We start from the raw sequence: 57,019 nt of genomic DNA, 5'->3' as shown, positions 1-57,019 counted from the left end.
TGCGGGCAAGCCGCTGCAGAAAATGCGAATCCGCGATTCTAGCAGATTTCGCGCAACGCCGACAAGCGGACAAAGAAAAAGGGACGCCGTGAGCGCCCCCTTCTGCCCTTTCAGCCGCTACGAAACCGAGGCCGGCGGGTCCTGTTCCCGGTAAGAGCTGACGGTGCCGTCCGGCTCGGTTTCCTCCAGCCGCACCCTGAAGCCCCACAACCGCGCAAGATGCTTCATGACTTGTTCGGCGTCCTCGCCCGCCAGCGGGCGGCCGCGGCTCTTCAGGTGGCGCAGCACCAGCGAACGGTCGGAGTCGCGGTTGAAGCGGACCACCTGGATGTCCGGCACCATGTTGTCGCGGTTGTGTTGCGCAGCCAGCAGGCGGCGGATGTCGCGGTAGCCTTCGTCGTCGTGGATGGCGGCGACTTCGAGCTTGGGGTTGGCCTGGTGGTCGGAGATCGCGAAGAAACGGAACTCGCGGATCAGGCGGGGCGACAGGTATTGCGAGATGAAGGACTCGTCCTTGAAGTTGCGCATGGCGAAGTCCAGCGTCTTCAGCCAGTCGCCGCCGGCGATGTCGGGGAACCAGCGCCGGTCCTCGGCCGTCGGCGCCTCGCAGATGCGGCGGATGTCGGACATCATGGCAAAGCCCAGCGCATAGGGGTTGATGCCGCCGTAGCCGCGTTCGTCGAAGCCGCGCTGGCTGACCACGTTGGTGTGGCTTTGCAGGAACTCCATCATGAAGCCGTCGTTGACCAAGCCTTTTTCATGCAGCCGGTTCAGGATGGTGTAGTGCCAGAACGTGGCCCAGCCTTCGTTCATGACCTTGGTCTGGGTCTGCGGATAGAAGTATTGCGCGACCTTGCGGACGATGCGCACCAGTTCCTTCTGCCACGGCGCGAGCTTGGGCGAATACTTCTCGATGAAGTACAGCAGGTTCTCTTCGGGCTCCGGCGGAAACACCGAGGCCTCGACGTGGGTGTCCTTGTCGGCCTCCAGGCGCGGCAGGGTACGCCACAGATCGTTGTACTGCAGCCGGGCATGTTCCTGGCGTTCGGCCTGGCGCGCGGCCTCTTCCTTGTAGGAAATGGGCGTGGGGCGCTTGTAGCGGTCCACGCCGTGGTGCGAGAGCGCGTGGCAGGAATCGAGCAAGGATTCCACCGCGTCGATGCCATAGCGGTCCTCGCAGGACATGACGTATTTGCGCGCGAAGACCAGGTAGTCCAGCACACCGTCGGCATCGGTCCATTGCCGGAACAGGTAATTGCCCTTGAAGAACGAGTTGTGGCCGTAACAGGCGTGGGCGATCACCAGCGCCTGCATCGTCATGGAGTTCTCTTCCATGAGATAGGAGATGCAAGGGTTGGAGTTGATGACGATCTCGTACGCCAGCCCCTGCATGCCGCGGCGGTAGAACTGCTCGTTGCGGATGAATTCCTTGCCGTACGACCAGTGCGGATAGCCGATAGGCAGACCGGCCGACGCATAGGCATCCAGCATCTGTTCCGAGGTGATTACCTCGATCTGGTTCGGGTACGTGTCCAGTCCGTATTCGGCGGCGACCTTGGAGATCGCGTCGTCATAGGACTGGATCAGTTCGAAGGTCCATTCGGAACCCTGGGAGATGGGCCGGGCGCTGCCGGCGGCCTCCGGTTCCACGAGCGCTCCCACGATGGCATTCATGCGGTTTCCTTTTTGAACAGGTCATGGAACACGGGGAAGATCTCGCCGCGTTCGCAGATGCGCCGCATGACGAAATGCGGCTCCAGTTTCTGTTCATATTCCGCCCACAGGCTGCTCTTGCGCGCCTCCTGCGAGTCGGGCACTTCGATGTAGGCAAAGTAGCGCGTGGCCGGCAGCAGATGTTCGGCCAGGAAGCGCGCGCTCTTGCCCGCGTCGGCGCCGAACGAGTCGCCGTCGCTGGCCTGCGCCGCGTACACGTTCCAGGCGGTCGGCGGATAGCGCTTCTCCAGGATCTCGCGCATCAGTTCCAGCGCCGACAGCACGATGGTGCCGCCGCTCTTGGGATCGTAGAAGAAGGTATGTTCGTCGACTTCCTCGGCGTTGTCGGTGTGGCGGATGAAGACCAGGTCCACGTGTTCGTACTTGCGCGACAGGAACAGGTAAAGCAGCGAAAAGAAGCGCTTGGCCAGGTCCTTCTTGTTTTCGTCCATGGAGCCCGACACGTCCATCAGGCAGAACATGACGGCGCGCGCCATCGGGATGGCCACCGACACCCGGTTGCGGTAGCGCAGGTCCAGGTCGTCCAGGAAAGGCACGCGGGCCAGGCGTTCGCGGCAACCTTCGACGTCCTGCTCCAGCGCCTTGATCTCGTCGGCGGGAGCGCCCGCTTCCAGCGCCTTGGCCAGGCGCTCCTCGGCATCCTCCAGATCGGCGCGCGCCTTCACGCCGAGCGACACGCGGCGCGCCAGCGAGGACTTGAGCGTGCGGCTGATGCTCAGCATGCTGGGCGAGCCCGTGGTCGTGTAGCCGGCGCGCTGCCATTTCTTCTGGCTGACCTCGCCCAGCTGCGTGCGCGCCATGTGCGGCAGTTCCAGGTCCTCGAAGAACAGGTTCAGGAATTCCGCCCGCGACAGGCTGAAGGTGAACTGGTCGACCGATTCGCCTTCGCCCGGCTCGGAGCCGCCTTCCCCCTGCCCGCCTTGCGGCCGGTCGAAGGTGTCTCCCTTGGCAAACTCGCGGTTGCCGGGGTGCACGATCTCGCGGTCGCCGCCCTGGCCGTGATGGAAGGTCGGCTCGGAGATGTCGCGGGCGGGCAGGTTGATCTCGCCGCCCTGATCCATGTCCTGGATGGAGCGGTCGCGGATCATCCCGTGTACCGCCTTGCGGATCTGGTTCTTATAACGCCGGAGAAAACGCTCCCGGTTGACGGCGCTTTTATTGCGCCCGTTAAGACGGCGATCGATGAGTGAATTCATGATTCACCTCGCTCAGGAAGACTTCCTCACACGGAGATACCACTCGCACAGCAGCCTGACCTGCTTTTCCGTGTAGCCCTTTTCAACCATGCGATCCACGAAGCTCTGGTGCTTGGACTTGTCCTCGGCCGACGCCTTGGCGTTGAACGAGATCACCGGCAACAGGTCTTCGGTGTTCGAGAACATCTTCTTCTCGATCACTTCGCGCAGCTTTTCATAGCTGGTCCAGGTCGGGTTGCGGCCGTTGTTGTTGGCGCGCGCGCGCAGCACGAAGTTGACGATCTCGTTGCGGAAATCCTTCGGATTGGCGATGCCGGCCGGCTTCTCGATCTTTTCCAGTTCGTCGTTGAGCGCGCTGCGGTCGAAGCTTTCGCCGGTTTCCGGGTCGCGGAATTCCTCGTCCTGGATCCAGCAGTCGGCAAAGGTCACGTAGCGGTCGAAGATGTTCTGGCCGTATTCCGAGTACGACTCCAGGTAGGCGGTCTGAATTTCCTTGCCGATGAATTCCGCATAGCGCGGCGCCAGGTAGCCCTTGATGAATTCAAGATAGCGCCGGCGGATTTCCTCTGGATAGTCCTCGCGGCCGATCCGCTGCTCGAGCACGTACATCAGGTGCACCGGGTTGGCGGCGACTTCGGTCTGGTCGTAGTTGAAGACGCTGGACAGGATCTTGTACGCGAAACGCGTCGACACCCCGGTCATGCCTTCGTCCGTGCCGGCGTAGTCCTTGTATTCCTGCAAGGCCTTGGCCTTGGGATCCACGTCCTTCAGGCTTTCGCCGTCGTAGACGCGCAGCTTCGAATAGATGCTGGAATTCTCAGGTTCCTTCAGGCGCGTCAGAACCGAGAACTGCGCCATCATGTCCAGCGTTCCCGGCGCGCATGGCGCCGTCGACAGCGAACTGTGGTGCAGCAGCTTTTCGTAGATGCGGACCTCTTCCGAGACCTGCAGGCAGTAAGGCACCTTGACGATGTAGATACGGTCGAGGAACGCCTCGTTGTGCTTGTTGTTGCGGAAGGTCTGCCATTCCGATTCGTTCGAGTGGGCCAGGATGGCGCCGTTGAACGGGATCGCGGAAAAGCCCTCGGTGCCCTTGAAGTTGCCTTCCTGGGTCGCCGTCAGCAACGGATGCAGCATCTTGATCGGGGCCTTGAACATCTCGACGAATTCAAGCAGCCCCTGGTTGGCCAGGCACAGCCCGCCGGAGTAGCTGTATGCATCCGGATCGTCCTGCGAGTGGCGGTCGAGCATGCGGATGTCGACCTTGCCCACCAGCGACGAAATGTCCTGGTTGTTCTCATCGCCAGGTTCAGTCTTGGCGATGGCGATCTGGCGCAGCACCGACGGGTTCAGGCGCACGACGCGGAACTTCGAAATGTCGCCGTCGAACTCCTTCAGGCGCTTCACGGCCCAGGGCGACATGATGCCGCTCAGGTAGCGCCGGGGAATGCCGTATTCCTTTTCAAGCGTGTCGCCGAAGCGTTCCGGATGGAACAGCCCGAGCGGCGATTCATTGACCGGCGACCCCTTCAAGGCGTAGATGGGATAGGCCTCCATCAGCGACTTGAGCCGCTCCGCGATGGACGACTTGCCGCCGCCCACCGGGCCCAGCAGATAAAGGATTTGCTTGCGCTCTTCCAGTCCCTGCGCGGCATGCTTGAAGAACGCGACGATCTGTCCGATCACGTCCTCCATGCCGTAGAACTCCTGGAACGCCGGATAGCGTCGGATGGTCCGGTTGGAAAACAAACGGGAAAGACGTGGGTCGTTGCGCGTATCCACGACTTCGGGTTCGCCTATTGCCGCCAGCATGCGTTCTGCGGGGCTGGCGTACGCCATGGGATCGCTTTTGGCGAGGTTGAGGTACTCCTCGAGAGAGAGTTCCGATTCCTGCTCTCTTGCATACTGCGACTTGAAGCCTTCGACGATGTTTTGCACGGAAACCTCCTACAACACGCGAAAAATCCAATACGTCCCTACCTGCCCCCATTGTGCCTCAGCGCTCGCGCATTACTAGACAATCTCGCGATAAGCACTGTCGGCCGGATGGTATGTTGCTTTCGCCACACATCAACCAAAGGCATGATCAGGCCCTTTCCAGTTAGGCTGCACTCTTCGGATGCAAGTTCCGTCAGGGAATGCAACTTAAGTGAATAAGTTCACTCGTTCGACTTCAGCATATCGCTGTATGCGTGCGTGCATGAGGCGTCCGCACATGAAATGCTCAGCAATGATTTGAAGGGAAGAGCGATGTCCCAGGGACTTTTTATGATGCGGGCGTAAACCCGATGCGCCCGCTGTGCGATGGCAGCGGACGGTCTGAACGGCGCGTAGCGTCTTCGTTCAGCAGCGTGCAGGTTCGGCTGTGAAAAGCACCGATGACGCTGCACGAGGATCCGTGGTGACGAGGGCGCGTGGCATTGCACGGTGTAGTCCATCAGTGCGTGGCGCCAAGTCATGTGCCTATGCTAAAGCCAATTGACGTTTTTGTGGCAATTCATTTAACGCAAGGCCAAAAATAGTCGTGTCGCGCGCTTTCAAATTCATGCAATAGACACGCGCTGCAACCACGCAAACCTGCGCAAACTTGATGGCATATCGATAGCGCTGGCGCATCGCGAATCGCCTGCAAGCCACGGATTACGGAGGTCTGCGCGATTGGCAGCCGCGAACGCAGAGTGCTAATACCCCTTGCGGCGGCGATAGAATCACGCATTCGAAACGCGCCGCGCATTTGGTTCGCTTCCTGTCGTCCGCCCATCGCCATCGCCACATCATAATTTTCCGATTTTTGACCCGCCGCATGAAGGTCCTCGTCAAACGCTGTCGCGCAGTGCTTTGCAGCGTCTTGCTGCTGCTTCTGGCCGCTTGCGGCAAGCAGGCGGATCTGCCGGCCGACGCCTATGTCTGGCAACGCGTCTGGACGCCGCCGGTCAGCCAGGCGCTGGCCGACAGTGCCGACGTGGTGCGGGCATGGCGCGTGCTGATAGCGGAAATGAACCCGGATGGCAGGTGGTTCACTGCTGCGCCCGATCTGGCCGCACTGGCCGCGGCCAAACGTCCCGTCATCATGGTTTTCCGCCTGGACGGTCGCGCCGATGCGCTGCCCGCCGCGGAAGTGCTTGCGCGGATCAACGCCGCGCGCGGCGCATGGGAAAGCGCGGGTATCGGCTTGGCCGGCATCGAAATCGACTACGACTGCCCAACCTCCAAGTTGCCCGCCTATGCGACGTTCCTGGAGACCTTGAAGCAGGGCCTGGGACCGGATCTGCCTTTGTCGATAACCGCGCTGCCGACATGGCTGGGCGGCGCCGGGCTCGACGCGCTGTTGCGGATTCCCGATGAAGCCGTGTTGCAGGTCCACGCCGTGCTGAGTCCCGAACAGGGGCTGTTCAATGCCAGGCGCGCAAGCGCCTGGCTGGCGGCGTTCGCGGACCGCACCCAGCGGCCATGGCGCGTGGCGTTGGCCACCTATGGCAGCCGCGTAAGCTGGAACGACGACGGCAGCATCGCCGCGGTCGAAAGCGAGCGCCCCGCCTTGCTGCCGGGCGGCCGCGCCAGCGAACTGGTGGCCACCCCGGCAGCCATGGCGGCTTTCATCGATGAGATCCACCGCGCCCGTCCGCGCGGACTGGCGGGCATCGTCTGGTTCCGCCTGCCCACCGCGCGCGACGAACGCGCCTGGAGCCTGGCCACCTGGCGCGCCGTACTGACGCGCCAGCCCCTGTCGCCGGCGCTGTCCGTCACGGCGCGCGCAGCTGGCAACAGCGGCGCGCAAGACCTGATTCTGGCCAACGGCGGCAATGCCGACGCAGCCCTGCCCTTCGCGATCCGCTGGCAAGGCGCTTGCCGCGCGGCCGACGGCATCAATGGCTATACCCTCGAACATGATTCCAGCGGCGCCTTCCTGCGCCGCTCCCAGAATGGCCTGCTGCATGCCGGCGGCCAACGCAACATAGGCTGGATACGCTGTGAAAACGGGCCCACGAGCTTCCATGTACAACCGTAAATCGCTTGCGGCGCTGCTGCTCCTGACGGGAGCCGGTATCGTCATCGCCTGCGGGCCGGAGTTCCCCGCCCAGCTGCTCGACGACCGCGCGGCTACGCTGCGTGCGACGCCGGCCAACGCTTTCAGCTATGAAACCGCGCGCCTCGTGGACGCCAGCGATGCGCTGCGAGCCCGCGAAGCCTATGAATTGCCGGACGGCAGCTACCTGCAAAACGCCCTGCCGGAAGACCGCGATCCCGCGCTCACGCCGGCGCAGCGGACCACGGCTCGCGCCATGCGCGCGCAGGCCGATGGCGACCGGGCCTATGCGCTGGGCGCCGATTTGCCGGAAGCGGTGCGTCTTTACGCCGCGGCCGCGGTCGACACCCATGCCGCCCGCGAAGCGCCGGACACCGACCGCCTGCTGGAGCAGGCGCGCGCCCGCTACCGCGCCATTCTCCAGTTGCCGGCGCAGCAGGCCGCGCCACGCAGCGTCTGGGCCGCCTATATGCTGGCAGAAATCGGGGACGAGACAGAGTTAGCCACTGACGACGCCGAGGCGCAGCGGCAGGCCGCAGCACAAGCCTATGGCCGCGTGCGGCAACTGGCGCGCGACGGTGCGCCGGACCCGCTGGGCCTGGCCGTTGCCAGCTACGGCCAGGAGGCGCGCCTGTTCCTCGCCGGGCCGCAGGGGCAATGCAGCTATATGGAGCTGGTCAATGCCGAGCCCTGCATGGACGCCATTCCCGCGGCCTCGCTAAAGCATGCGCTGCGCCTCTATGCCGAACAGGCCGCGCGCGACTCCGTGAGCGGCAATGCATCGCTGCGCATGCTGGCCGAATGGGCCTTGGAAGATCCGGCGCGCACGCGCCGCCTGATCGACGATCCGGTCGCGCAACGCCTGCTGGTGGCCTACGCGCTGGCCAGGGTCGGCGACATCGTGGACGGCAGGCCGGACAGCGCCAGCGATCCGTACGCCGCCTACGATACGACTGGCCAGGTGGGGTTGGCCGATGCGGCGCAAGGGCATGACGTCACACCCAATCCGGCGCTGCAATCGCTGGTTGCGGCATTGGAAACCCAGGACCTGAAGCAGGTGCCGAACGCCGACCGCGTAGCCGCGCTGGCCTACCGCATCGGCCGCTACGAGCTGGCGCAGACGTTGGCCGCGCGGCTGGACACGGCCTTGGCCTGGTGGGTCCGCGCCAAGCTGGCGCTGCGGCAAGGCGATACGCAGGCGGCGGCCCAGGCCTATGCCCAGGCTGCACGCGCGTTTCCGCGCGCCGACGGCAGCCTGGAGGCTGTCGGCGCGGCGCGCCTGCTGGGCGAACAAGGCGTGTTGACGCTGTCGCGCGGCCAGTATGTCGAGGCGCTGGATCAACTACTGCACGCCACCGTGAAGGACGATCCGGCCAATCCGGCCGGAGGCTTCTGGTTATCCACCCCGTACTGGAATGACGCTGCCTACGTCGCTGAGCGCGTGCTGACCACCGCCGAACTCAAGTCCTATGTGGACCGGCATGCGCCCGCCACTCCGGCGCCGGCAAGGTCCGTGCCGCGCGATCCGCAGAATTTCTACGACTGGGTAAGACAGCATCCCATCACCGCATCCGATCGCCTGCGCCTGCTGCTGGCGCGCCGGATGGTGCGCGAAGGTTCGATCGAGCTGGCGCTGCCCTATTTCCCCGCCGATTCGGACGCCCGCTACGCCACGCTGGAAAGCGTCGACGGCAAGTGGGAAGTGCGTCTGCAGGAAACCCGCCGGCTCGCCGCGGAGTATGGCGCGGCCTTGCGCCGTGCCGGGAGCGCCTGGGGCCGCACATCACGGGCGCAAGCCTGGTACGAAGCTTCGCGGCTGGCGCGGCGCGACGGGATGGAGATCATGGGCTACGAACAGGAGCCGGATTTTGCGGTCTATGGCGGCAACACCAGTTATGGCGCGGGACGCAGCGCGGTCCCAGGCTGGAAGGCAGAGGATGACGATGCAGGAACGCCCGACACGCCGGCCTTGCGTGCCGCCGCCGCGCTGCCGGGCCCGTTTGTCACCGAAGAGGAACGCCGTCGCTATGCCGCCAGCGAAGCGCAGCCCTACACTCGCTTCCACTACCGCGAGATCGCGGCCAATCATGCGCTGCGCGCGTCCGACGAGCTGCCACGCCGCTCGCAAGCCTACGCCGCCGTGCTGTGCCAGGGCGCCCGCTACATCATCGACGACTCCCCGGAACTGGCCGCCACGATCTACCGCCGCTATATAGAACACGGCGCGCAGGTGCCGTTCAGCGGCTCTTTCGGCCGCGAATGCGCCGCGCCCGATTTCCAGGCGGCTGCCTGGTTCCATTACACGCAGGCCGGAAAATCGTGGGAACGTCTGCGCCGCGACCATCCCGGCCTGCTGCTGGCGGCCGCGTTGTTGGCCCTGGCCGGCGGCGCTGCCACGATCCTGGCCTGGCGCTACACCGCGGCGCGCACGGGCCGGCGCCGCGCCTAAGACAGCTCAGGCAGCTCCACCCGCCGCGTCAGCTGATTCCAGGTGTCGGCCACCCGGGCGCGCACGCGCAGATCTGCGCCCACCGGCGCGGTCTCGATGAATTCATAGCGGCGGGCGCCGTCCAGGTGCTCCAGCATGGGCAGGCGGACCATGCCGGCGGCGTCGCCCAGCAGCACCGGCGCCAGGTACAGCAGCAGTTCATCCACGCAGCCCGCGGCGACCAGCGCGCCGCTCAGGCCCGCGCCGGCTTCGACGTGGACCTCGTTGAACTGTTCCTGCGCCAGCCAGCGCATCATCGCCGGCAGATCGACCCGGCCCGGCGCCTCGCCCGGCAGCAGCACCACGCGGGCGTTCCTGGCCTGCAGGCGCGCGGCCTTGGCGGCATCTTCGCGAGCCGTGAAGATGATGACCTCGGCGCCATCGAACAACCGCGCGTCCTCGGGGATTTCAAAACGGCCGTCCACTACCGCCTTGCGCGGCTGGCGGGGCGTGTCCACGCCTCTGACATTGAGCTGCGGATCGTCTTTCAGCACGGTGCCCATGCCGGTCAGCACCACGCAGGCGCGGGCGCGCCAGCGGTGTCCGTCGGCGCGAGCCTCGGGTCCGGTGATCCATTGCGAGACGCCGTTATGCAGCGCGCTGCGCCCGTCCAGCGAGGCCGCCATCTTCATCCACACCCACGGCAGGCCGCGGCTCATGCGCGAGATGAAACCCGCGTTGATGGCCAGCGCCTCCGCGCGGCAAACGCCCGTGGTCACCGCGATCCCGGCATCGCGCAGACGCGCCAGTCCTTGCCCATTGACCAGCGGATTGGGGTCGCCGATGGCCACCACGACCCGCGCCGGCCGGGCCGCAAGCACAGCGTCCACGCAGGGCGGCGTGCGGCCGAAATGGCTGCAGGGTTCCAGGGTGACGTAAAGCGTGGCGCCTTCCACGGATTCGCCGCGCGCCTGGACGTCGCGCAAGGCGCAGACTTCCGCGTGCGGGCCGCCCGGCGGCTGCGTGGCGCCTTCGCCCAGCACCCGGCCGTCGCGCACGATCACGCAGCCGACCCGGGGGTTGGGCGCGGTGGTGTACATGACGGTCTGCGCCAACGCCAGGGCGCGGCGCATCCAGAAAATGTCGTCGTTGTCGCTGGGAATCATCATGTCCAGGATTGTATGTCCGCCGCAGGGCGGGCAGGCGGTCCGGCAGCGGGTCCACCGGGGCAGCGGCGGCCAATGTCCGTTTTAGGCCGATGGCCGTCTTTCGCCGCACTCGCCGCCACCCCGGATTGCAGTAAAAATAGCTGCACACCCCTAAAATTCGCCCTCCAGGAGCGCGATCCATGAAACAAGCACTGATCGTCATCGACGTACAAGACTCTTTCCGGCAACGTCCGTTTTGGGATGAAGCCGAGTACCCTGCGTTCGTGGAACAGATCCAATCCCTGATCGACGCCGCCCAGGCCCGCGACATTCCGGTGCTGCAGGTGTTCCACACCAGCGTGTCGAACGACCCCGCCAACCCCTTCTCGATGGCCTCCGGCCACGTCAAGGCGCTCAAGGAACTGCGCATCGAGCCCACCGCCGTGTTCCACAAGACCGTGCATTCCTCGCTCTACGCCAAAGACGCGGACGGCGCCAGCCTGCAGGACTGGCTGGTGAAGCACGGCATCGAAGGCATCATCGTCAGCGGCATCCGCACCGAACAGTGCTGCGAAACCACCTCGCGCCACGCCAGCGACGCCGGCTACAAGGTGGTGTTCCCCACGGACGCCACCCTGACCTTTGCCATGCAGAGCCCGTCCGGCCAGCATTACACGCCGGCCGAGATCCGCGACCGGACCGAGCTGGTGCTGCAAGGGCGTTTTGCCCGCATCGCACGCGCGGCCGACGCGCTGGCGGCCTGACACTGGCGGAGGGCCGCATGGTTCCAGTGTATTTCGTGCTGACGCGGGGCGTCGTGCTGCTGGACGTGGCAGGCCCCGCGGAGGCCTTCCGCGTCGCCAACAAGCTGGTTCCCGGGGCCTTCGAACAGCATTTCTGCGGCCCGTCCCGGGAAGTCGAAAGCGGCCTGCCGGGCCTGCACCTGGCTCATATCCAAGCCTTGCCGGCCAGCCTGCCGCCCGAAGCCCTGGTCATCATTTCCGGCGTGGTGGGCAAGCCCACGCGCCTGGACGACCCCGACTCGCGCGCCATCATCGACTGGCTGGCGGCCCGCCATCCGGTGGACGGCTTCACGCTGATGACGGTGTGTGCAGGCGCCCTGTTCGCCGCCGCCGCCGGCCTGACGCGGCAGCGCGACTGCACCACACACCACACTTGCCTGGAACAGCTGGCCAGCATTGACCCGAGCGCGCGGCTGCATGACAACCGCATCTTCGTCGAAGACGGCAAACTGGTCAGCAGCGCCGGCATCACGGCCGGCATCGATTTGGCTCTGCACATGGTGTCGCGCCATTGCGGCCCGCGCGTGGCCAGCGAAACGGCGCGCGACATGGTGGTCTACCAACGGCGCGCCGGCACGGATTCCACGCTGTCGCCCTGGCTGGACCATCGCAGCCACCTGCATCCAGGCGTGCACCGGGTGCAGGACGCGGTCATCCGTGATCCGGCGGCGCCCTGGTCGGCGCAATCGCTGGCGGACCAGGCGCACACCAGCGCGCGCCATCTGACGCGGCTGTTCCGCGAACACGCGGGCTGCACGCCAATGGACTACCTGTATCAGATACGCGTGGCGCTGGCGCGCGACCTGCTGCGCGATACCCGGCTGGACCTGGAGCGCGTGGCCGAAAAGTCGGGATTCGGCTCGGCGCAGCACATGCGCCGCGTCTGGCGCAAGTTCCAGCCGCTGACGCCCAGCCTGGCGCGTACGGCTCCCACCATGCAATGACGGCGCCGCAGCGCCGTCATTTTCCAGCTTCCATGCGGCCAGCCGGCCGCGGATCGGTTGAACCTGAGCCCTGCTAGTCCTTGCGCAGCTTGCCCGGCAACAGCGGCCCTTGCATCTCGCGGATGGCTTCGACGAATTCGCCGATGTCCTCGAAGCTCTTGTAGACCGAAGCGAAGCGCACGTATGCCACCTTGTCGAGCTTGCGCAGTTCGTTCATCACGAGCTCGCCTATGTGTTCGCTGGGCACTTCACGCAGCCCGCTGGCCAGCAGCTGCTCTTCGATGCGCGCGACCGCGGCGTCCACGTCTTCCGTGCTGACGGGACGCTTGCGCAGCGCCAGGCTCAGGCTGGCGCGCAGCTTGCCGGGGTCGTAGTCGCTGCGGCTGCCATTGCGCTTGACGATGGAGGGCATGGCCAGCTCCACCCGTTCATAGGTGGTGAAACGTTTGTCACAGGACAGGCAGCGACGGCGACGGCGTATGGCGTCGCCTTCTTCGGAGACCCGGCTGTCTACGACCTGCGTTTCGGCATTGCCGCAAAATGGACACCGCATGTGTGATCCCTAAAGGCACTGAGGGGGCAATAGTTGAGCATATTGTAACGAGGCGTCCGGCCGCCAGCGCCAATACGGGCTAATCCGCCCCCGTATTTTTTACCAGGCGGCGCCAGCCGCCCGAAAACAAAGGGACGGCGCCTTGCGGGGCCGTCCCTGGTAGACCGCCGCGGCCGGGCCACAGCCCGCCGCAGGGATTGCTCGCTTACTTCTTGCCGTAGACCGGCAGGCGCGAGGTCAGTTCGTTGACCTTTGCACGCACAGCGGCGATGTTGGCTTCGTCGCGCGGATTGTCCAGCACGTCGGCGATCAGGTTGGCGGTCAGCTCGGCTTCGGCTTCGGTGAAGCCGCGCGTGGTCATGGCCGGCGTGCCCAGGCGGATGCCGCTGGTCACGAAGGGCTTTTCCGGGTCGTTCGGGATGGCGTTCTTGTTGACCGTGATGTGGGCCTGGCCCAGCACGGCTTCCGCTTCCTTGCCCGTGATGCCCTTGGAACGCAGGTCCACCAGCATGACGTGGCTTTCGGTGCGGCCGGAGACAATGCGCAGGCCGCGCTTGACCAGCGTGTCGGCCAGCACCTTGGCGTTCTTGACCACTTGCTGCGCGTAGTCCTTGAAGGCAGGTTCCAGCGCTTCCTTGAAGGCCACCGCCTTGCCGGCGATGACGTGCATCAGCGGACCGCCCTGGATGCCGGGGAAGATCGCCGAGTTGATGATCTTCTCGTGCTCGGCCTTCATCATGATGACGCCGCCGCGCGGGCCGCGCAGCGACTTGTGCGTGGTCGAGGTGACGAAGTCGGCGTGCGGCACCGGGTTGGGGTAGGCGCCGCCAGCGACCAGGCCGGCGTAGTGGGCGATGTCGACCATGAACAGCGCGCCGTTTTCACGGGCGATGCGGGCCATGCGTTCGAAGTCGATGTGCAGGGCGTAGGCGGAGGCGCCAGCCACGATCAGCTTGGGCTTGTGCTCCTTGGCCAGTTGCTCGACCTGGTCATAGTTCAGGACTTCGTTTTCGTCCAGGCCGTAGGAGATGAAGTTGTACAGCTTGCCCGAGGCGTTGACCGACGCGCCGTGCGTCAGGTGGCCGCCTTCGGCCAGGCTCATGCCCAGCACGGTGTCGCCCGGCTTCAGGACGGCCATGTACACGCCCTGGTTGGCCTGCGAACCCGAGTTGGGCTGCACGTTGGCGGCTTCGGCGCCGAAGATCTGCTTCAGGCGGTCGATGGCCAGCTGCTCGACCACGTCCACGTATTCGCAACCGCCGTAGTAGCGCTTGCCCGGATAGCCTTCGGCGTACTTGTTGGTGAGCTGCGTGCCCTGGGCTTCCATGACGGCCGGGCTGGCGTAGTTCTCCGAGGCGATCAGCTCGATGTGCTGTTCCTGGCGGACGTCTTCCTTCTGGATGGCGGCCCAAACGTCCGGGTCAGCCTTGGACAAGGTGAGGTTGCGGTCAAACATGACGGGGGGTTCCTGAGGCGGTAAGAGAGGAGAAAACTGCGCCCGGGTGGGTAAACCCGGAGAATGACGGATAGTTTACCCCGTCGGACAGGATCAAATGCTCCCAAAATGCAGGGAACCCGGGCAAAATTCCCGGCATGGGCGCGAAAACCACGCCATCCTCCGCGGCCGGAAAAGCCGTCTCAATCCGACTTGAGAAACTTTCATGCAAAGCGCCACGCTCATAACCTACTCGTTAGTAGCTGCGGTCAGCGTCGTCAGCCCCGGCCCGGCCACCATGCTGGCCATCCGTAACGGCGCGGCGGGTGGATGGCGGGCCGTGCTGCCCTCCACCCTGGGTAATGTCACCGGGCTGTTCCTGCTGTCGGCCGCCGCCATGCTGGGACTGGGCGTGGTGCTGCAATCGTCCGCCATGCTGTTCATGCTGCTCAAGCTGGCCGGCGCGGCGTACCTGCTCTACATCGGCCTGCGGCACCTGCTGGGCCGCTCGAACATTGCGCCGCCCGCAGACGCCGCCGCGCTGGCGCCGCGCAGCGCCGGGCGGCTCTATTCGGAAGCCGCGCTGGTTGCAACGCTGAACCCCAAGCCCATCCTGTTCTTCACGGCGCTGTTTCCTCAGTTCCTGAACGCGGCCGAGCCCTTGCTGCCGCAGTTCTTCATCCTGACGGGCATCTTCACGGGCATGTCGCTGGTGTCGCTGCTGGCCTATGGCGCCTTGGCCCACCGCGCCCGGCGCCTGCTGCGCCAACCCCGCATCGTGACCTGGATCAACCGCCTGGTCGGCGCCATCTTCATCACTTTTGGATTGGCGCTGCTGCGGCTCAAGCGCGCCACGGGCTGAATCTTTTCGGCGATGAAAAAAGGCCGCAGTCGCAAGACTGCGGCCTTTCTGTGGCGCGGCGAATCAGGCCGAGGTGGCGCCGATCTGCTTGGGAGCCAGTTTTGGATTGAGCGTATAGGTGCCGGTCAACGACGCCTGCGCCAACACGTGCTTCTGGATCGCGCGCAGCGCGTCTTCGCCGGTGAACGAACCCTGCAGGTTCAGCGTGGGCACGTCCAGCGCATACAGGGTGAAGACGTAGCGGTGCGGGATGGCGTCGTTCCAGGGCGGGCACGGGCCGTCATAGCCGAAGTAGTCGCCGCTCATGTCGTGATCGTTGGCGAACCATGACGAGTACGAGTTGATGCCCTGGCGCGCATCCATCGGCGCCAGCGGGCCGCCCTTGCCGCGCGGCGTGATGCCGCTGGAGAAGGCGCCTTCCTCGATGTCGCGCAGGTCGGCCGGCAGATCGACCAGCACCCAGTGGAAGAAGTCCACGCGGGGCAGGCTGGCCGGCACCTCGCGGCCTTCCTGGTTGACGTCGTCGGGTTCGGAGGGCACATCGGGATCATGGCAGATCAAGGCAAACGACTGCGTGCCCGCCGGAACTTCGTCCCAGGAGAACTGCGGGTTGAAGTTGTCTGCCAGCGCGACGTGCGATTGCGCATCGATCCTGCCGAAGGCGTAGCGTTCGGGAATCGACTCGTTATCGGAAAAGGACAAACTCGAAAGTTTCATGTCGTGCTCCTTGATGTGCCGCAAAGGCCCCACTGCCCCTGTCTGTACCCTCAGCGTATCAAAACTTCGCAATCATGGGTTCAAGTTAACACGCGCAAATTTGCGCTTGCCCACCTGAACGACGTAAGTCCCCGCCGGCAATTGCAACGATTTGTCTTCCACGCGGTCGCCATTGACGCGCACGCCGCCTTGCTCCACGTTGCGCTGCGCTTCCGAACCGGAGGCCACCAGGCCGGCTTCGCGCAGCAGCTTGAGGATGCCCACCGGCGCGCCGCCGATGTTCACTTCGGGGATGTCGTCGGGGATCGCGCCGTCGCGGAAACGGGCTTCGAACGAGGCCAGCGCCTCATCGGCAGCCTTGGCGGAATGGAAGCGCGCAATGATTTCCTGGGCCAGCATGACCTTGGCGTCGCGCGGGTTGCGGCCGCCATCGATCTCCTGCTTGAGCGCCGCGATCTCTTCCAGAGAGCGGAACGACAGCAGCTCGAAGTAGCGCCACATCAGCGTGTCGGAAATCGACATGAGCTTGCCGAACATCGAATCGGGCGACTCCGAAATGCCGATGTAGTTGCCCTTGGACTTGGACATCTTCTCTACGCCATCCGTCCCGACCAGCAGCGGCATCGTCAAGATGCACTGCGGCTCCTGTCCATACTCTTTTTGCAGCTCGCGCCCGACCAGCAGGTTGAACTTCTGATCGGTGCCCCCCAGCTCCAGATCGGACTTCAGCGCCACCGAGTCATAGCCCTGCATCAGCGGATACAGGAATTCATGGACCGAGATCGGGATGCCGCCCTTGAAGCGCTTGGTGAAGTCCTCGCGCTCCATCATGCGCGCGACCGTGTAGCGCGACGCGAGCTGGATCATGCCGCGCGCGCCCAGCGGATCGCACCACTCGGAGTTGTAGCGGATCTCGGTGCGCGCCGGATCCAGCACCAGGCTGGCCTGGGCGTAATAGGTCTTGGCGTTGGCCTCGATCTGTTCACGCGTGAGCGGCGGGCGCGTGTTGTTGCGGCCGCTGGGATCGCCGATGGTGGAGGTGAAATCGCCGATCAGGAAGATGACGTTGTGGCCCATGTCCTGCAGCTGGCGCATCTTGTTCAGCACCACCGTGTGACCCAGGTGGATGTCCGGCGCGGTCGGATCCAACCCCAATTTGATGCGCAGAGGCACGCCCGTGGCGCGGCTCCTGGCCAGCTTGCGGGCGAATTCGGACTCGACCAGCAACTCATCGCAACCGCGCTTCGCTATACGCAGGTCTGCTTCGACTTCGGGGGTAATCGGGGCTTCTGAGGGTGACATGGCAGGGGGACCAACTCGGCTTCAGCCGATAAAAAGGTGTAAAAAGTGACGAAAACTATCGAAAATTCTAGCCGAATCAGCTAGGATACCGCCCTAATCATACGCAATTGCCATCTATACGCAGTTGTGGTCCGGTTTACACCCCGTTGTTCACAAGATGCGCCCCGCGCCAGCCCTTGCCCCGAAATGTGCGCGCGAGGGCCGTTCGTGTCACGCACCCTGCGAGCTCTAGCCACCTGAGAGGGTATCTTCACGATGAATCGTGGCCTCCACGAAATGGCGAGTAGCATCAAACGCAAAGTTGCTGCCGTGTTTGCGCCCGGCGAGCCCAAGCCCCAGCGCTCGGGACTTTTCCGCCGCACTCTCCTCGTCACCGCAATTGGTCTGTTCGCTGGCGCCGCCGCCCTCGGCATGGTGCAGCAACCCGACCGCACTGAACTCCCCCCTTCGCGCATCATCAGCAGCGTCCTGCCGCTAAGCGCCGAGCAAGTCGAAGTCAGCACTCCCAGTGCCGCTCCCTATATCAGCGAAACCCGGATCCGCGCCGGCGACACGCTGGCCGCGGTGCTGCAACGCCTGGAACTCGACGCGCCCAGCCTGCAGACCTTCCTGACGCACGAAGCCAGCGCCCGCAGCATCTACAAGCTGTACCCGGGCCGCTCGGTGCAGGCCGCGACGGACGAAGCCGGCAACCTGATCTGGCTGCGTTACATCCACACCCCCGGCAACGAGACGGACGGCCAGGTCGTGACGCGCATGCTGCACGTCGCGCCGGCAGGCGACAGCTACAAGGCCGAGGAAATCACCGAAAGCACCGAACGCCAGACCCGCGTCGCCGTGGGCACGATCCGTTCGTCGCTGTTCGGCGCCACCGACGCCGCCGGCATCCCGGACTCGGTCACCATGCAGATGGCCGACATCCTCAGCGCCAAGATCGACTTCTTGCGCGACCTGCGCCAGGGCGACAAATTCCGCGTGGTCTACGAAGTGCGTTCGCACGACGGCCGCTACGCCGGCGCCGGCCGAGTGCTGGCGCTGGAATTCATCAACGGCGACAAGACCTACAACGCCGTCTGGTTCAGCCCCGACGAAAAGAGCGGTTCGTACTACGACTTCGACGGCACAAGCCTGCGCGGCGCGTTCCTGCGTACCGCCCTGAAATTCAGCCGCATCAGCTCCACCTTTGGCATGCGCATGCACCCCATCCACAAGACCTGGACGGGACACAAGGGCGTGGACTACGCGGCGCCTTCCGGCACGCCGATCCACTCCACCGCTGACGGCACGGTGGAATTCTCCGGCTGGCAGAACGGCTACGGCAACGTCGTCATCGTCAAGCACCACGGCAAGTATTCGACGCTGTACGCCCACCAGAGCCGCATCGCCGAAGGCATCACCAAGGGTTCGAAGATCTCGCAAGGCCAGTTGCTGGGCTATGTCGGCGCCACCGGCTGGGCCACCGGCCCGCACCTGCACTATGAATTCCGCGTGGACAACCAGCCGATCGATCCCCTGTCGGTGGACCTGCCGGTCGCCCGCAGCCTGGAACCCGCCGAAGTCCGCGCCTTCAACCAGGCCGTGGCTCCGTACAAGGCGCAGATCCAGCTGCTGACCGAGTTCCAGCAGACCCTGCCCGACGCGCTGACCAACGTGGCCAGCCGCTAAAGCCGGCCTAACGTCCCCGTCAAAGGCGGCCCCGCACTCTCAGTTGCGCGGCCGCTTTTTCTTTTTCGAGGCTCTCGTGAATCCTTCCACAACTAACGCTCAGCTCTATATCGGACTGATGTCAGGCACCAGCGTGGACGGCGTGGACGGCGTGCTGGTGCGCCTGGGCGACGGCGCGGCGCCAGCCGTGCTCGCCAGCGCCAGCCTGCCCATGCCTGCGGACCTGCGGCGCGAACTGCTGGCCCTGAATCAATCCGGCGACGACGAGCTGGCCCGCGCCGCGCTGGCCGCCAACGCCCTCGCCCGCCTGTATGCCCAGGCCGTGGCGGCCCTGTTGCAGCAGGCCGGCGTCGCGGCCGGCGACGTGACCGCCATCGGCGCCCACGGCCAGACGGTCCGGCACCGGCCCGACCTGGGCTACACCGTGCAACTCAATGCCCCCGCCGTGCTGGCGGAACTGGCCGGCATCGACGTGGTGGCGGATTTCCGCAGCCGCGACGTGGCCGCGGGCGGCCAGGGTGCGCCGCTGGTGCCGCCCTTCCACGCTGCCATCTTCGGCGCGCCGCAAGGCCGCGCCGTCCTCAACCTGGGCGGCATCGCCAACGTGACGCTGCTGGAGCCGGGGCATGCGCCCCGCGGCTTCGACACGGGACCCGCCAACGTCCTGCTGGATGGCTGGTGCCAGCGTCACCTGGGCCGGCCTTATGACGCGGATGGCCGCTGGGCCGCGACCGGCCAGGTGCTGGCGCCGCTGCTGGAACAAATGCTGGCCAGCGAACCCTGGTTCGCCCTGCCCCCGCCCAAGTCCACCGGGCGCGACCTGTTCAACATGCAATGGCTGGACGACCGCCTGGCCGCGTTCGACGGCCCCAAGCCTGCGCCGCAAGACGTGCAGGCCACGCTGCAACGCCTGACCGCGCGCACGGTCGCCAATGCCGTCGATGCGGCCGCGGCGGGCACGCAGGAAGTCTTCGTCTGTGGCGGCGGCGCGCGCAATCCGGGCCTGATGCGTGAGCTGGCCTACTGCCTGCAGCGGCCCGTGCACGCCACCGATGCGCTGGGCGTGCCGGCGCAGGAAGTCGAGGCCCTGGCGTTCGCCTGGCTGGCGCAGGCCTTCGTGCAGCGCAGGCCGGCGGGCCTGCCCGCCGTCACCGGCGCGCGTGGCCCGCGTATCCTGGGCGCGCTCTATCCCGCCTGAAAACCGCACGCCCATGCAAAAAGCCCTTCGGCGCGCCGAAGGGCTTTTGCTTTTCCTGCCTGGGTGATTACACCGAGAACGAGGAACCGCAGCCGCAGGTGGTGCTGGCGTTGGGATTGCGGATGACGAACTGCGCGCCTTCCAGGTCTTCCTTGTAGTCGATCTCTGCGCCGACCAGGTACTGGAAGCTCATCGGATCCACCAACAGTTGCACGCCAGCCTTGTCCAGCACGGTGTCGTCATCGTTCACGACTTCGTCGAAGGTGAAGCCGTACTGGAAACCCGAACAGCCTCCGCCCTGCACGAAAACGCGCAGCTTCAGCTCAGGATTGCCTTCTTCGGCCAACAGATCCTTCACTTTGGCCGCGGCCGAGTCGGTAAACACCAGGGGAGCAGGCGGGGCGGCCTGCAGGTCGACGGTTTCGGTCACTGCATTCATGGTTCACTCCTGGCCGGTTCGGCCATATTTCGGTGAGCGGCAACGGCGCTCGCATAGTGTCACTATAGCGCAGGGCTTGCGCAGACTCAAAGTTCGAGCTTGACGCTTCTTGACGCCCGGACCGTGTCGCCCTCCAGGACGCTGACGGTCACGCTTTCGGGGACAAATCCGTCGGGCAGCGCCAGGATGCCCTGGCTGCGCTGATACTGGTCGAACTGCAGTGCCAGCGGCGAGGTCGGCGTGCTGTCTCCAGGAATGGCGACGGAGCCGGATTCGGCCTTGACCTGCATGGGCGCCAGATCCACCTTCACGGTCTCGCCCTTCAGGATGCCGGTGGCCTGGAAACGCAAAGCGCCCGAAAACGGAGACCCGCCATTGCGGCCGCTGCGCATCAGCAGGACCTTGTAGCGCAGGCCGCCGCCGCTGCGGTCGATCTCGACGCCGCGGATGTCCACCGAACCCTCGGGGCCCGGCGGCAACAGCTGCTCATAGAACGCCAGTTGATCGCGGACCCGGCCGACCTCGGCCTGGACCGTGCGCAGCTGCGTTTCCAGTTCCTGGCGCGCGGCGCGTTCGATGACCAGTTCGCCGTCGGCGGTGTCCAGTTGGCCCTGCGTGTAACGCAGCTGGGTCGACTGCTGACGCATGGCCTCTTCCTGGACCTCGGCCTGCCGGGCGCTGATCACCACGGCATCCTGCGGCCGGTAGAGCTTGCGAGCGTAGAAAAAACTGGCGGAACCGCCCAGCAGCACGCCGATCAGCAGGCCCACGAATACGCGCGCCAATCCGCCGGCGGAGCGAGGCTGGGGCGTGGTAGAGGAATCGGCGGGCATAAAGAGCGGCGGCTTGCGGCCTTACGGCCGCAAGCCTGCGTACATCAAGGCAGGATCGCGACCTGGTCCAGGCCGGTCGATTCAGGGATGCCGAACATCAGGTTCATGTTCTGCACGGCCTGGCCAGCGGCGCCCTTGACCAGGTTGTCCTGGATCACCAGGACGATCAGTTGGTCGCCATTGCCGGGACGGCTGAGCGCGATGCGCAGATTGTTGGAAGCGCGCACCGAACGGGTTTCCGGCAGGCTGCCGGCGGGCATCACGTCAACGAAGGGTTCGTCAGCGTAGCGCTGTTCAAACAGGGCCTGGAAGTCGGTATCGCGGGCCTCGGGCAGGATGCGCGCGTAGATGGTGGAGAACATGCCACGGATCATCGGCACCAGATGCGGCACGAAGGTCAGGCCGACCTTGCCGCCAGCGATCTTTTCCAGCTGCGCGACGATTTCCGGGTGATGGCGGTGGCCAGCCACGCCGTAGGCCTTGAAGTTGTCGGAGGCTTCGGAGAAGAGCGAGCCCACTTCCGCCTTGCGGCCAGCGCCCGAGACGCCCGACTTGCAGTCGGCGATCAGGGTTTGCGCATCGATCAGCTTCTTGCCGCCTTCGAGCAGCGGGGCCAGGCCCAGCAGCACGGTGGTGGGATAGCAGCCGGGGTTGCCGATGACGCGGGCCTTGGAGATGGCCTCGCGGTTCAGCTCCACCAGGCCATACTGGGACTCGGCCAGGATATCCGGGCAGGTATGGGGAATCTTGTACCAGCGTTCGAACGTGGGGATGTCCTGCAGGCGGAAGTCCGCGGCCAGGTCGATGACCTTGGTGCCGGCATTGATGAGTTCCTGGGCCTGGGCCATGGCAACGCCGTGGGGCGTCGCGAAGAACACGACGTCGCAATCCGTCAGCGTGGCCTTTTCCGGCGCGGAGAAAGCGATATTCACGCGGCCGCGCAGGTTCGGATACATGTCAGCCACCGGCAGCCCGTCTTCCTTGCGGGACGTGATGGCGGTCAATTCCACATTGGGATGCTGCGACAGCAAGCGCAGCAGCTCGACGCCGGTGTAACCGGTGCCGCCGACGATACCAACCTTGATGCGGGTGTTCGATGCTTGGGCCATGATGTGTGCTCTTCGTAGAACGAGGATCGATTGTATCGCTCGGGAAAGCGGGTGTTGCGGCTAAGAGCCCGAAATGGCACCGCAGTCCTTCTTTCCGACCGGAGGGAATGCGCGGAGTTCCGCGCGGGACGTACAACGGCCGGACCGCATCCGGCGCTGGAACAAACAGTGCGAAAAAAAGCCCGCCGAAGCGGGCTTTTCTTGCAGCAGCGTATTAACGCTTGCTGAACTGCTTGCGCCGACGTGCCTTGCGGAAGCCGACCTTCTTGCGTTCGACTTCGCGGGCATCGCGGGTGACAAAGCCAGCTTGCGACAGTGCGGGCTTCAGGGTCGCGTCGTAGTCGATCAGGGCACGCGTGATGCCGTGACGGACTGCGCCGGCCTGGCCGGTTTCACCGCCGCCGTGCACGTTGACCTTGATGTCGAACGATTCCAGGTGGCCGGTCAGTTCCAGCGGCTGGCGCACGATCATGCGGCCGGTTTCGCGGGCGAAAAAGTCGTCGACGGGCTTGCCGTTGACAACGATCTTACCCGTGCCCTTCTTGATGAAAACGCGAGCCACCGAGGTTTTGCGACGGCCGGTTCCGTAATTCCAGTTACCGATCATGGCGTTTCCTTAGATATCCAGCGTCTTGGGCTGCTGGGCGGTGTGCGGGTGCTCGGCACCGGCGTACACCTTCAGTTTCTTGATCATGGCGTAGCCCAGAGGACCCTTGGGCAGCATGCCCTTGACAGCCTTCTGGATGGCGCGGCCGGGAAAACGCTCTTGCATCTTCTCGAAGTTCGTTTCACGGATACCGCCCGGGTACGTCGTGTGGCGGAAGTACTTCTTGTCCTTCGCCTTGGCGCCCGTAACAACGATATCGGCAGCGTTGACGATGACGATGTAGTCACCGGTATCAACGTGCGGCGTGAATTCAGGTTTGTGCTTGCCACGCAGACGACGTGCGACTTCGCTGGCCACACGACCGAGGACTTTGCCCTTGGCGTCGATCACAAACCAGTCACGTTGGACTTCATGCGGCTTGGCCACAAAGGTCTTCATGATGGTTCCTAAGAATAAAAATTTTCCTGGCTGGACCATCCAGCCAGTTTTTTTCCCCGAACTAGACCGAAATCCAAGAAAGAACCCATCGGGTTTTCCAAATATTCAGTCGATATCAGCGTCTTGCCTAAGCGTTATTACCCGCCCGTGCATTAGCCAAAATGAGGGAAAGCCTGCGATTCTAACACAGCTGCTCAAAAAGTGGGCAACTTAATCCGCGTTGGAAATACGCCGACGGCGCCCTGAGGCGCCGCCGGCACATCCAAACAATCAGGGACGCACGCCCTGGAGCGCCGGTTCAGGCGCCCAGGTAGGCTTCCAGCACGCGCGGATGGCCCAGCAGTTCGCGGCCGGTGCCGGTCAGCGCCATGGCGCCGTTCTCCAGCACGTAGCCGTGCTGGGCGATCTTCAGCGCCTGGCGCACGTTCTGCTCGACCAGGAACAGGGTCAGGCCGTCGGCGTTGATCGCGCGCAGGGAGCGGAAGATTTCCTGCACCACGATGGGCGCCAGGCCCATCGAGGGTTCGTCCAGCAGCAGCAGGCGCGGCTTGGCCATCAGGGCCCGGCCGATGGCCAGCATCTGCTGTTCGCCGCCGGACAGGTTGCCGGCGATGCCGGTGATCCGTTCCTTCAGGCGCGGGAACAGGTTGAACACGTATTCCAGGTCCGAGTCGACGTTCTTCAGGCCGCGGCGGTAGGCGCCCAGCTCCAGGTTTTCGAGCACGGTCATGGTGGTGAGGATGGCCCGCCCTTCCGGCACCTGGACGATACCGCGCGCCACCAACTGGTGCGGCGGCAGGTTGGTGATGTCCTCGCCTTCGAAAGTGATCTTGCCGCGCGCCTTGGGCAGCAGGCCCGACAGCGCCAGCAGCGTGGTCGACTTGCCGGCGCCGTTGGCGCCGACCAGGGCGGTGATTTCCTTGGCGTTCAGGTCCAGGTCGATGCCGCGGACGGCTTCGATGTGGCCGTAATTGACCTCGAGTCCGCGGACTTCCAGCATGGCGCTCATTTGGCGGCCTCCGCTTGTTCGGTGTCTTCGTCGTCTTCGCGGCCCAGATAGGCTTCGATGACCTGTTCGTTGTTGCGGATCTCGTCGGGTCCGCCGCAAGCGATGATCTTGCCGAAGTTCAGCACCGCGATGCGCTCGCACAAGCCCATGACGAAGCGCATGTCGTGCTCGATCATGAGGATGGTGTAGCCGCGGTCGCGGATCGCCAGGATCTCGCGCATGAGTTCGGCGCGCTCGCCGGTGTTCATGCCGGCGACCGGCTCGTCCAGCAGCAGCAGCTTGGGCTCGGTGGCCAGCGCGCGCGCCAGCTCCAGGCGGCGCTGTTCGCCGTAGGACAGGTTATCCGCCAGGTCGTTGGCCTTGTGGTCCAGGCGCATCCAGGTGAGCAGTTCGTGCGCGCGCTCGCGGGCGCGCTTTTCGTGCTCGCGGTAACCCGGCAGGCCCAGCAGCAGGCTGGGGAAGCCGTAGTTCATGTGGCGATAAGCGCCCACCACCACGTTCTCCAGCAGCGTCATCTCCTTGAAGAGACGGATGTTCTGGAAGGTGCGGGCGATGCCCATGCGCGTGATGCGGTGCGGCTTCTTGTCCAGCACGCTCTGGCCGTTGAACGTGATGGTGCCGCCGCTGGGCGGCAACAGGCCGGTGATGAGGTTGAAGACCGTGGTCTTGCCGGCGCCGTTGGGGCCGATCAGGCCGAAGATGGCGCCTTCGGGAACCGACAGGCTGACGTCATGCAGCACATGCAGGCCGCCGAAGCTCTTGGAGACGGAAGAAAGCTCAAGCATGGCGCTTGCCTCCCTGGCGTCCTTGGCGCATCCAGCGCTTGAAGCGCGCCGGATCCCAGATGCCTTGCGGCAGGAACAACACAATCACCACCAGAATCACTCCATTCGCGACCAGGCGCAGATCGGCAAAACCGCGCAGCATTTCGGGCAGCACGGTAATGATGAAGCTGCCCAGCACGGGACCGGCCAGGCCGCCGATGCCGCCCAGGATCGCCATGGTCAGGATTTCCACGCCACGGTCGAAACCGTATTCGTTGGGGCCGATGAAGAAGGTCAGGTGCGCGTTCAGGGCGCCGGCCAGACCCGCGATCATCGCGCCGGCCACGAAGGCCAGCATCTTGTTGGCGCGCACGTCGATGCCCATCAGGCCGGCCGCGGTTTCGTCGCCGCGGATGGCGTCGAACGAGCGTCCGATCTTGGAGGCCCGCACGCGCCACAGCACGAACAGCACGATGACGACCGACAGCACTACGTGCCACCACTGTGTCAGCTGCGGGATGCCGTTAAGGCCCAGCGCGCCGCCGGTGATGGACTCGGTGTTGAGGATGGTCACGCGAACCACTTCGCCAAAGCCCAGCGTGGCCATGGCGAGATATACCCCGGACAGCCGCAAGGTCGGCAAGCCGATCAGCGCCGCCACCAGCGCGGGCGCGGCCATGCCGCCGGCCAGCGCGACCGAGAACGGCGCGTCGTAGTTCATGGTGAGCAGCGCGGCGGTGTACGCCCCGATGCCCATGAAGGCTGCGTTGGCCATGGCCAGCATGCCGCAAGCCAGGGTCAGCCAGATGGAGAGGGCCAGCAAGGCGTTGGTGCCCAGCGTGAGCACCAGGTTGCCGTAAATGGCCCAGAAGTTTTCGAATCCGCTCATTCTTTAAGCCTTGCGTTGAACCACTTTGCCGAACAGACCTTGCGGGCGCACCAGCAGGATCAGGAACAGCAGGCCGAAAGCCACCGCATCGCGCATGGTGGAGCCGATGTAGGCCACCGACAGCACCTCGGCAAAGCCCAGGAACAGGCCGCCCAGCATGGCGCCGCGGATGTCGCCCATGCCGCCCAGGATGATGACCGCGATGCCCTTGTGCAGCATCGGCTGGCCCATCAGGGGGAACAGCGCGTTGGAGTACAGGCCGATCAGCACGCCGGCCACGCCGCCCAGGGCAGCCGCGGCGAACGAGGTGGTGACGAACAGTTTTTCGACGTTGATGCCCAGCAGCCACGCGGCCTTGGGCGATTCGGCGATGGCGCGCAGGGCGCGGCCGAATTGCGTGCGGCGCATGACGTACATCAGCACGGCCATCAGCGCGAAGGACAGGAAGATGATGCCCAGTTCAATGACGGTCAGGTGCAGGCCGGCGACCTCGATCACTTCCTCGGGCACGGTGCCGTGCGGGAAACGCAGGTTGCTTGCGCCGAAGATGCCCTGGGCGGTGTTGTTCAGGATGATGCCCACGCCGATGGTGGCGATCATGGGGATCAGGTGGGGCGCGTTGCGCTTGCGCAGCGGCTTGAGCACCAGGTAGTCGATGATGACTCCGGTGAAGCCGGCGACGAAGAACGCTGCCATCAGTCCCGCCCAAAGGGGCAGGCTGAATTGCTGCACGACGAACAGTGCCGCGTAGGCGCCAACCATGAAGACGGCGCCATGCGCCAGGTTGATCACCCCGAGCACGCCGAAGATCAGCGTGAAGCCCAGCGCGAACAGTGCATACACACAGCCCAGCGACAAGGCATTGACGAATTGTTGTTCGAACATGATGGGACTTTCCAAAGCTGTGAGGGCCCCATGCAGCGGCCACTGCATGGCCTTGAGCCTCCCGGCGGGGAGGCATTTCTTTTAGGGTGACGGCCCTGCGATAAAAAGCGCCTTGCGAGCGGCCGCGCCGCCCGCAAGGCGCATCCCCCCGCGCGGGGATGCGCAGCGCTTACTTTTCGATGACGTACTTGCCGTCCTTCGTCACGCTGACGATGGGAGCCTGGTCGGCATCGTAGCCGGCGGGCTTGCCGGCGCGGTCGTTGGCCTGACGGAACTTGAACGGGCCAGTGGCGCCGGTCCAGGTGACCGCGGGCAGCGCGTCGCGCAGGGCTGCGCGATCCTTGGGCAGGTCGCCCGAGATCTTGACGTTCTTCAGCGCCTGGGCGGCGATGTACATGGCGTCATACGACTGGGCCGCGAACTGGTCCGGCGCGCCATTGAACTTGGCCTTGTAGGCGTCGATGAACTTGACGTTCTCGGGAGCCTTGTTCTCGATCGACCAGGGGCTGCCGATCCACAGATTGTTCGACGCGCCGCCAGGGGCCAGGTCGAAAATCTTGACCGAGTTCATGCCGTTGCCGCCGATGACGGGAACGTTCAGGCCCAGTTGGCGGGCCTGCACCATGATCGGGGCGCCTTCGGCCAGCAGTGCGGACAGCACGATGGCGTCGGGGTTGGTGCCCTTGATCTTGGTCAGCTGGGCCTTGAAGTCCACGTCGCCCTTGGCGAACGTTTCGGTCGTCGTGACCGGGATCTTCTGATCTTCCAAGGCCTTCTTGAAGTTGTCGTAGCCGCTCTTGGTGAAAACGTCGTCGTTGCCGTAGAGCACCGCCACGTTCTTCAGGCCGGTCTTGGCCTTGACGGTGGCGATGGTGGCCGGCAGCACGTCGGCTTCGGTGACCGAGTTGCGGAACACGTAGTTGCCGATGGAGGTGATGCCGTCAGCGGTATTGGAGGTGCCGAAGGCGACCGTCTTGGCGGCCTGGGCGATCGGGTCGGCGGCCTGGGCCGAGTTGGACAGCGTCGGGCCGAAGACCATCAGGACGTTGTCCTTGAAGATCAGCTTCTTGAAGACGTTGATCGCTTCTTCTTTCTTGCCTTGTTCGTCCTCGACCACGAGCACGATCTTGTTGCCGTTGATGCCGCCGGCGGCGTTGATTTCATCAGCGGCCAGCTGGAAACCGTTGCGGATCGACACGCCGTACTGGGCGGCGCCGCCCGACAGGGCTTCGGCCACGCCGATCTTGATGTCGGCTGCATGGGCAGCCGGGACGATACCGGCAGCGATCAGCGCGGCCAGCAGCTTCTTGGTCTTGGATTGCATGGTTGTTACCACCTTAAAGTCTGTCTCGGAATATTGGTAATCCGGGCTGATGTAATCCTGCCGGATTGACGTCGGATGCCGCCTAAAGGCGCCATGTTTGCGCGTCAAGACCCGGGATATTACTCCTTTGTATCAGGCGGCTACTCGAACGCCATTCAACAAAAGCCTACAAACCGCCCATTTTTTTGTAAAAAACGTGTGGTTACTAGCAAAAACCCTAACGCTGGCCGAATGTTATTCGGCAGGCGTAAGTGTCCTACGTTCTGGCCGATAACGCTACGCCCAGGTATTGGTCGTAGGCGCTTTCGGTCAGGCGGAACCATGGCATTTCGCTGTCGCGAAAACCCATGTAACTATCATGCATCGCCTTGAATCTGGGGTCTTTGGCGCCCAAGTCCTTGTAGAGTTGCTGCGTGGCCTCGAACGCCAGGTCCATGATGGACCGCGGGAATGTACGGATTTGCGTGCCGTTTGCCGTCAATTGGGCCAGAGCGGCCGCGTTGCGGGCATCGTAGCGGGCGATGGCGGCGGCATGCGCGGCCTGTGCGGCGGCATCCACCACGGCCTGGTAGTTCTTGGGCAGCGCGTTCCAGGCCTCGTCGTTGATATACAGCGACAGCTGCTCGCCAGGCGCCCACCAGCCGGGTGCGTAGTAATACTTAGCAACCTTATTAAGACCGAGCTTGTCGTCATCGTAGGGACCCGCGCCCGCCACCGCCTGCAGGCCGTCTTTCTCGAAGGCTTCGGCCAGCTTGGCGGGATCGGCCTGCTGCGGCGCCACGCCCAGCTTGGCCAGCACGTCGCCGGCCAGGCCGCCGACGCGCATTTTCAGGTCTTTCAGGTCGCCGGCGCGCTTGATTTCCTTGGTGTACCAGCCGCCCATCTGGGCGCCGGTGTTGCCCAGCGGAAAGTTGATGATTTTTTCAGGCTTGAAGAGTTCGCGGGTCAGCCTCAGGCCGCCGCCTTCGCTCATCCAGGCGTTCATCTGCCTGGCGTTCAGGCCGAAGGGCACGCCAGCGTCGAAGCAGAAGACGGGGTTCTTGGCGTAGTAGGCGCGGGACGAGGCATGGCCGCATTCCACCTTCTTGGTGGAGACCGCTTCCATCAGGTCCGCGGCGGGCACGATCTCGCCCTCGGGGAAATGGCGGATGTTGAACTTTCCGCCCGTGGCTTCGGAGACGAACTTGCAGAAGCTTTCGCCGGCGCCGATGCGCAGATCCAGGGCGCTGGGGAAGCCGGAAGACAGGCGCCAGCTCAATGAGGGCATGTCCTGCGCGAACGCGGGCGCGCTGACGGCGGCTCCGGTGGCGACAGCGCCGAGACCGGCGTGCTTCAAGAACGAACGTCGTTGCATCTCTTTGCTCCTTTACCGCAACACCTGGGACATCACGCAATACCCGCTGGATATTACACGCCGATATGGGCCGACATTAACAGGACAGCGGGTAAAGGTTTGCAAATAGAGGGTGACGCGGGTCCGCGAATGGGCAGCGCGCAGGGGCTGCAAAGCAGTGCAAGGACCGGGGGCCGTGCAAGTCCGCGGCGGCCATGATGTGGCCGCCGCTCTAGCGGCGTCAGATTCCGGCGATCGCCATCTGCTCGATCAGGATCGAGCCAGTGGTCTTGGTGCCGCGCGATATCGTGTCGGCGCCGACCGCCACGATCTGCTTGAACATGTCGGCGAGATTGCCGGCGATGGTGATTTCCTGCACCGCGTGCTGGATCTGGCCGTTTTCCACCCAGTAGCCGAACGCGCCGCGCGAGTAGTCGCCGGTGACGTAGTTCACGCCCTGGCCGATCAGTTCGGTGACGAGAAAGCCCGTGCCCATCTTCTTGAGCATGGCTTCGAAGTCGTCGCCGCGGCGGGTCTGGGTGGAACTGAACACCAGGTTATGCGAACCGCCGGCGTTGCCGGTGGTCGTCATGCCCAGTTTGCGGGCGGTGTAGGACGACAGGAAATAGCCTTCCAGCACCCCGGCCGACACCACGCTGCGGCGACGCGTGCGCACGCCTTCGTCGTCGAAGGGCGAGCTGCCCATGGCGCCGCGGATGTGCGGGTCTTCGGTCAGGTTGATGTGCTCGGGGAAGACGGGCTTGCCCAGCGCGTCCAGCAGGAAGCTGGCCTTGCGGTACAGCGCGCCGCCATTGGCGGCCTGGGTCAAGGCGCCCACCAGCCCCAGCGCCAGGGGCGCTTCGAACAGGACGGGGAACTTGCCGGTGCGGATGCGGCGGGCCGACAGGCGCGACAACGTGCGCTCGGCGGCGTAGCGGCCGATGGCCTCCGGCGAGGCCAGCTTGGCAGGATCGCGTTCGGAGCTGTACCAGTAGTCGCGCTGCATGCCATTGCCGCGTCCGGCGATGGGCGCGACCGACAGGCTGTGGCGCGAGTACGGATAGCCGCCCAGGAAGCCGCGCGTGTTGCCCATCACGAACTGGCCTTCGTAGGTGCCCACGGTGGCGCCATCGGTATTGGTGATGCGCGGATCGACCTCGCGGGCGGCGCGCTCGGCGCGCAGCGCCAGCTCGGCGGCCTCTTCGGTGGACACGCCCCAGGCGCGGTGCAGGTCCAGGTCGGGGAATTCGGTGGCCAGCTGATCGGCGTCGGGCAGGCCGGCGGCCGGATCGGCGGCGGTGTGGCGCGCAATGTGCCAGGCGGCTTCGACCGTCTGGCGCAGCGCCGCTTCGGAAAAGTCGGAGGTGGAGGCCGAACCGCGGCTCTGGCCGGCGTAGACCGTCAGGTCCAGCGAACGGTCGCGGGTCTGTTCGACGGTTTCGATGTCGTTCTTGCGTACGGAGACCGACAGGCCCAGGCTTTCCGAGACTTCCGCCGCTGCGTCGGAGGCGCCGATCTGGCGCGCATAGGCGAGGGTTTGTTCGACGAGTTCAGAAAAACGCGCGTGATTCGCCGCCAGCGGCAAGGATGAGGAGGTTTTAACCATTGCTGTCCAATTTGCAGAGACGGTTATCATAGCCAAGTCTGTCATTGCGCAGTTTTCCATGAATTCCCATATTGAAGAAGAATCCGTCGACGACGGTTACGACGAGAACGGCTACGACCGTCCCAGCAAGTCGCAGGTCAAGCGCGAAATGCACGCCTTGCTGGACCTGGGCAAGCAGCTGATCGAACTGTCCCCCGAACGCCTCAAGCAATTGCCGCTGGCGGAGCGCCTCTATGAAGCGATCCGCACCGCGCAGCGCACCACCGGGCGCGAGGGCAAGCGGCGCCAGGTTCACTTCGTGGGCAAGCTGATGCGCGACGCGCCCGCCGACGAGATCCGCGCCCAGCTCGACGTCTGGGAAAACGGCTCGCGCGAGGAAACCGCCGCCATGCACCGGCTGGAGACCTTGCGCGACCGCCTGCTGGACGACGACGAGGCCCTGACCCGGCTGCTCAATAACAATCCGCAGGCCGACGTGCAACAGCTGCGCGCGCTGATCCGCGCCGCCCGCAAGGAAAAGCTGGCCAACGCCGCCCTGCTGCAAGGCCAGGAGCCGCAGAAGAAGCACTACCGCGCGCTGTTCCAGGCCCTGAAGACCCTTACCCTCTGATTTTCACCGTCCGCCGTCCATGAACGCTCCGACCGACCTGCTCGATTGCATCGAGATCGAAACCGCCCCCAATCCCACGCACGCCGTGATCTGGCTGCACGGCCTGGGCGCCGACGGCAACGACTTCGCGCCCATCGTGCCGGAGCTGGACCTGCCGGCCGGCGCGTCGGTGCGCTTCGTATTCCCCAACGCGCCGGTGCAACGCGTGACGATCAATAACGGCATGGCGATGCGCTCCTGGTACGACATCCTGGTCATGGACCTGGTGCGCGTCGAGGACGCCAGCGGCATACGCGCCTCCGAGGCTGCGATCCACAAGCTGATCGCGCGCGAAAACGCGCGCGGCATCCCGACCTCGAAGATCGTGCTGGCGGGCTTTTCACAGGGCTGCGCCATGACCCTGCACACCGGCATCCGCCTGCCGGAAAAGCTGGCGGGCATGATGGGCCTGTCGGGCTACCTGCCGCTGCTGGACACGGCCGAGGCCGAACGCCACAGCGCCAATCACGACACGCCCATCTTCCTGGCCCACGGCCAGTACGACCCGGTGGTGTCGCTGCCGCGCGCCCAGGCCTCGCTGGCCGAACTGCAGCGCCTGGGTTACGACGTGCAATGGCACACCTACCCCATGCCGCACTCGGTCTGCGCCGAGGAAGTGGCGGATATCTCCAAGTTCCTGTATCAAGTCCTGGTCTGAGGACCATGCAGGGCCGCGCCCGGCGGCCCTGATCGCGGCAGATCGGCGCCCGGCGCCCCTGCCCGCCCACTCGCAGGCCCTGGCGGCCTGCGATTTCATTTTGTATACCAAGTGGTATCCCAGCCTGGAATTTTCATAGGCTGGCTTTCTTGCGTCCATAGAGAAAAACGCCAACTGCAAAAAGCTTGTCGCCTATTTGTATTGAATATAGTATTCGATCCAAGCCTTACCGGCCCGAGCAAGCAGTTCGGGCTTCCCTGTTGTTGTTGTCGATCCATCCCATTGGCCGTGTCGCGCCGGGTTTCGGCGTGGCATTCAAGACGCAGGAGAAAGTCCCGTGAAATCCTTGCCATCGCCCCGTCTGGCGGTTGCGGCGCTGCTCGCGCTGTTCGCCCCCCTGGCCGTCCAGGCCGAAGCCCTCAATCCCCCCGTGAAGGTCCGCTACGAAGAAGTGGTGCGGTCCATTCTTTACGTGCCCAAGTACGTGGCCCTGTCGCAGGGCTACTTCAAGGACGCCGGCCTGGACGTGTCCATGAAGACCTCGCAAGGCACCGACAAGGGCATGACCGCCCTGCTGTCCGGCAGCGCCGACATCGTGCTGATCGGGCCCGAAGCGTCCATCTACGTCCACAACAGCGAATCCCCGGTCAAGCCCAAGATCTTCGCCGGTCTGACCGCCACCGACGGCTTCTTCCTCTTGGCGCGCAAGCCGGTGGAGAAGTTCGACTGGTCCATGCTCAAGGGCAAGGAAGTGATCGGCTTTCGCCCCGGCTCCAATCCCATCGTGTTCCTGGAAACGGCGCTGCGCAAGCATGGCGTGGATCCGCAAAAGGACGTGAAGCTGCTGAACAATATCGGCATTCCCGCGCGCGCGGGCGCCTGGATGGCCGGCCAGGGCGAATACGGCATCTTTCTTGAACCCGAGGCCGGCGAACTGGTGCGCAACGGCAAGGGCTACATCGTCGCCTCGGTGGGCCACGAAGTCGGCCAGGTGGACTACACCGTTTTCACCGCCACCGACAAGTACATCCGCGACAACCCCAAGGTCATCCAGGCCTGGACCGACGTGGTGGCGCGCGCCGAAAAATACGTGAAGGACACGCCCGCGGCCACGCTGACGCCGCAGATCATGACTTACTTCCCCGGCATGGACCAGGCCGCGGTGACCGAGGCCATCGAGCGCTACAAGAAGTACCAGATCTGGAAGACCACGCCGCTGGTGACGGCCGAAGCCATGAACCAGTTGCAGGACATGCTGATCGCCAGCGCGGTCATGAAGGACAACGCCCGCGTGAAGTACGAGGACGTGGTGGTGACCGACTTCGCGAAGAAGGCCCAATGATGGGCGCCGTTATCCACAACCTGAAGCCGGACACCGCCACGGCGAAGATCGAACTGCGCGAGGTCTGTCTTTCCTATTTCACCCAGGAAGGCGAGACGGAGGCGCTGTCGAATGTGTCGTTCACGCTGGCGGCGGGCGAATTCGTCAGCCTGATCGGGCAAAGCGGCTGCGGCAAGAGCACCCTGCTGTCGCTGATCGCCGGCCTGATTCCGCCGACCTCGGGCGCCGTGATGATAGACGGCCAGGCCGTGACCAAGCCCAATCCGCGCATCGGCTACATGCTGCAGCAGGACTACCTGTTCGAGTGGCGCACCATCCTGGACAACGTCATGCTGGGCGCGGAGATCCAGGGCCGGCGCGATGCGCGCAGCGAGGCGCGCGCCGTGCATCTGCTGGAGAAATGCGGACTGGGCGCGTTCCTGTCGCACACGCCGCGCCAGTTGTCGGGCGGCATGCGGCAGCGCGCCGCGCTGGCCCGCACCCTGGTCACCGAGCCGGACGTGATCCTGCTGGACGAGCCTTTCTCGGCGCTGGATTCGCAGACCCGGCTGGCAATCTCCGACGAAGTGGTGGACATCCTGAGGCGCGAAGGCAAGACCGTGGTGCTGGTCACCCACGACATCGGCGAAGCCATCGCCATGACCGACCGTGTGATCGTGCTGTCGCGCCGTCCCGGCCGCCTGAAGAGCCAGTACCGCATCCATTACGGCGACGGCCAGGCGCGGCCGACGCCATTCCAGGCGCGCTCGCGGCCGGAATTCAATACCTACTTCAAACAGCTGTGGGACGAGCTCGATGTCCACGTGGAGGGTTGACCCATGAACGCGCCCGTCGCCAACACCGTTCCGCTGCGCGCCGTGCGCGCGCCCAGCGAGAAGTACCTGAACTACCTCCGGCGCGACCGCGCCCGCCGCCGGCATATCCGCGTCGCGCAGGCGCTGCTCTTGGCCGTGTTCCTGTGCGCCTGGGAAATCCTGCCGCGCATGCACATTCTCAACCCGCTCCTGACCAGCTACCCCAGCGCGCTGTGGCCGACGTTCATCGAACTCTGGAACAACGGCAACCTGGGCAAGCACATCATGACCACGCTGAGCGCCACGCTGGTGGGCTTCGGCCTGAGCATGGCGATCGGCATCGTGGTGGCGGCGGCGCTGTGGTGGTCGGACTTCCTGTACAAGGTGCTGGACCCCTTCCTGGTGGTGGCCAATGCCATGCCCAAGATCGCCTTCGTGCCGATCTTCTACCTGTGGCTGGGGTCGGACTACGCGGTGTACGGCATGGCCGTGGCGATCGCGGTGTTCGTGACCATCATGGTGGTGTATGCGGGCTTTCGCGGCATCGACCTGAACAAGGTGAAGCTGGCCCACACCTTCGGCGCCAGCCGCTGGCAGGTGCTGACCAAGGTGGTGCTGCCGGGCAGCGTGCCCACGTTGATCGCGGCGGTGAAGATGAACATCGGCCTGGCGCTGGTTGGGGTGATCGTGGGCGAGTTCCAGTCGGCGGATTCCGGCCTGGGCTTTCTCATCATGAACGGCAGCCAGGTGTTCAAGCTGAACATCGTCATGACCGCCATCGCCATCCTGGCCGTGATCTCCAGCGTGATGTACCTGATCGTCTACCGCATCGAAGCCGCCATCGCGCGGCGCTACGGATAAGGAGCCGCCATGGAATTCCCAAAATGGGTGGAGGACCGCGTGATCGCCCGCCAGGGCCGCCTGCATCCCTATGACGAACTGCCCGCCGCGCGCCTCGCGGTGGTGGTGGTGGACATGCAGCAGTACTTCACGCTGCCCGGCTATCAGGGCGAATGCGCGCCGGCGCGCGAGATCATCGCCCCCATCAACCGCCTGTGCGACGCGGTGCGCGCCGCCGGCGGCACCATCGTGTGGGTGCAGACCGCTTCTGATAACGCCGACTCGTTCTGGTCGCACCATCACGGCGTGATGTTGACGCCGGAGCGCAGCGCCAGGCGCCTGGCAACACTGCGCCGCGATGCTCCCGGATATGCCTTGCATCAGGACCTGCATGCGCACGACGCCGACCTGCGCGTGACCAAGCGCTTCTACAGCGCCATGGCACCGGGCTCTTCCGAACTGGAGCCGCTGTTGCGCGGGCGCGGCGTGGACACGCTGCTGATCGCTGGCACGGTCACCAACGTGTGCTGCGAATCCACCGCCCGCGACGCGATGATGCGGGACTTCCGCACCATCATGGTGGACGACGCGCTGGCCGCCGTCACGCCCGCCGAGCACGAGCATGCGCTGCACGGCTGGATGCTGTTCTTCGGCGACGTGCTGTCGGTGGACGAATCGATCGCGCGGCTCAAGCCCGCCCAGGCGGCCAAAAAGACCGCCTGAACGGGCCTGGGATCAGGACAGGTTCAACCAGACCCGGCGCATCGTCGGGTCTTCCGGATCCGCGTCGTTGGTGAAGCCCAGGCTGGTCATCAGCGACAACATGGGCCGGTTGGTCGACAACACCAGGCCGTCGATGTATTCCAGCCCCTGTTCGCGCGCCGCGTCGATCAGCGCCGACATCAGCTGGCGGCCCAGGCCGCGGCGTTGCCAGTCGTCACCGATCACCAGCGCGTACTCCGCCCCCCTGCCGTCCGGATTGCGCAGGTAGTGCGCGAAGCCCACGAGGACCTCGCGCGGATGCCCGCGGTTGGCCGGGTTGGGCACCTGCGTGGCGGCCACGAGCGCCAGCTCGCGGTGGTAGTCCACCTGCGTGTAGCGCGACACCATGCGCGGGGTCAGCTCGCGCATCATGGACACGAAGCGCATGTAGCGCGAACGCTCCGACAGGCCGCGGATGAATTCCTGCAGCGGCTCGCCGTCCTCGGGACGGATGGGACGCAGCACCCAGGGGATGCCGTCGGCGAAGCGGCGCACCTGGACCAGCCGGGCCGGATACGGGTGGATCGCCATATGCGGATAGCCTGCGGTCTGCGGCGTTTCGCAGCCGGGCTTCTCGGTCAGCGTCATGCGCAATCCGCCGGCGCGCAGATGGGTTTCTCCGGCGTATAGCGGATCGATGTCCAGGGACTCGATATCCGGCAATTCCGACACCAGCTCGGACACCAGCACCACCGCCTGTTGCAGCGCCTCGGCGGCCATGTGGCCGATGCGCGGCGCCAGCACCCGGCGCCACAGCCGGCTGCGTTCGATCAGCTGGCGGGCCAGGAAGCCGTTGAGCGGCGGCAGGTCGACGCCGCGGTCGGATTGCGACAGCACCGCGTCCGGGCCGCCCGCGCCGAAGCGGATGACGGGGCCGAACTGCGGATCGCGCCGCACCCGGATCGCCATGGGGCGGGATTCCGGCTCGGCCGCCGCCACGTCCATCGGCGTGTCGCGCAGCGGCACGTAGAACAGGGCCAGCAGGCTGCGGATTTCAGAGGTATTCAGTTCGCGCCGGCATTCCGCGCGCACGCGCGCCAGGATCTCGCGCGCGGCGCCCAGGTCCGGCACGTGGCTGGCCGGCTCCGGCGGCTGTGTCTGCAGCAGCAGTTGCTGGTTGTAGTGATGGGTCGCCAGCACGCCGAAGGCATCGGCGGCCGATTCCGGCGTGCGGAAAGCCGAGGTGCCCGCGTCGTCCAGCATGCGCCGCAGCGGCCGCATGCCGGCATCGCCCATGAAACAGGTGACGACCGGCTTTTTCGCCTTGGGTGCGATCTGCGCCAGCTCGCGCGCCACCGCCGGCATGTCGGCCAGCGCGTCGGGTGCCAGCAGCACCAGCACGCCGTCCACGCCGGCATCGTCGAGCACCGCGTCCAGCATGGCGCGGATGCGTTCGGGCGTCAGCGGCGTGAAGGTGATGACGGGATTGGCGGTGGCCGCGTCCGGCTCCAGCATGGCCGCCAGCGTCCGCTGGGTCGCGGGCGCGAGTTCGGCGCGCAGCACGGCGGCGTCCGGACCGATCAGGTCCATGGCCAGCTGGGGCGGTCCGCTGCCGTTGGAGATCAGCGCCACGCGCCGGCCCTTGGGACGGCGCGTGTAGCCCAGCACCTTGACGGCCGAGAACAGCTGCACGAAATAGCGTACCCGCACCGCGCCCGCGCGGCGCAGCGCGGCGTCGAAGATGGCATCGGCGCTGTCGGTGTCCGCACGGCCGGCCTTCAGCACGATCACGGGCTTGATCGAAGCCGCGGCGCGCAAGGTGCTCATGAATTCGCGGGCCGGGCCCACGTCTTCCAGATAGAGCACGATGCTGTCCGTGCGCGGATCGCTGGCCAGGTAGTCCAGCACCTTGGACAGGCCCACCACCGCCTCGTCGCCCAGCGACACGGCGGTGGAAAAGCCGATGTGCACATCCTCGGCCCAATCCATGACCGCGGCCATGATGGAGCGCGACTGCGCCAACAGCGCCACGCGGCCGGCGCGCGCCAGCACCGGGTGCTGGCTCAGGTTCAGGCCGGCGTGCGGCCGCTGGGCGCCGAAAGAGCGCGGACCCAGCAACTCGCAGCGGTTTTCCTCGGCCCAGGCGCGGCACAGCGCCAGCGTGCCGCGCGGATACGGGTCGGGCAGTTCATGCGGCAACAGGATCACCGAGCGCGGCGCCAGCGTCGACAGCCTGCGCAGCGTTTCCGGCAGGACGGCGGGCGAAACGCAAACCAGGGCCAGATCAGGCCGTTCGCCCTGGGCCAGGCCCTGCAACGTGTCCGGCAGGTCCGGCGCGGCGCCGACTTCGCAGGCCACCACTGTGGTCTTGCCCTTGAGCGCGGGCGGCAATGAGGCCGCCGCCGGCAGCGGCCGGTCGGCGACGATCACCAGCGAGGCGGGCTCGAACATCGGAGCGAGAGCATGTCGCAACATGGTGTTAGCAGGCCCTAATCTAAAATACCCCTCATCGTAACAAGACAACCCCGCCCTACGTTTGACATGGGCCCAGCCTGACGCCGATTTGTGGCGCCGCAGCCGCTATCATTGCCACCTATGACTTCCAACGCCTCTACCCCCATTCGTACCCGTTTCGCGCCCTCGCCCACGGGTTTCCTGCATCTGGGCGGCGCCCGCACGGCGCTGTTCTCCTGGGCCTTCGCGCGCCACCACCAAGGCACCTTCGTGCTGCGCATCGAAGACACGGACGTCGAACGCTCCACGCCGGAAGCGGTGCAGGCCATCCTGGACAGCATGGACTGGCTGGGCATGCAGCCCGATGAAGGCCCCTTCTACCAGATGCAGCGCATGGACCGCTACCGCGAGGTGGTCGCGCAGATGCTGGCCGCCGGCACCGCATACCACTGCTACAGCTCGCCCGAGGAAGTGGAAGCCATGCGCGAAGCCGCCCGCGCCCGCGGCGACAAGCCGCGCTACGACGGCACCTGGCGTCCCGAACCCGGCAAGACCCTGCCGGCCATCCCGGAAGGCCGCAAGCCCGTGGTGCGCTTCAAGAACCCGCAGGAAGGCGCGACCTCCTGGAACGACATGGTCAAGGGCACGATCAGCTTCGACAACACCGAACTCGACGACCTGATCATCGCGCGCCCGGACGGCACGCCCACCTACAACTTCTGCGTCGTGGTCGACGACTGGGACATGGGCATCACCCACGTGCTGCGCGGCGACGACCACGTCAATAACACCCCGCGCCAGATCAACATCCTGCGCGCGCTGGGCGCCACGCTGCCCGAATACGGCCACGTGCCCATGATCCTGGGTCCGGACGGCGAAAAGCTGTCCAAGCGCCACGGCGCCGTCAACGTCATGGAGTACGACAACGAAGGCTATCTGCCGGAAGCCATGGTCAACTACCTGGCGCGCCTGGGCTGGAGCCACGGCGACGACGAACTCTTCTCGCGCGACCAGCTGGTGTCGTGGTTCGACACCAAGCACCTGTCCAAGTCGGCCTCGCAGTGGGATCCGAAGAAGCTGAACTGGGTCAACGCCCACTACATCAAGCAGATGGACAACGCCGAACTGGCCGAGCGCGTGGCGCCGCGCGTGGCGAACCGCGGCGGCCATCCGGAAAAGATCGACCTGCCGGGCGTCATGGGCCTCTTGAAGGACCGCGCTGAAACGCTGGAACAACTGGCCGACGGCGCCATGCTGTTCTGCGCCGAGTTCAAGGGCGCGCCCGCCGAGCTGGCCGAGCAACACCTGACCGCGCCTGCGCGCGAAGCGCTGGCCGACTTCGCCCAGCGCGCCCAGGACGCGGACTGGACCCGCGAAGCCCTGTCTGCCCTGATCAAGGCCGTGCTGGCCGACCGCGGCATGAAGATGCCGCAACTGGCCATTCCCCTGCGCGTCGCCGTCACCGGTCAGACCCAGACCCCGGCCGTGGACGCCGTGCTGGCCCTGCTGGGCAAGCAGACGGTGCTCAAGCGCCTGGCTGCGATCTAAGCGCCTGTCCCAAAAACACCGCGGGCCTTGCTCATCCTGGAATGAGCAAGGCCCGCGGTGTTTTCAGCCGTTCCTTCAGGCTTGCTGGATGGCCGCGCGCGCCTTCAATGCGCGCGCGAAGAACGCGCCCAGCAAGGGCAACAGCGCCGCCGAGCCGCCAAACAACGCGGCAGGCCCGATCTCGTCGACCACCGCGCCCGCCAAGGCCACGCCCGCCGCCTGGCCCATGAACAGGCAGGACGCGAACCACGCGACGGCCGTGCCGCGCGCCGACGGCACCATCTGCGTCGCATTCGTCTGCAACGTGGCATGCAGCAGGTAGTAGCCGAAACCCGCCAGCACGCTGGCCAGCAAGCTCCACATCCAAACCGGACCTAGCAAATACGACAGGAACGCCACGCCCAGCACCAGTCCGCCGGCGATCGCCAGCCCGCGTTCCCCCAGGCGTTTCAGGATGCGGCCGGCAACCACCGTATAAAGCAAGCCGCCGACGGCATACACGGCCACCAGCGCGCCCGCGGCGGTCAGAGAGATACCGAAGCGTTCATGCAGGTAGGAAGGCGCAAAGGCCAGGGCGCCGAACACCAGCAGGCCTTCGACGAATACCGTCGCCAGCACGATGCGCGCCCAGGGCGTACTCAACACCAGCCGCGCCTGCGCCACGAAGCCCTGGCGCGCCGCGCCGGGATCCACCTGGCCCAGGCCCGAGACCTGCTGGCGCCGCACTTCCAGCAACAGCAGCACGCCCACTATCAGATAGCCGCAGACCAGCGCGGCGAACGCCCAGCGCCAGCCCACGGTGTCGGCAAACAGGCCGCCAGCCAGTTGGCCGGCCGACATGCCGAGGATGGTGCCGGTCAGGAAACGCGCCAGGGTGGCCTGGCGGCGTTCGTAGGGCACGTTGTCGCCGATCCAGGCCATCGACAACGGCACGATGCCCGCCCCCGCGGCGCCGGAGAGGACGCGGCAGAACACCAGCACGTCCAGCGACCCGGCAACCACGGCGCCGGCGCTGCCCAGCGCGCAGGCAAAGGTCGCGATGCTGACGACGCGGTACTTGCCGTAGCGGTCGCCCAGGGGCCCGAAGAACATCTGCAACACGCCGTAGGCCACGGCGAACGCGGTCACGGCGCGCGCGGCCTGGCCTGTAGTGGTGCCGAATTCCGCCGCCAGCTGCGGCAACATGGGATCACAAATGCGGAAGGCGCTGGCGCTGACGAAAGCGGCCAGGGCAAGCAGCGCGATGGCGCGCGCTTCGGAGGACAAGGCAGGCATGGATGACCGGCTGCGGGCGATGGGTGAAGACCGCACCTTACCGCAGCCCGGCCATCTTGGCTTTGCCGCGGGGCGGAATGTCCGTCCCGCGCAACGCTCAATAAGGCAGGCGGTAGCCCGTGGGCATGCGGCGCGCGGTCATGACCTGGCCGCCGTTCTTCAGCTCGCGCATCGTCAGGCGGGTCTTCTCGACCTTTTCGACGCGGTAGCGGTTCAGGTAGATCGGATCGTTGGCGTCCACCAGTTCGCCAGCGGACTTGGTGGTCTGCATCGTGTAGATGCCGTCCGCCACGCTCCAGCAGCCGGTCTCGCGCAACGCGGGACGCGTCTTGCGGCCGATCTTCAGCAGGGATTCATAGGCCATGGTGCCATCGGCGGACAGCACGATCAGCGATTGCAGATCGCCGCTGACATCGCGCGGGCGGCTGTTCGACAGCCAGGTGCCTATCATGGGATCGCCGGCCTTGGCGGGCACGCAGGCCACCGGCTTGGGCGGTTCCGCGGGCTGGGCCTCGGTGATGGTGGCGGGCTTTCTGGCGGCGCAGCCGGCCAGGATCAGAACGGCGCAGGCGACGCCCGCCGTACGCAAATACACACTGCTCATGACTTCCTCAACACGTCTGTCGACGCGCCGCACCGAGCACCCCGGCGCGTCCCTCGCGCAGCAAACATCACGCACTCTAAAGAGCCGTTTGCGAAGAATCAACGGCGATCCGCGACCAGTGCAATTGCGCAACAGTAGGCCCCGGAATTGGCCTGTTTTATGGCCGCAAATCGCAAAAATGCGTTGGTTTCAAGCGACAGTGCGGCCGCGTTTCGCGGCCTTCGCGCGCAGCATTTCCTCCATGCGCGCAGCAGCCGGAGACAGGCTGCGGCCGGCCAGCCGGGTGATGCCCAGTTCACGCTCGATGCGCGGGGCGGATAGCGGCACGAAGGCCAGTCCGCGTGAGTCCGGCGGCACGCCCAGCCGCGCCAGCACCGTGACGCCGACGCCGCGTTCCAGCATGGCCAGAAGCGACATCATGTTGGACACGAAGACCTGCCGGTCCAGCATGAAGGCCGCCTGCGGATAGCCGGCAAGCTGGCGATGGGCGATGGTGCCGACCAGAGGCAGGTCCTCGATCTCGCGCCAGGTCACCGATTTGCGCCTGGCCAGCGGATGGCCGCGATGGCAGACCAGGCCGAAGGCGTCACGCAGCAAAGGCTCGAACGACAGTCGCCGGTCCTGCGACACCGGACTGCACACGCCCAGCTCCGCCTCCCCTGCCAGCACCATGCGCTCCACGCCTTCCGAGTTGTCGTCGAACAGGCGCAACGCCACCGCCGGATAGCGTTCGCGGTACGTCGCCACCAGTTCCGGCAACCAGTGCGTGGCCACGGTGGCAACGGACGCCATGGTCAAGGTGCCGGCCTCGTTGCTTGCCAGCCCCGACAGCGCGCCCGCCACGCGGTCGTGGTGCTGCACCAGTTCACGCGCCAGCGGCAGGCAATCCTGCCCGAATCGCGTAAGCGTGCCACGGTTGCCCGGCTCGAACAGCGGCTGCCCCAGGCGCTGCTCCATCTCGCGGATGGACAGCGACAACGCCGGCTGTGAGCGGAAGGCCCGCGCCGCGGCCGCGCGGAAGCTGCGCAGCTCGGCCACCAGCAGGAAGTGGCGGTAGTGCGTGATGGAAATCTCGGGCAAGGGGCGCATGGCTGACCTCGATTAGTGAAACTTATCCAATCATATGAAAAATAAAGTTTTCTGATAATTTGGCCGCACCTAAGATGGCCGCACCATGAATGCCGACTCGCTGCTCCCGCCTCTTTCCACCCGCGCCGACCCGCTGGATTTCAACCGCATCGACCAATTGCCCGCGCATCCCGCCGGCCAGGGCCGCCTGATAGTCGGCGCCGATCCTCGGGACGACAGGCCAGGCCTGCTGTTCGTGCCCGGCGCTTACCACGGCGCCTGGTGCTATGCGCACTATCTGGATTTCTTCGCCCGCGCCGGCCTCGCCTGCGCGGCGCTGGATCTGCGCGGCCACGGCGCCCTGCCCCAGGACGCGGCGTTTGCGTCGGTTGGCATCGCCGACCTGGGCCAGGATGTCGTCAGCGCGCTGGACGCGCTGGCTCGTCCCACGGTCGTCATCGGCCACAGCATGGGCGCGCTGCCCGCGCTGCTGGGCGCCAGCCAGCGGACGGTGGAGGGCGTGGTCCTGCTGGCGCCGTCGCCGCCCGGCGACCTGCCCGGCGCGCAAGCGCTGCCCCCTGTCCCCGAAGGCCTGCCGCGCAGCGCGCCGAACGACGCCGAAATCCGCGCGCGCTTTCTGGCGACCTCGCCAGACCGCAACGTCGCCTCGGTATCGCGGCGCCTGTGCCCCGAAAGTCCGGAAGTGCTCAACGACCGTTATCTGCTGCGCGTGCCCGTCGACGCCGCCGCCATCCACGCTCCCGGCCTGTGCCTGGAAGCCGGCCTGGACACGCATGACCGCCATCCGCCAGGCCAGGATCTGGCGATCGCGCGCCGCTTCGGTTTTTCCCACGCCGTGCTTGCCGGCCAACCGCATTGCATGATGTACGCGGACCAATGGCAAGTCAGCGCCGCCGCCATCCTGGATTGGCACCACAGCCAATTCGGTTGATCGCCCCCCCAATACCAACGACAACAACGACAACGACGCGCAATCGCGCCATCAGGAGACAAGCATGTCCATTCCCCGTTCCCTCCGTCCGGCCCTGATCGGCGCCGGCCTGCTGCTGGCCGCGGCCTCGCACGCCGCCGGCTGGCCCGAGAAACCCGTGACCCTCATCGTGCCGTCCGCCGCCGGCGGCGCGGCCGACCTCACCGCGCGCACCCTGGCGCAATACCTGGGCGAAAAGACCGGCCAGACCGTGGTGGTCGAGGACCGTCCCGGCGCCGGCGGCATCGTCGGCACCAACGCCGCAAAGAACGCCGCGGCGGACGGCTATACCTTCCTGCTGTCCACCAACTCCACCCACTCGGCCAACCAGTTCCTCTACAAGAGCCTGCCCTACGACGCGCAGAAGGACTTCCGCCAGGTCGGCATGCTGGGCACCTTCGGCACGGTCGGCGTGGTGTCGCCCGACAGCCCGTACCGCACGGTGCCCGACCTGGTCGCCTATGCCAAGCAGCATCCCGGACAGGTCTTCTTCGGCTACTACAGCTCGTCCTCGCAAGTGCCGTCCGAACTGTTGAAGCAGCGCGCCGGCATCGAGATCACCGGCGCGGCCTACAAGAACATCACGCAGATCATCACCGACCTGCGCGGCAAGCAGATCAACTTCGCCTTCGTCGACTACTTGACCGCGATGGGCCAGATCGACGGCAAGGGGCTCATCCCCATCGCCGTCACCGGCGCCCAGCCGCATGCGGCCTGGCCCAGCGTGCCGACCATGGCCACCTACTATCCGGATTTCGTCGTTGCCGGCTGGCTCGGCCTGTCGGCCCCGGCAGGCACGCCGCAGGACATCGTGGAAAAGATGAACGCCCACATGCAGGCGGCGGTGAAGGACGAAGCGACTGCGAAGAAGCTGCGCGCCCTGGGCCTGACGCCGGAATCGATGGACGTGGCGCGCTTCGATGCCTTTGTGAAGGAAGACACCGCGCGCTGGAAGGAATGGATCCGGATCTCGGGCATCCAACCCCAATAAATTCGCGGCCCTCCCTATATCTATATAGAGAGGGCCCGTTTTATCTACAGCGGTTTTATCTACAGCGGCAGGCGCTGCTCGTGCTTGATTTCGCGCAGCGCGACGATGGTGCGCGTCTGCCGTATGCCCGGCATGTTGAACAGGAAGCGGTGCAGGAAACGGTCATAGGCCTCCGGGCTTTCGACCAGGATCTTCAGCAGGAAGTCCGAATCCCCCGTCACCGCGTAGCACTCCAGGATTTCGGGCGCGTCGCGCACCGAGCGCTCGAAGTTTTCGACCGTATTGGCGGAGTGCCGTTCCAGGCTGATCTGCGCGAACATGCAGCCCAGCCCCACCTTGCTGCGGTCCACCTGGGCGCTATAGCCCTGGATCACCCCGCTGGCCTCCATCGCCTTCACCCGCCGCCACACCGGCGCGGCCGACAGCCCCACCTTCTCTGAAAGCTGCTGCGCCGAGGCCCGGCCGTCCTCCTGCAAGGCCTTGAGGATGCCGATATCGGTCTTGTCCATCGCTTAGTCTCCTGGTTTTTATCGAACACGAAACGTTCATTGCGAATTATAGGGATAGCACGATCCAAAAACGCAATAAACCTGATGGCTCGCGAACCTATCATGGTGCCGAAACCAGGAGTATTCACCATGGACGGTACCCCCGCCGCCGAACCCCAGCTGGACCTCGAGTACCAGCTCGCCGACAACCTCACCCGCAGCTCCGGCCGCATCTTCATGACCGGCACCCAGGCGCTGGTGCGCATCATGCTCACCCAAGCCCGGATGGACCGCGAACGCGGCCTGAACACGGCCGGCTTCGTCTCGGGCTACCGCGGCTCGCCGCTGGGCGGCGTGGACATGGCCATGTGGAAGGCGCAAAAGGCGCTGGACGCCAACCAGATCACCTTCCTGCCCGCCATCAACGAAGACATGGCGGCCACCGCGGTCATGGGCACCCAGCAGGCCGGCGTGCGCGCCGACCGCAACGTCGATGGCGTCTATGCCATGTGGTACGGCAAGGGCCCCGGCGTGGATCGCGCCGGCGACGCGCTGCATCATGGCAACGCGGCGGGCGCATCGCGCAACGGCGGCGTGCTGGTGGTGGTGGGCGACGACCACACCGCCGTCTCGTCCTCCATCCCGCACTCCAGCGAGGCCTCGCTGATCGGCTGGCAGATGCCCATCGTGCATCCCGCCTCCATCGACGAATACGAAACCTTCGCGCTGTGGGGCTGGGCCCTGTCGCGCTACTCGGGCACCTGGGTCGCCTTCAAGGCCGTGTCCGAAACCATCGAATGCGGGCATTCCTTCGTTCCCGCCCCCGCCCAGCGCTACGACATGCCGGCGGATCCGGACATGCCGCCCGAATCGCTGGAATATTCCGCGCGCGACTTCCTGTCGCTGGCGATCGAAACGCGCATGAACCTGCGCATGAAGGCCGTGGCCGCATTCGCGCGCCGCCACAGCATCGACCGCCTGACCTGTCCGGCGCCCAAGGCCACTGTCGGCATCGTCACGGTGGGCAAGGCGCACCTGGACACCATAGAAGCGCTGTCGCGCCTGGGCGTGGACACCGTCACCGCCAACGCGCCGGTGCGCATCTACAAGCCCGGCCTGACCTGGCCGCTGGATAGCGAACGTCTGCTGGAATTCGCGCGCGGCCTCTCGCACATCCTGGTGGTCGAGGAAAAGGGCGCCGTGGTCGAAAGCCAGATCAAGGACCTGCTGTTCAACCTGCCGGACCGCCCCACCGTCATCGGCAAGAAAGGCTTCGACGGCGAAGCGCTGGTGCCCTCGGCCGGCCAGCTGCGCCCTTCCCTGCTGGCGCAGCCGCTGGCCAGCTGGCTCAGCCGCGCCGCCGGCCTGCCGCTGGCGGCGGACCTGTCCGCATTCGCGTGCCAGGCGCCGTTGTCCAACGATGCCGACGGCATGCGCCGCCGCCCCTATTTCTGTTCGGGCTGCCCGCACAGCACCTCGACCAAGGTGCCCGAAGGCAGCCAGGCCCTGTCGGGCGTGGGCTGCCACTACATGGCCGCCTGGATGGACCGCGACACCGGCGGCCTGACGCAGATGGGCGGCGAAGGCGTGGACTGGATCGGCCTGTCGCGCTACACCAAGATGCCGCACATCTTCCAGAACATGGGAGAAGGCACCTATTACCACTCCGGCTATCTCGCCATCCGCCAGGCCGTGGCCGCCAAGGCCAACATCACCTACAAGATCCTGTTCAACGACGCCACGGCCATGACGGGCGGCCAACCCATCGACGGCCCGATCTCGGTGCCCAGCATCTGCCAGCAACTGCGCGGCGAGAACGTGGCCCGCATCGTCGTCACCACCGACGAACCCGAAAAGTACCAAGGCGTGGACCTGGGCGCCGGCATCAAGGTGCACCACCGCCGCGAACTGGACGCGCTGCAGCGCGAGCTGCGCGAGATCCCCGGCGTGACCGTGCTGATCCATGACCAGACCTGCGCCGCTGAAAAGCGCCGCCGCCGCAAGAAGAACCAATTTCCCGACCCGGCGCGCCGCATGCTGATCAACAGCGCCGTCTGCGAAGGCTGCGGCGACTGCGGCGTGCAATCGAACTGCCTGTCGGTGGTGCCGCTGGAAACGCCCTATGGCCGCAAGCGCGCCATCGACCAGTCCAGCTGCAACAAGGACTATTCCTGCGCCGAAGGCTTCTGCCCCAGCTTCGTCTCCGTGATGGGCGGCAAGCCCAAGAAGAGCGCGGCGCCCAAGGCCGACCAGGAACGCCTGCAGAAATTGATCGCGCAATTGCCCCTGCCGGCCATGCCCGCGCTGGACCATCCCTATCGCCTGCTGGTCGCCGGCATGGGCGGCACCGGCGTCATCACCATCGGCGCCATCGTGTCGATGGCGGCGCATCTGGAAGGCCTGTCCGCCGCGGTGCTGGACCTGACCGGCCTGGCGCAGAAAGGCGGCACGGTCGTCAGCCACATCCGCCTGGCGCCTGCCGGCGCGCCTGCCGGCCCGGTACGCCTGGACTGGCAGCAGGCCGACGCCGCGATCCTGTGCGACCCGGTCGCCTCCGTGGCGCCGGACTCGCTGGGCGCGCTGCGCCGCGGCCACACCCAGGTCACGGTCAACAGCTACGTGGCCCCGGTCTCCGACTTCACCCGCAACCCGGACGCGGCCATGCGGCCCGAAGCGCTGCTGGCCAAGATCCGCCACGCCGCGGGCGAATCCAACACCGTCGCGATCGACGCGCACGAGGCCGCGCTGGCGCTGTTCGGCGACAGCATCCTGTCCAATATGTTCATGCTGGGCTATGCCTGGCAGCGCGGCGGCGTGCCGCTGTCGCAGGCCGCCATCAACCGCGCCATCGAACTCAACGGCGTGGCCGTGGCCGCCAACCGGGCTGCCTTCGACAGCGGCCGTCTGGCAGCGCACCAGCCCGACGCGCTGGAAGGCGCGTTGCGCCCGCGCGCCCAGGTCGTGCAACTGCACGTGCCCGAATCGTTCGAACGCGCCGTCGCCCGCCGCATCGAAGACCTGACCGCCTATCAAAACGCCGACTACGCCCGCCAGTTCCAGGACGTGGTCGAGGCTGTCGCGGCGCGCGAACGCGAATTGGCGCCCGACGCCAAGACGCCGCGCCTGGCGCTCGCTGTCGCGCGCGGCCTCTTCAAGCTCATGGCCTACAAGGACGAGTACGAAGTCGCGCGGCTCTACACGGGCGCCTCCTTCCAGGCGCAGTTGCAGGGCCAGTTCGAAGGCGACTACAGCCTGCGCTTTCACATGGCCCCGCCCATCTTCGCCCGCAAGGACCCGCGCACCGGCGTGCCGCGCAAGATGACGCTGGGCCCGCGCACCATGACCGCGCTGAAAATGCTGACGCGCCTGAAGGGCCTGCGCGGCACCTGGTTCGATCCCTTCGGCCACACCGCCGAACGCAAGATGGAACGGGCGCTGGTGCGCGAGTACCGCCAGACCATAGACCAGTTGCTCGCAGGGTTGACCCGCGACAAGCTGGCTCAAGCGGCTACAATCGCCGGCCTTGCAGAAACCATCCGCGGCTTCGGTCACGTGAAGGCTGCAAACGTCGAGAAGTATCGGACGGAGTTGGGCCGCTTGATGCAAACCTATACGGCGCCTGCCCCGCGCGATATGCCCCTGCGGAAGACCGCATAAACATTCGCTCCGAGCGGCACCTTCCTGGGCGCGCCTTGCTGGGCGCGCCTAGTGCATTTGGTAACAACCTTTTGTGAACTTCGTCTTATTTTTTTCTTGTCCCTGTCGTACTCGATCACTAGAATTAGTGTCCAACGAGGGGTGCTACACTATATGTTGTGGTCGCTTAAGAGCTGATTCCCGTCGGCCACGCCTTTTGGACTAAGCCGTCCTAGCGTTACGACCCCCTCAAAAGATCCGATTTTGTACCTGACATGACGCCGTCATGTCGCTATCTACGCGCTTTTCGCACAGGAGCTTCCATGCAGACTACGATCGCCTCTGTGACCCGGCCCTCGGCCGTGCCGCCCTCCCAAACCGATTCCCCTGCCGACCCCAATGGCGGGCAATGGGCCAGCTACAACATCATTCGCCGCAATGGCTCGGTGGTCGGGTTCGAACCCAACAAGATCGCCATCGCCATGACCAAGGCCTTCCTGGCCGTCAACGGCGGCCAGGGCGCGGCCTCCGCGCGCGTGCGTGAGCTGGTCGAGAACCTGACCGGCCAGGCCGTCAACGCGCTGGTGCGCAACCGCCCCAACGGCGGCACCTTCCATATTGAAGACATCCAGGACCAGGTCGAACTGGCCCTGATGCGCTCGGGCGAACACGACGTCGCCCGCGCCTACGTGCTGTACCGCGAAAAGCGCACGCAGGAACGCGCTGCCGCCGCTGCCGCCGCCGCCGACAACCAGGAAAAGGCCGCCGCCCCGCAGGAACACGTGTTGAACGTGACCGACGCCGGCGTGCGCCGCCCGCTGGATCTGGCTGAGCTGCGCGCCACCATCGAAGCCGCCGGCGAAGGCCTGGCCGAATTCATCGACACGGAAGCGATCCTGAAGGAAACGGTCAAGAACCTCTACGACGGCATCCCCGTCGACGAAGTGTTCAAGTCCGCCATCCTGTCCGCGCGCGCGCTGGTCGAAAAGGACCCGGCCTACAGCCAGGTCACCGCCCGTCTGCTGCTGCACACGATCCGCAAGGAAGTGCTGGGCGAAGAAGTCTCGCAGGACGGCATGGCCGCCCGCTACGCCGAGTACTTCCCCACCTTCATCGCCCGCGGCATCGAAGGCGGCCTGCTGTCGCCCGATCTGGCCAGCTATGACCTGACCAAGCTGGGCCACGCCCTGAACGCCAAGCGCGACCTGCAATTCGGCTACCTCGGCCTGCAAACCCTGTACGACCGCTACTTCCTGCACATCCGCGGCACGCGCATCGAACTGCCGCAGGTGTTCTTCATGCGCGTGGCCATGGGCCTGGCGCTGCGCGAGACCGACCGCGAAGCCCGCGCCATCGAGTTCTACGAGATCCTGTCCTCGTTCGACTTCATGAGCTCGACGCCGACGCTGTTCAACTCGGGCACGCTGCACTCGCAGCTGTCGTCGTGCTACCTGACCACCGTCTCCGACGACCTGGAAGGCATCTACGACGCCATCAAGGAAAACGCGCTGCTGGCCAAGTACGCCGGCGGCCTGGGCAACGACTGGACCCCGGTGCGCGCGCTGCGCAGCCACATCAAGGGCACCAACGGCGAAAGCCAGGGCGTCGTGCCGTTCCTGAAGGTCGTCAACGACACCGCCGTCGCGGTCAACCAGGGCGGCAAGCGCAAGGGCGCTGTCTGCACGTACCTGGAATCGTGGCACCTGGACATCGAAGAATTCCTGGAACTGCGCAAGAACACCGGCGACGAGCGCCGCCGCACGCACGACATGAACACGGCGAACTGGATTCCCGACTTGTTCATGAAGCGCGTCATGGAAGGCGGCGAGTGGACGCTGTTCTCGCCGTCCGACTGCCCCGACCTGCACGACAAGTACGGCCGCGCCTTTGAAGAAGCCTACGTGGGCTACGAAGCGCGCGTCGCCAGCGGCGAGCTCAAGCTCTTCAAGAAGATGCCGGCGCTGAACCTGTGGCGCAAGATGCTGTCAATGCTGTTCGAAACCGGCCACCCCTGGATCACGTTCAAGGATCCTTGCAACATCCGTTCGCCGCAGCAGCACGTCGGCGTCGTGCACAGCTCGAACCTGTGCACCGAGATCACGCTGAACACCAACGAATCCGAAATCGCGGTGTGCAACCTGGGTTCCGTGAACCTGGTCGCGCACATGAAGCCGGCTGCCGACGGCGGTTTCGAACTCGACCACGACAAGATCAAGCGCACGGTCAGCATCGCCATGCGCATGCTCGACAACGTGATCGACATCAACTACTACGCCGTCGACAAGGCACGCAATTCCAACGCGCGTCATCGTCCGGTGGGCATGGGCATCATGGGCTTCCAGGACTGCCTGCAGATGATGCGCGTGCCTTACGCATCGCAATCCGCTGTCGAATTCGCCGACCGTTCGATGGAAGCCGTGTGCTATCACGCGTACTGGGCCTCGAGCCTGCTCGCTGAAGAGCGCGGCCGTTATCAATCGTATGAAGGCTCGCTGTGGTCGCGTGGCATCTTGCCGCAAGACACGTTGAAGATGCTGCGCGATGAACGCGGTGGTCACGTTGAAGTTGATGAGTCGAGCACGCTCGATTGGGATACGTTGCGCGCGCGCATCAAACAACATGGCATGCGCAACTCCAATTGCATCGCAATCGCCCCAACCGCGACTATTTCCAATATCATTGGTGTATCTGCGTGCATCGAACCCACTTTCCAGAACTTGTACGTCAAATCGAATCTCTCCGGCGAGTTCACGGTCGTTAACGATTACCTCGTGCGTGACCTGAAGAAACTCGGTCTCTGGGACGAAGTCATGGTCGCCGACCTCAAGTACTTCGACGGCAGCCTGTCCCGCATCGATCGCGTACCTTCCGAACTCCGCGACCTCTACGCCACCGCGTTCGAAGTCGAACCGAGCTGGCTGGTTGAATGCGCGTCGCGCCGCCAGAAGTGGATCGATCAAGCACAGTCGCTGAACATCTACATGTCGGGCGCGTCGGGCAAGAAGCTGGACGACACCTACAAGCTGGCCTGGAAGCGCGGCCTGAAGACGACCTACTACCTGCGTACGCTTGGCGCCACCAGCGCCGAGAAGTCCACGGGACGCGGCGGCGAATTGAACGCCGTCTCGGCGGGCGCACCGTCCGCTGGTCCTGCTGTCGCTGCTGCACCTGTTTTGCCGGAACCCGAAGTTCTCGGGGCGGTTTGCACCATGCGGCCGGGCGACCCCGGCTTCGAAGAGTGCGAAGCCTGCCAATAACCGCCTCCGGAGAATGAATCATGATTAATTGGGAAGACGACACCATCGCCACGCAACCTGCACAATCGCCCGCACCCGCGGCGGGCGGGCAGGCTGCGCCCGCAGTCCGGGCGGCGACCGGTGTTTTCGGCGACACCGCCATGCCGACGCCTGCCGCGCCTGAACACGCGGCTGGCCTGGCCGCCAGCGGCTCCGCCACCTCGCAACGCGTGAAGGTTGCCGACAAGCGCATCATCAACGGCCAGACCGACGTCAATCAGCTCGTGCCCTTCAAGTACAAGTGGGCATGGGAGAAGTACCTGGCGACGTGCGCCAACCACTGGATGCCGCAAGAGATCAACATGTCGCGCGACATCGCCCTCTGGAAGAACCCGAACGGGCTCACCGAGGACGAGCGCCGCATCGTCAAGCGCAACCTGGGTTTCTTCGTCACCGCCGACTCGCTGGCCGCGAACAACATCGTGCTGGGCACCTACCGCCACATCACGGCGCCCGAGTGCCGCCAGTTCCTGCTGCGCCAGGCGTTTGAAGAAGCGATCCACACGCACGCCTATCAATACATCGTCGAAAGCCTGGACCTGGACGAAGCGGAGATCTTCAACGCTTACAACGAAGTGCCGTCCATCCGCGCCAAGGACGAGTTCCTGATCCCGTTCATCGACGCGATCGCGGACCCCAACTTCAAGACGGGCACCCCCGAAGCCGACCAGACGCTGCTGAAGTCGCTGATCGTCTTCGCTTGCCTGATGGAAGGCCTGTTCTTCTACGTTGGCTTCACGCAGATCCTGGCGCTGGGCCGCCAGAACAAGATGACCGGCGCCGCCGAGCAGTACATGTACATCCTGCGCGATGAATCCATGCACTGCAATTTCGGCATCGACCTGATCAACACCGTCAAACTGGAAAATCCGCATCTGTGGACGCCGGAATTCCGCGAAGAAATTCGAGAACTCTTCCGCAAAGCGGTCGAACTCGAATACGCTTACGCCGAAGACACGATGCCGCGCGGCGTGTTGGGCTTGAACGCACCTATGTTCAAATCCTACCTGCGCTTCATCGCCAACCGTCGTTGCCAGCAAATCGGTATCGAACCGCTGTACCCGCAGGAAGAAAATCCCTTCCCGTGGATGGCGGAAATGATCGATCTTAAAAAGGAACGCAACTTTTTTGAAACTCGCGTGATCGAATACCAAACCGGTGGCACGCTGAGCTGGGAGTAAAAGCAGTACGTCATCAGGCCCGGCGCGGGCACGCTCCAGATGCAAGGAGCGTCGCGTTCGCGACAGGCTTGATGATGTTCTCCCTGGTCAGGGTGTTTTGCCGCCGGGCCGCCCCAAGGCAAAACGCGCCCCCTCGGGGGGCAGCAAGCCGAAGGCGCGGCGTGGGGGCAATCGAACACACGTAGAACAAGCGGTCGGCGGCCTGTGATCAGGTCGTCTACCGGCGCCATTTGAAATGGCTCGCGCCAAAGGAGCGGGGGCCATATCAAATGGCTGTGCCGAATTCATTAGCGCAAACCGTAGTAGCTGTTGCTCGCACAGAACAGCGGCTTGCGCCGATGAATAGCCCGGGCACGATGCGCCTTGTTGGCGGATCGGGGCACGGGTTTAAGTTCTGGGACCCCTGAACCTAAGGAGCATGACCATGGCAACAGCCAAGAAAGCCGTAAAGAAAGCGGTGAAGAAGCCCGCCGCCAAGAAGGCAGTAGCGAAGAAGGCCGCACCGGCCAAGAAAGCTGCCGTCAAGAAGGTAGCCGTCAAGAAAGTCGCTGCCAAGAAGCCGGCAGTGAAGAAGGTTGCCGCCAAGAAGCCGGCAGTCAAGAAGGTCGCCGCCAAGAAAGCGGTAGCCAAGAAGGCCGTCGCCAAGAAGGCCGTCGCCAAGAAAGCGGTAGCCAAGAAAGCGGTAGCCAAGAAGGTTGTCGCCAAGAAGGCCGTGGCCAAGAAAGCTGTCGCCAAGAAGGCGGTTGCCAAGAAAGCCGTAGCCAAGAAGGTCGTCGCCAAGAAGGCCGTCGCCAAGAAAGCGGTAGCCAAGAAGGCCGTCGCCAAAAAGGCTCCTGCTGCCAAGAAGGCGGTTGCCAAGAAGGCCGTAGCCAAGAAGGCGCCTGCCGCCAAGAAGGCTGTTGCCAAGAAGGCCCCCGCTGCCAAGAAGGCTCCTGCTGCAGCCAAGCCTGCTGCTGCCAAGAAGCCTGCTGCCGCCAAGAAGCCCGCTGCGAAGAAAGCCGCTCCGAAGAAGCCCGCAACGCCGCCGTCCACGGCTGCTGCTCCGGGCGCGAAGACCGCGCTGAACCCCGCCGCGTCGTGGCCGTTCCCGACGGGTGGCCGTCCTTAATCCGGACGGTTCGAAGCACTAGCTTCGCAGAGCCGCCTGGCTTAAGCCGGGCGGCTTTTTCGTGCCCGCGCGGCCCGGCATCGGCCAGCATCCTCCAGAACGGCGAGCGCGCGCGGCCTGCAGGCGATTTTTCGCCTGGGCATGCGACAATTGACTCCTCTTTTTCAGGGTGACCGTGTCCATGCTCGATGAAATCTTGCGTTTCCTTCTCGAAATCGTGTTCACGCTGTTTGGCGCGGCGCTGATTGCGCGCGCCTGGATGCACGCGATACGGCTGCACCCCTTCAACCCGTTGTCGCGCTTCATCTACCAAGTCACCAACTGGCTGGTGATGCCGCTGCGCAAGATCATTCCCGCCGGCAACAAGATCGACTGGACCAGCCTCGTCGCCGTGTGGTTGTCCGCGTTGGTCTATCTGGTGCTGATCTGGCTGGTGGTGATCGGTGCGCTGATTCCGCTGGATTACCTGCCCAGGGTCATGGGCTCGGCGCTGATCATGGCCGTCAAATGGGCGCTGAACCTAGTGGTATGGCTGACGCTGATCCAGGCCGTGCTGTCGTGGGTGAATCCGATGGCGCCCATGATGCCGCTGCTGCAGGCGCTGACCGCGCCCATGCTGGACCCCATCCGCCGCCTGCTGCCGCGCACCGCGATCGACTTTTCGCCGCTGGTGCTGCTGATCGTCGCGCAGGTGCTGTTGATGGTGCTGTCCAACATCAGCCAGCGCATGGTGGGTCTGTAAAGCGGCGGGGCCACGCCCCGCCGGCCCTTACGCCGGAATGCCGGCGTAGATCTCGACCAGCTTCTTGCGGTCGATCTTGTGATTGTTCGACATCGGTAGCGCCGCGCAGGCCACCAGCTCGGACGGCACCATATAAGGCGGCAGGCGCTGCGCCAGCCGCTCTTTCCAGCCCGCCAGCGCCTCAGGCGCCAAAATGCGCGGCGCCTGCTCCTCCACCCCCGCCACGAATCCGATCAAGCGCACCGCCGTGCCGTCGGGCCTGCGCAGCACTGCGCAGGCGCCGCCCTCCACGCCCGGCAGGCCATGCAGCGCTTCGTCGATCTCGGCAAGCTCGATGCGATAGCCGTTCAACTTGATCTGGTCGTCCATGCGGCCGCGGCAGAACAGCAGGCCGTCGCTCTCCATCTGGCCCAGGTCGCCCGTGCGGAAGGCGCGGCGGCCGTCAGCGTAGGTGTAGAGCTTGGCTTCGTTCAGGTCCGGGCGATTCAGATAACCGCGCATGACGTGGTCGCCCACGATGCAGATCTCGCCTTCGTCCACGATCAGCACGCTATCCGGCTTGGCATGCCCCACGGGCAGCGGGTCGTGCGCGGCCAGGACGGCGTCCGTGACTTCGATCCAGGTCGTCGCCACGGTGGCTTCCGTGGGGCCGTAGGTATTGAGGATGACGGCGTCCGGGAAACGCTGGCGCAGCTTCTTGGCCAGCGCCGCGGGCAGCGGCTCGCCGCAAAACAGGAAGGTGCGCAACCCAGGCAATGCAGCCGGCGAGAAATCGCGGTTGGCCAGTTGCTGATGCGCGAACGACGGCGTGGACACCCAGACCGTCACACCGTGCTCCGCCAGGCGGGCCATCCAGGCAGCAGGCGCGGCAATCTGTTCGCGTGCATTCAGCACGCAGCAACCGCCCGCGGCCAAGGTGGCGAACACTTCGTACATGGACAGGTCAAAGCTGAAGGGCGCCTGGTTCATGAACACGGGCGCTTCGCCCAGACCGAAGCTGCCCAGCATCCAGTCGCCCAGCAGGCCCACGCTTTCGCGGCCGATCTGCACGCCCTTCGGGTCACCCGTGCTGCCGGACGTGAACATGACGTAGGCCAGGCCGCGCTCGGCCAGCATGGCGCCCTCGCCCGACGTGAAGCTGCCGCTGGCGGCATCGAACACGGCGGCGGCGCGCACGATCTCGACGATGCGGCGCAAACGCTCTTGCGGATAGATGGTATCCACCGGCACGAACGGCGCCCCGATCAGCAAGGCGCCGACCATGGCGACGAAGAATGCAGCTTCCTTGTGACCATAGATGGCCACCGGCACGTCCGGCGCCACGCCCTGCCTGCGCGCCTCGTCGGCCCAGGCACCTGCCTCGGCGCGCAATTGCGACCAGCTCAGGCTGCGGTCGGCGGCGAC

48 protein-coding genes (1 of these 48 only partly in view) are annotated in these 57,019 nt (G+C 65.3%); 21 read left to right on the top strand and 27 right to left on the bottom strand.

The features are described from left to right. Window positions 1-117: 117 nt before the first annotated feature. From AC1RHV_RS26925 to AC1RHV_RS26910, 4 genes are all read right to left on the bottom strand, one after another. Window positions 118-1,674, bottom strand: a complete 1,557-nt coding sequence (locus AC1RHV_RS26925; RefSeq protein ID WP_492302279.1) for a SpoVR family protein — start codon at window positions 1,672-1,674, stop codon at window positions 118-120. Next, entirely contained in the window at window positions 1,671-2,930 is a 1,260-nt protein-coding gene (locus AC1RHV_RS26920; protein ID WP_054458415.1) for a YeaH/YhbH family protein, read from the bottom strand. Before AC1RHV_RS26920 ends, AC1RHV_RS26925 begins: the two co-directional genes overlap by 4 nt. Window positions 2,931-2,942: 12 nt before the next feature. Continuing rightward, window positions 2,943-4,859 carry a PrkA family serine protein kinase gene (locus tag AC1RHV_RS26915; RefSeq protein WP_492302310.1) on the bottom strand — a complete coding sequence of 639 codons (1,917 nt, stop codon included), beginning with the start codon at window positions 4,857-4,859 and terminating at the stop codon, window positions 2,943-2,945. 534 nt (window positions 4,860-5,393) lie between these two features. Further along, window positions 5,394-5,546 carry a hypothetical protein gene (locus AC1RHV_RS26910; RefSeq protein WP_156337471.1) on the bottom strand — a complete coding sequence of 51 codons (153 nt, stop codon included), beginning with the start codon at window positions 5,544-5,546 and terminating at the stop codon, window positions 5,394-5,396. Between the two features lie 232 nt (window positions 5,547-5,778). On the opposite strand from AC1RHV_RS26910, the gene AC1RHV_RS26905 reads away from it, so the two are divergent. After that, the gene (locus AC1RHV_RS26905; protein WP_492302278.1) at window positions 5,779-6,939 is read left to right on the top strand and encodes a DUF3142 domain-containing protein; all 1,161 of its coding nucleotides are present in this window, start codon (window positions 5,779-5,781) and stop codon (window positions 6,937-6,939) included. Beyond that, on the top strand, window positions 6,926-9,406 hold the full coding sequence (locus AC1RHV_RS26900) for a hypothetical protein (protein WP_492302277.1): 2,481 nt from the start codon (window positions 6,926-6,928) through the stop codon (window positions 9,404-9,406). The genes AC1RHV_RS26905 and AC1RHV_RS26900 overlap by 14 nt, the downstream gene beginning before the upstream one ends. Here the strand turns inward: AC1RHV_RS26900 and ribD are convergent. Further along, complete coding sequence (ribD, locus tag AC1RHV_RS26895) at window positions 9,403-10,554, bottom strand: bifunctional diaminohydroxyphosphoribosylaminopyrimidine deaminase/5-amino-6-(5-phosphoribosylamino)uracil reductase RibD (RefSeq protein WP_370540136.1); 1,152 nt, start codon at window positions 10,552-10,554, stop codon at window positions 9,403-9,405. The two genes, AC1RHV_RS26900 and ribD, sit on opposite strands and share 4 nt — an antisense overlap. Window positions 10,555-10,733: 179 nt before the next feature. Here ribD and AC1RHV_RS26890 point away from each other — a divergent pair, with 179 nt between their 5' ends. Next, complete coding sequence (locus AC1RHV_RS26890) at window positions 10,734-11,297, top strand: cysteine hydrolase family protein (RefSeq protein WP_492302276.1); 564 nt, start codon at window positions 10,734-10,736, stop codon at window positions 11,295-11,297. A 17-nt stretch (window positions 11,298-11,314) separates the two neighbouring features. Next, complete coding sequence (locus AC1RHV_RS26885; RefSeq protein ID WP_119450702.1) at window positions 11,315-12,280, top strand: GlxA family transcriptional regulator; 966 nt, start codon at window positions 11,315-11,317, stop codon at window positions 12,278-12,280. Between the two features lie 73 nt (window positions 12,281-12,353). On the opposite strand, the gene nrdR is transcribed toward AC1RHV_RS26885, so the two are convergent. Further along, window positions 12,354-12,833, bottom strand: a complete 480-nt coding sequence (gene nrdR / locus AC1RHV_RS26880; RefSeq protein WP_013391422.1) for a transcriptional regulator NrdR — start codon at window positions 12,831-12,833, stop codon at window positions 12,354-12,356. Between the two features lie 205 nt (window positions 12,834-13,038). After that, a complete protein-coding gene (glyA, locus tag AC1RHV_RS26875) occupies window positions 13,039-14,289 on the bottom strand; it encodes a serine hydroxymethyltransferase (RefSeq protein WP_054458401.1) in 1,251 nt (416 codons plus the stop codon). Between the two features lie 205 nt (window positions 14,290-14,494). On the opposite strand from glyA, the gene AC1RHV_RS26870 reads away from it, so the two are divergent. After that, window positions 14,495-15,130 (top strand): LysE family translocator, encoded by a 636-nt coding sequence (locus tag AC1RHV_RS26870; protein ID WP_054458399.1) that lies wholly within the window; start codon window positions 14,495-14,497, stop codon window positions 15,128-15,130. A gap of 63 nt (window positions 15,131-15,193) precedes the next feature. Here the strand turns inward: AC1RHV_RS26870 and AC1RHV_RS26865 are convergent, their stop codons facing one another. Both AC1RHV_RS26865 and tyrS read right to left on the bottom strand, forming a co-directional pair. Then, window positions 15,194-15,847, bottom strand: coding sequence for a YbhB/YbcL family Raf kinase inhibitor-like protein (locus AC1RHV_RS26865; protein ID WP_054458397.1), 654 nt, complete (start codon window positions 15,845-15,847; stop codon window positions 15,194-15,196). Between the two features lie 72 nt (window positions 15,848-15,919). After that, window positions 15,920-17,149: a tyrosine--tRNA ligase gene (tyrS, locus tag AC1RHV_RS26860; protein WP_192330138.1), complete on the bottom strand. Its 1,230-nt coding sequence runs from the start codon at window positions 17,147-17,149 to the stop codon at window positions 15,920-15,922. Window positions 17,150-17,404: 255 nt separating this feature from the next. Here tyrS and AC1RHV_RS26855 point away from each other — a divergent pair, with 255 nt between their 5' ends. Beyond that, complete coding sequence (locus tag AC1RHV_RS26855) at window positions 17,405-18,814, top strand: M23 family metallopeptidase (protein ID WP_054458392.1); 1,410 nt, start codon at window positions 17,405-17,407, stop codon at window positions 18,812-18,814. Window positions 18,815-18,890: 76 nt separating this feature from the next. After that, window positions 18,891-20,012: an anhydro-N-acetylmuramic acid kinase gene (locus AC1RHV_RS26850; RefSeq protein WP_306650853.1), complete on the top strand. Its 1,122-nt coding sequence runs from the start codon at window positions 18,891-18,893 to the stop codon at window positions 20,010-20,012. Between the two features lie 67 nt (window positions 20,013-20,079). Here the strand turns inward: AC1RHV_RS26850 and erpA are convergent, their stop codons facing one another. The 12 genes from erpA to pmbA all read right to left on the bottom strand — a co-directional run bounded on the left by erpA (window position 20,080) and on the right by pmbA (window position 31,248). Next, on the bottom strand, window positions 20,080-20,451 hold the full coding sequence (gene erpA / locus AC1RHV_RS26845) for an iron-sulfur cluster insertion protein ErpA (protein ID WP_013391415.1): 372 nt from the start codon (window positions 20,449-20,451) through the stop codon (window positions 20,080-20,082). Window positions 20,452-20,537: 86 nt separating this feature from the next. Next, window positions 20,538-21,284, bottom strand: a complete 747-nt coding sequence (locus tag AC1RHV_RS26840) for a DUF6776 family protein (protein WP_054458387.1) — start codon at window positions 21,282-21,284, stop codon at window positions 20,538-20,540. A gap of 44 nt (window positions 21,285-21,328) precedes the next feature. After that, window positions 21,329-22,393, bottom strand: a complete 1,065-nt coding sequence (gene argC / locus AC1RHV_RS26835) for an N-acetyl-gamma-glutamyl-phosphate reductase (protein WP_054458385.1) — start codon at window positions 22,391-22,393, stop codon at window positions 21,329-21,331. A gap of 214 nt (window positions 22,394-22,607) precedes the next feature. Then, window positions 22,608-23,000: a 30S ribosomal protein S9 gene (gene rpsI / locus AC1RHV_RS26830; protein WP_006217310.1), complete on the bottom strand. Its 393-nt coding sequence runs from the start codon at window positions 22,998-23,000 to the stop codon at window positions 22,608-22,610. 9 nt (window positions 23,001-23,009) lie between these two features. Then, window positions 23,010-23,438, bottom strand: a complete 429-nt coding sequence (rplM, locus tag AC1RHV_RS26825) for a 50S ribosomal protein L13 (RefSeq protein WP_013391412.1) — start codon at window positions 23,436-23,438, stop codon at window positions 23,010-23,012. A 298-nt stretch (window positions 23,439-23,736) separates the two neighbouring features. Further along, window positions 23,737-24,447, bottom strand: a complete 711-nt coding sequence (locus AC1RHV_RS26820) for an ABC transporter ATP-binding protein (RefSeq protein WP_054458384.1) — start codon at window positions 24,445-24,447, stop codon at window positions 23,737-23,739. After that, on the bottom strand, window positions 24,444-25,232 hold the full coding sequence (locus tag AC1RHV_RS26815) for an ABC transporter ATP-binding protein (protein WP_054458382.1): 789 nt from the start codon (window positions 25,230-25,232) through the stop codon (window positions 24,444-24,446). The genes AC1RHV_RS26820 and AC1RHV_RS26815 overlap by 4 nt, the downstream gene beginning before the upstream one ends. After that, window positions 25,225-26,100 (bottom strand): branched-chain amino acid ABC transporter permease, encoded by an 876-nt coding sequence (locus AC1RHV_RS26810; protein WP_054458380.1) that lies wholly within the window; start codon window positions 26,098-26,100, stop codon window positions 25,225-25,227. The genes AC1RHV_RS26815 and AC1RHV_RS26810 overlap by 8 nt, the downstream gene beginning before the upstream one ends. A gap of 3 nt (window positions 26,101-26,103) precedes the next feature. Further along, on the bottom strand, window positions 26,104-26,985 hold the full coding sequence (locus AC1RHV_RS26805; protein ID WP_054458379.1) for a branched-chain amino acid ABC transporter permease: 882 nt from the start codon (window positions 26,983-26,985) through the stop codon (window positions 26,104-26,106). Between the two features lie 169 nt (window positions 26,986-27,154). After that, window positions 27,155-28,309 (bottom strand): ABC transporter substrate-binding protein, encoded by a 1,155-nt coding sequence (locus AC1RHV_RS26800; RefSeq protein WP_054458376.1) that lies wholly within the window; start codon window positions 28,307-28,309, stop codon window positions 27,155-27,157. A 256-nt stretch (window positions 28,310-28,565) separates the two neighbouring features. Further along, window positions 28,566-29,663, bottom strand: a complete 1,098-nt coding sequence (locus tag AC1RHV_RS26795; RefSeq protein ID WP_175181750.1) for a TRAP transporter substrate-binding protein — start codon at window positions 29,661-29,663, stop codon at window positions 28,566-28,568. A 220-nt stretch (window positions 29,664-29,883) separates the two neighbouring features. Continuing rightward, window positions 29,884-31,248 carry a metalloprotease PmbA gene (gene pmbA, locus AC1RHV_RS26790; RefSeq protein WP_054458372.1) on the bottom strand — a complete coding sequence of 455 codons (1,365 nt, stop codon included), beginning with the start codon at window positions 31,246-31,248 and terminating at the stop codon, window positions 29,884-29,886. 58 nt (window positions 31,249-31,306) lie between these two features. On the opposite strand from pmbA, the gene yjgA reads away from it, so the two are divergent. From yjgA to AC1RHV_RS26760, 6 genes are all read left to right on the top strand, one after another. Next, window positions 31,307-31,858 carry a ribosome biogenesis factor YjgA gene (gene yjgA / locus AC1RHV_RS26785; RefSeq protein WP_054458370.1) on the top strand — a complete coding sequence of 184 codons (552 nt, stop codon included), beginning with the start codon at window positions 31,307-31,309 and terminating at the stop codon, window positions 31,856-31,858. 19 nt (window positions 31,859-31,877) lie between these two features. After that, entirely contained in the window at window positions 31,878-32,555 is a 678-nt protein-coding gene (locus tag AC1RHV_RS26780; protein ID WP_492302275.1) for an alpha/beta hydrolase, read from the top strand. Between the two features lie 337 nt (window positions 32,556-32,892). Continuing rightward, entirely contained in the window at window positions 32,893-33,897 is a 1,005-nt protein-coding gene (locus tag AC1RHV_RS26775; RefSeq protein WP_166738364.1) for an ABC transporter substrate-binding protein, read from the top strand. Next, entirely contained in the window at window positions 33,897-34,712 is an 816-nt protein-coding gene (locus AC1RHV_RS26770) for an ABC transporter ATP-binding protein (RefSeq protein ID WP_042797538.1), read from the top strand. The genes AC1RHV_RS26775 and AC1RHV_RS26770 overlap by 1 nt, the downstream gene beginning before the upstream one ends. A gap of 3 nt (window positions 34,713-34,715) precedes the next feature. Further along, complete coding sequence (locus AC1RHV_RS26765) at window positions 34,716-35,552, top strand: ABC transporter permease (RefSeq protein ID WP_054458365.1); 837 nt, start codon at window positions 34,716-34,718, stop codon at window positions 35,550-35,552. Between the two features lie 9 nt (window positions 35,553-35,561). Beyond that, complete coding sequence (locus AC1RHV_RS26760) at window positions 35,562-36,254, top strand: isochorismatase family protein (RefSeq protein WP_492302274.1); 693 nt, start codon at window positions 35,562-35,564, stop codon at window positions 36,252-36,254. Window positions 36,255-36,266: 12 nt separating this feature from the next. Here the strand turns inward: AC1RHV_RS26760 and AC1RHV_RS26755 are convergent, their stop codons facing one another. Then, complete coding sequence (locus AC1RHV_RS26755) at window positions 36,267-38,708, bottom strand: bifunctional acetate--CoA ligase family protein/GNAT family N-acetyltransferase (RefSeq protein ID WP_492302273.1); 2,442 nt, start codon at window positions 38,706-38,708, stop codon at window positions 36,267-36,269. Between the two features lie 120 nt (window positions 38,709-38,828). Between AC1RHV_RS26755 and gltX the strand changes: the two genes are divergently transcribed. Next, on the top strand, window positions 38,829-40,235 hold the full coding sequence (gene gltX, locus AC1RHV_RS26750) for a glutamate--tRNA ligase (protein ID WP_054458359.1): 1,407 nt from the start codon (window positions 38,829-38,831) through the stop codon (window positions 40,233-40,235). A 75-nt stretch (window positions 40,236-40,310) separates the two neighbouring features. On the opposite strand, the gene AC1RHV_RS26745 is transcribed toward gltX, so the two are convergent. From AC1RHV_RS26745 to AC1RHV_RS26735, 3 genes are all read right to left on the bottom strand, one after another. After that, window positions 40,311-41,510, bottom strand: coding sequence for an MFS transporter (locus tag AC1RHV_RS26745; protein WP_192353469.1), 1,200 nt, complete (start codon window positions 41,508-41,510; stop codon window positions 40,311-40,313). Window positions 41,511-41,607: 97 nt separating this feature from the next. After that, window positions 41,608-42,114: a hypothetical protein gene (locus tag AC1RHV_RS26740; RefSeq protein ID WP_054458355.1), complete on the bottom strand. Its 507-nt coding sequence runs from the start codon at window positions 42,112-42,114 to the stop codon at window positions 41,608-41,610. A 189-nt stretch (window positions 42,115-42,303) separates the two neighbouring features. Further along, complete coding sequence (locus AC1RHV_RS26735) at window positions 42,304-43,203, bottom strand: LysR family transcriptional regulator (protein WP_054458353.1); 900 nt, start codon at window positions 43,201-43,203, stop codon at window positions 42,304-42,306. A gap of 85 nt (window positions 43,204-43,288) precedes the next feature. Here AC1RHV_RS26735 and AC1RHV_RS26730 point away from each other — a divergent pair, with 85 nt between their 5' ends. Together AC1RHV_RS26730 and AC1RHV_RS26725 are read left to right on the top strand one after the other, a co-directional pair. Further along, window positions 43,289-44,134, top strand: coding sequence for an alpha/beta fold hydrolase (locus tag AC1RHV_RS26730; protein WP_492302272.1), 846 nt, complete (start codon window positions 43,289-43,291; stop codon window positions 44,132-44,134). A 64-nt stretch (window positions 44,135-44,198) separates the two neighbouring features. Further along, window positions 44,199-45,164 carry a Bug family tripartite tricarboxylate transporter substrate binding protein gene (locus AC1RHV_RS26725; RefSeq protein WP_054458547.1) on the top strand — a complete coding sequence of 322 codons (966 nt, stop codon included), beginning with the start codon at window positions 44,199-44,201 and terminating at the stop codon, window positions 45,162-45,164. 59 nt (window positions 45,165-45,223) lie between these two features. Here the strand turns inward: AC1RHV_RS26725 and AC1RHV_RS26720 are convergent, their stop codons facing one another. Continuing rightward, on the bottom strand, window positions 45,224-45,673 hold the full coding sequence (locus tag AC1RHV_RS26720) for an Lrp/AsnC family transcriptional regulator (RefSeq protein WP_008159001.1): 450 nt from the start codon (window positions 45,671-45,673) through the stop codon (window positions 45,224-45,226). Between the two features lie 129 nt (window positions 45,674-45,802). Between AC1RHV_RS26720 and AC1RHV_RS26715 the strand changes: the two genes are divergently transcribed. From AC1RHV_RS26715 to AC1RHV_RS26695, 5 genes are all read left to right on the top strand, one after another. Beyond that, window positions 45,803-49,309: an indolepyruvate ferredoxin oxidoreductase family protein gene (locus AC1RHV_RS26715; protein ID WP_054458350.1), complete on the top strand. Its 3,507-nt coding sequence runs from the start codon at window positions 45,803-45,805 to the stop codon at window positions 49,307-49,309. 302 nt (window positions 49,310-49,611) lie between these two features. Continuing rightward, window positions 49,612-52,545, top strand: a complete 2,934-nt coding sequence (locus AC1RHV_RS26710; RefSeq protein WP_492302271.1) for a ribonucleoside-diphosphate reductase subunit alpha — start codon at window positions 49,612-49,614, stop codon at window positions 52,543-52,545. A 20-nt stretch (window positions 52,546-52,565) separates the two neighbouring features. Further along, window positions 52,566-53,765, top strand: coding sequence for a ribonucleotide-diphosphate reductase subunit beta (locus AC1RHV_RS26705; protein WP_054458346.1), 1,200 nt, complete (start codon window positions 52,566-52,568; stop codon window positions 53,763-53,765). Window positions 53,766-54,189: 424 nt separating this feature from the next. After that, the gene (locus AC1RHV_RS26700) at window positions 54,190-54,873 is read left to right on the top strand and encodes a histone H1-like DNA-binding protein (RefSeq protein ID WP_192330146.1); all 684 of its coding nucleotides are present in this window, start codon (window positions 54,190-54,192) and stop codon (window positions 54,871-54,873) included. A gap of 181 nt (window positions 54,874-55,054) precedes the next feature. Further along, window positions 55,055-55,615: a YggT family protein gene (locus AC1RHV_RS26695; RefSeq protein ID WP_054458342.1), complete on the top strand. Its 561-nt coding sequence runs from the start codon at window positions 55,055-55,057 to the stop codon at window positions 55,613-55,615. A gap of 27 nt (window positions 55,616-55,642) precedes the next feature. Here the strand turns inward: AC1RHV_RS26695 and AC1RHV_RS26690 are convergent, their stop codons facing one another. After that, a protein-coding gene (locus AC1RHV_RS26690) for a D-alanine--poly(phosphoribitol) ligase (protein ID WP_175161244.1) crosses the window boundary here: on the bottom strand, window positions 55,643-57,019 show its 3' portion. Its footprint extends 66 nt past the window's final position; the window shows 1,377 of its 1,443 coding nt (coding positions 67-1,443); the start codon falls outside the window, past its right edge; its stop codon occupies window positions 55,643-55,645.

It is taken from the genome of Achromobacter sp. GW823-FHT04E03, assembly GCF_058796095.1.
The sequence above is the reverse complement of the archived record's forward strand: the minus strand, read 5'-3'. Positions and strand labels throughout refer to the sequence as shown.

Coding starts and splice junctions, on each gene's coding strand:
- AC1RHV_RS26760 (WP_492302274.1), top strand. CDS start 35,562: ATGGAATTCCCAAAATGGGTGGAGGACCGCGTGATCGCCCGCCAGGGC.
- pmbA (WP_054458372.1), bottom strand. CDS start 31,248: ATGGTTAAAACCTCCTCATCCTTGCCGCTGGCGGCGAATCACGCGCGT.
- AC1RHV_RS26810 (WP_054458380.1), bottom strand. CDS start 26,100: ATGAGCGGATTCGAAAACTTCTGGGCCATTTACGGCAACCTGGTGCTC.
- AC1RHV_RS26870 (WP_054458399.1), top strand. CDS start 14,495: ATGCAAAGCGCCACGCTCATAACCTACTCGTTAGTAGCTGCGGTCAGC.
- AC1RHV_RS26770 (WP_042797538.1), top strand. CDS start 33,897: ATGGGCGCCGTTATCCACAACCTGAAGCCGGACACCGCCACGGCGAAG.
- AC1RHV_RS26720 (WP_008159001.1), bottom strand. CDS start 45,673: ATGGACAAGACCGATATCGGCATCCTCAAGGCCTTGCAGGAGGACGGC.
- AC1RHV_RS26715 (WP_054458350.1), top strand. CDS start 45,803: ATGGACGGTACCCCCGCCGCCGAACCCCAGCTGGACCTCGAGTACCAG.
- AC1RHV_RS26855 (WP_054458392.1), top strand. CDS start 17,405: ATGAATCGTGGCCTCCACGAAATGGCGAGTAGCATCAAACGCAAAGTT.
- AC1RHV_RS26900 (WP_492302277.1), top strand. CDS start 6,926: ATGTACAACCGTAAATCGCTTGCGGCGCTGCTGCTCCTGACGGGAGCC.
- rpsI (WP_006217310.1), bottom strand. CDS start 23,000: ATGATCGGTAACTGGAATTACGGAACCGGCCGTCGCAAAACCTCGGTG.
- nrdR (WP_013391422.1), bottom strand. CDS start 12,833: ATGCGGTGTCCATTTTGCGGCAATGCCGAAACGCAGGTCGTAGACAGC.
- AC1RHV_RS26920 (WP_054458415.1), bottom strand. CDS start 2,930: ATGAATTCACTCATCGATCGCCGTCTTAACGGGCGCAATAAAAGCGCC.
- glyA (WP_054458401.1), bottom strand. CDS start 14,289: ATGTTTGACCGCAACCTCACCTTGTCCAAGGCTGACCCGGACGTTTGG.
- AC1RHV_RS26740 (WP_054458355.1), bottom strand. CDS start 42,114: ATGAGCAGTGTGTATTTGCGTACGGCGGGCGTCGCCTGCGCCGTTCTG.
- AC1RHV_RS26780 (WP_492302275.1), top strand. CDS start 31,878: ATGAACGCTCCGACCGACCTGCTCGATTGCATCGAGATCGAAACCGCC.
- AC1RHV_RS26730 (WP_492302272.1), top strand. CDS start 43,289: ATGAATGCCGACTCGCTGCTCCCGCCTCTTTCCACCCGCGCCGACCCG.
- ribD (WP_370540136.1), bottom strand. CDS start 10,554: ATGATGATTCCCAGCGACAACGACGACATTTTCTGGATGCGCCGCGCC.
- AC1RHV_RS26865 (WP_054458397.1), bottom strand. CDS start 15,847: ATGAAACTTTCGAGTTTGTCCTTTTCCGATAACGAGTCGATTCCCGAA.
- rplM (WP_013391412.1), bottom strand. CDS start 23,438: ATGAAGACCTTTGTGGCCAAGCCGCATGAAGTCCAACGTGACTGGTTT.
- AC1RHV_RS26910 (WP_156337471.1), bottom strand. CDS start 5,546: ATGCGCCAGCGCTATCGATATGCCATCAAGTTTGCGCAGGTTTGCGTG.
- argC (WP_054458385.1), bottom strand. CDS start 22,393: ATGGCCCAAGCATCGAACACCCGCATCAAGGTTGGTATCGTCGGCGGC.
- AC1RHV_RS26890 (WP_492302276.1), top strand. CDS start 10,734: ATGAAACAAGCACTGATCGTCATCGACGTACAAGACTCTTTCCGGCAA.
- yjgA (WP_054458370.1), top strand. CDS start 31,307: ATGAATTCCCATATTGAAGAAGAATCCGTCGACGACGGTTACGACGAG.
- AC1RHV_RS26800 (WP_054458376.1), bottom strand. CDS start 28,309: ATGCAATCCAAGACCAAGAAGCTGCTGGCCGCGCTGATCGCTGCCGGT.
- AC1RHV_RS26745 (WP_192353469.1), bottom strand. CDS start 41,510: ATGCCTGCCTTGTCCTCCGAAGCGCGCGCCATCGCGCTGCTTGCCCTG.
- erpA (WP_013391415.1), bottom strand. CDS start 20,451: ATGAATGCAGTGACCGAAACCGTCGACCTGCAGGCCGCCCCGCCTGCT.
- AC1RHV_RS26705 (WP_054458346.1), top strand. CDS start 52,566: ATGATTAATTGGGAAGACGACACCATCGCCACGCAACCTGCACAATCG.
- AC1RHV_RS26840 (WP_054458387.1), bottom strand. CDS start 21,284: ATGCCCGCCGATTCCTCTACCACGCCCCAGCCTCGCTCCGCCGGCGGA.
- AC1RHV_RS26765 (WP_054458365.1), top strand. CDS start 34,716: ATGAACGCGCCCGTCGCCAACACCGTTCCGCTGCGCGCCGTGCGCGCG.
- AC1RHV_RS26795 (WP_175181750.1), bottom strand. CDS start 29,663: ATGCAACGACGTTCGTTCTTGAAGCACGCCGGTCTCGGCGCTGTCGCC.
- tyrS (WP_192330138.1), bottom strand. CDS start 17,149: ATGTCACCCTCAGAAGCCCCGATTACCCCCGAAGTCGAAGCAGACCTG.
- AC1RHV_RS26820 (WP_054458384.1), bottom strand. CDS start 24,447: ATGAGCGCCATGCTGGAAGTCCGCGGACTCGAGGTCAATTACGGCCAC.
- AC1RHV_RS26735 (WP_054458353.1), bottom strand. CDS start 43,203: ATGCGCCCCTTGCCCGAGATTTCCATCACGCACTACCGCCACTTCCTG.
- gltX (WP_054458359.1), top strand. CDS start 38,829: ATGACTTCCAACGCCTCTACCCCCATTCGTACCCGTTTCGCGCCCTCG.
- AC1RHV_RS26755 (WP_492302273.1), bottom strand. CDS start 38,708: ATGTTGCGACATGCTCTCGCTCCGATGTTCGAGCCCGCCTCGCTGGTG.
- AC1RHV_RS26925 (WP_492302279.1), bottom strand. CDS start 1,674: ATGAATGCCATCGTGGGAGCGCTCGTGGAACCGGAGGCCGCCGGCAGC.
- AC1RHV_RS26700 (WP_192330146.1), top strand. CDS start 54,190: ATGGCAACAGCCAAGAAAGCCGTAAAGAAAGCGGTGAAGAAGCCCGCC.
- AC1RHV_RS26805 (WP_054458379.1), bottom strand. CDS start 26,985: ATGTTCGAACAACAATTCGTCAATGCCTTGTCGCTGGGCTGTGTGTAT.
- AC1RHV_RS26710 (WP_492302271.1), top strand. CDS start 49,612: ATGCAGACTACGATCGCCTCTGTGACCCGGCCCTCGGCCGTGCCGCCC.
- AC1RHV_RS26695 (WP_054458342.1), top strand. CDS start 55,055: ATGCTCGATGAAATCTTGCGTTTCCTTCTCGAAATCGTGTTCACGCTG.
- AC1RHV_RS26885 (WP_119450702.1), top strand. CDS start 11,315: ATGGTTCCAGTGTATTTCGTGCTGACGCGGGGCGTCGTGCTGCTGGAC.
- AC1RHV_RS26815 (WP_054458382.1), bottom strand. CDS start 25,232: ATGCTTGAGCTTTCTTCCGTCTCCAAGAGCTTCGGCGGCCTGCATGTG.
- AC1RHV_RS26725 (WP_054458547.1), top strand. CDS start 44,199: ATGTCCATTCCCCGTTCCCTCCGTCCGGCCCTGATCGGCGCCGGCCTG.